This window comes from Methylophilus sp. DMC16 (assembly GCF_056314045.1).
On the sequence record NZ_JBQUZC010000001.1, the window covers coordinates 56,750 to 114,420 of the forward strand.

The window sequence follows — 57,671 nt, forward strand, 5'->3', positions numbered from 1 at the left end:
GCCGCAACGAGTCTAGGCGGTGTGGCCAGTATTCCTAATACGCCTAAGTCAAATCAGAGAATGTCATGAACTTAAACATACAGCAGTTAGTGTCAGCAAATAAAGCAATCCCGGTAGCCTGGCGGGTATTCGCAATCGCCAGTATTGCAATTTTTATGTCCTCCCTGGATACGACGATTCTGTATGCTGGGTTCAATAATATTCTCAGTAGCTTTCCGGACTCTACTGCCGCTGATCTATCCTGGGCGATGAGCGGCTACTCTATTGTCTATGCTGCCATGCTGATTCCGGCGGGTGGTATTGCAGATAAATTTGGGCGTAAAAAAATATTCACACTAGGCACCTTGTTATTTATCAGCGCCTCATTTGCATGCGGCGCCGCCCCAAGTGTCTCATGGCTTATTGTCGCCAGAGTTTTTCAATCTATCGGCGCTTGTCTGCTGACCCCATCTGCATTGGCGCTGGTATTAGAAGCGTTTCCTCGCGAGAGGCGGTCAGTCATCATGGGCGCTTGGGGCGCTGTTGGTGCTTTGGCCGCGGCATTAGGTCCGGGGATTGGTTCCTGGATTATTGATGTAGGTGGCTGGCAGTGGGCATTTTTTATCAACATCCCGATTGGATTATTTTGCATATGGCAAAGCTTAACTGTATTGCATGAGTCGGTTCAGCCAAGAGCGCATATGCGGCTTGATCTCGTCGGCATGTTGCAGTTGGTCGTCGGTGTCGGAGCGATTGCGTTTGCGATTGTTGAGATGAAGTCACCTGCTTGGAATCCCTATGAGTTAACAGCCATTCTGATGTTAGGTTTGGTGTTGCTGGCAAGTTATATTCCTTGGGCGAAGTTTTACCCAGAACCATTGTTTGACCTCAGCTTGTTTAAAAACAAAACCTTTTTATTTGCAAACCTGGCAGGCATCACTTTCGGGATTGCGTTTTCCATCATGTTTTTTTCATTCTTTTTTTGGATGCAGAATATATGGCATTTAAGCCAGTCTTTAGCCGGTGCGTCTGTCATGCCAGGGCCACTGATGGTTGTTCCTACCGCATTGGTTGCAGGGAAAATAGCCTCCAAAGTGGGACATCGTCCTTTGCTTATCACAGGCACCATGACCTACGCCCTCAGTGGACTGTGGTTTTTAATAGTCCCCGATACCACCCCTAATTATCTGGCTACATGGCTACCGGGTTTACTATTAAGCGGCATCTCTGTTGGCTTGGTCATGCCCTCTTTATCCGCTGCCGCCATGTTTGGTTTGCCGCAAAAAGACTATGCCGTTGGTTCTGCCATCAATCACGCTGCCCGCCAAATTGGCACGGTGATAGGTGTGTCCATCACCGTGTTATTCCTTGGTAAAGCACTGCTCAAGCCGGGTGACTTTATCCCAACGTACAGCATACATATTGCATTGGCGCTCATCACGGCCATGTTATGTATCCCGATCAATACCCACCCAAAACAACTTGCCAATTTAACTCAATAGGCCTTCAGGGAAATTTATGATGAAACGTATTGTGATTACTGGGATGGGCGCAGTCAGTCCGCTTGGAACAGGCGTTGACTTGGCATGGAAACATTTGTTGGAGGGAAAGTCTGGGATCTCTGCGCTCCCTGATGCGTTGGCAGAAGGCAGTCCAGTCAACATCGCCGGTTGGGTTAAGCCATCAGAACTTGATCCGAGCATGGGGCTCAATTTGTCTGAATATCTCGATGCAAAAGAGTTAAGACGCTCTGACAGATTTATTCAATTTGCTCTGATTGCCGCTAACGAGGCCATTCAGCAAGCCCAGTGGCTACCGATGACTGAGATTCAAAAACAACGCACTGCCACCATTGTCGCTTCAGGGGTGGGTGGTTTCCCAGCCATTGCACATGCAGTCCGCACAGGCGAAGCAGTGGGTGTGGGTAAGCTCTCGCCATTTACGATTCCATCATTTTTGGTCAATTTGGCGGCTGCGCAGATAGCACTTAAACACCAATTCCAAGGACCACTCGGTGCTCCGGTTACCGCCTGTGCAGCAGGCGTACAAGCGATTGGCGATGCAGCCAGGATGATTCATGCCAATGAAGCCGATATCGCAATCTGTGGGGGGACAGAAGCTTGTATTGATAAAGTCAGCCTCGGCGGGTTTGCAGCCGCAAAAGCACTGAGTACAAGATACGCGGCAAGCCCTGAGTTAGCCTCAAGACCGTTTGACACACATCGTGATGGGTTTGTGATGGCAGAGGGGGCTGGTATTTTGGTGATTGAGTCCTATGAACACGCCATGGCGAGAGGTGCAAAACCGCTTGCTGAATTAGTGGGATATGGAACCACTTCTGACGCCTACCATATCACCTCCAGCCCCGAGGAGGGTTCCGGTGCTGCCAGGGCAATGATGATTGCCCTTAATCAAGCACACATATCTCCCGAGGCCGTTGACCATATCAATGCGCATGCCACGTCTACCCCCATGGGAGATGCAAGTGAACTGGCAGCCATCAGAACTGTGTTTGGTCAGCGTCATGCCCAACCTGTGATCAGTGCCACAAAGTCTTCCACTGGACATTTGCTGGGCGCAGCGGGCGGTCTAGAAGCCATTTTTACCATTAAAGCAATTGAAGCGCAGTGTTGCCCACCCACAATCAATTTGTACGCGCCAGATGCGCGGGCAACTGGGCTGGCGATTACGACACAAGCTCCCATTCATCGACATCTTGAATATGCCCTTTCGAATGGGTTTGGATTTGGCGGGGTTAATGCATCTGTCATTTTTAAACGTTTTAACGGTTGAGCATGATGGATCAAACCTGGGGGGTGATCACTTAAATATCACTTCACTCGAAATGATAAGTACTAATTAATTTGATAAGGGAGAATGAAATGAGTGATGCACCAACAGATCTTAAATTTAACGGAGAGGAATTTTTTGTCACGCTTAAAGATGGAGAAACGGTTCGAGTCATTAAAACAGGGAGTGGAGAACCGCTGCTTTTAATGCATACGATCAGAACGCAAATTGAGTTGTTTAGCGAGATGATTCCATTTTATGCGAGCAAATTTACCGTCTATGCCATCGATTTGCCTGGCCACGGTCAATCGTCCATCAATAAGAAAATCAACTACGACGAGCCCTATTTGAGAGCCTCTGTGCTTGATTTAATTGATCAGCTGAATTTGACCAATCTCACCTTAATTGGTGAGTCTATTGGCGCGACACTGTCTCTCACGGTCGCTGCACAAATCCCAGATAAGATTAAGCAGGTGATTGCGGTCAATACATACGATTATGAAACGCGTTACGCAGATGGCATCCGGCGTGGCAACTTTATTGCCAACTTCATGATGTGGAATTACTCAATTCCCATCAATGGGGCGATTTTTGCTGCGCTTGAGAATCGATTTTTCTTGAGCCTGGTGATGAATGGCGGCGTCAAAAAAATCAAAAAAATCCCAACCTGGTTAATGACAATGTTTGATAAAACAGGACATCGGCCGGGCTACAGTTTTCTTGGCAGGAACATATTAAAAAACTGGCGCAGTTGGGCGCAGGCCACTGATCAATATCATAAGATCAAAAGCCCTGTAATGCTGATATACGGAGAAAATGACTGGTCAAGACAAGCCGAAAGATATTTGACTTGGAAGAAAGTACCAAACGCAACGCTTGAGACTATCACGGGTTCTGGGCATTTCCTCAGCGTGGATAATCCAGAGGATTTAAAAAAGACCATATCCCAATACTTGGAGGCAAATTAATTAAACCATGTAAAAGTATTTTTCACGTTAAGCCCGACACCACAATCCTTAAGCTACTTTCGGTTCTGGTAATACATTTTCTTAATGTTTGTTTATTGAAATGCGGTTGACCTTCCCATCATGGAAAGCTTTAGACTGGATGAACATTTAACCAAGCAGTTTCCGAGGCCATTAAGTATGTCTGAAAAACAGTTAAGTGATGCTATCCAAGATATCTCCCTTCCTGTCCAAGGCATGACATGTGCTAGCTGTGTCCGCCGTGTTGAAGCAGCGTTAAACAAAGTGCCAGGTGTAAAAAGTGCGTCAGTTAACCTTGTTACTGAGCGTGCAAACATTAAAACATCAGCAGACACTGATCTTTCAGCTTTGATTCAAGCAATTCGTAAGATTGGGTATGAAGTCCCAACATCAAAAATAGAACTAAATGTAATAGGCATGACGTGCGCCTCATGTGTTGGTCGAGTTGAAAAAGCATTGAAATCTGTACCTGGTGTTGCTGAGGCATCAGTCAATTTGGCCACAGAAAGGGCAACCGTTTATGGCTATGTCGAGAAGGCCGATCTGATTTCCGCTATTGAGCGTATTGGTTACGAAGCAAAAGCCATCAATTCTGTCACTCAGTTGCAAGAGGCTGCCTCCAATCAGAAAGAGGTAAAACTTCTTGAGTTGAGAGATGACCTCATTCTCGCTTCAGGATTGACGTTACCGGTTTTTTTGATGGAGATGGGGGCGCACCTGATAACCGCTGTTCATGAATTAATCATGAATACTATAGGGATGCAAAATAGCTGGTACATCCAATTTGCACTAACAACGATAGTATTGGTTTTTCCAGCAAGACGGTTTTACCAAAAGGGAATTCCGGCGCTCCTCAGGTTAACACCTGATATGAACTCACTCGTCGCCGTGGGCACAGCTGCTGCGTTCGCGTACTCAGTGGTAGCGACCTTTGCTGCAGGGCTACTACCCGAGGGAGCGGTCAACGTGTATTACGAGGCGGCTGCAGTTATCGTCGTATTGATCCTATTAGGTCGGTTTTTAGAAGAACGCGCTAAAGGACGTACCTCTGAAGCGATCAAACGCCTCACAAAAATGCAGGTTAAAAAGGCCCATGTCATGAGAGAGGGGCGTTTGTTAGACATCCCTATCAATGAAGTCCTTCTCAATGATGAACTCGAAGTGCGACCCGGCGAGAGAGTGCCGGTAGATGGTCAAATCACCAATGGTAACAGTTTCGTTGATGAATCCATGATTACGGGTGAACCCATTCCTGTGGAAAAGGTTTTGGGTAGTGCTGTAGTCGTCGGTACCATTAATCAAAAGGGTGTCTTCACGGTGCGTGCTACAGCGGTAGGTAGTCAAACCATGTTGGCACAAATTATACGCTTGGTTGAGCAAGCCCAAGGTTCCAAGCTACCGATACAGGCCGTGGTTGATAAAGTGACGATGTGGTTTGTGCCTGCTGTCATGAGTGTAGCATTACTCACCTTTATTTCCTGGATCATTTTTGGACCTACACCGGCATTGACTTTTGCACTGGTGAACGCAGTCGCAGTGTTGATCATTGCATGCCCATGTGCCATGGGATTGGCGACACCCACTTCTATTTTGGTTGGCACTGGGCGCGGGGCTGAGCTAGGTATTTTGTTCAGAAAAGGCGAAGCGCTGCAATTGCTTAAAGATGCCAAAGTCGTTGCCTTGGATAAAACGGGCACACTTACGGAAGGGCGCCCCGTTCTGACCGATTTGGAAATTGCGGAAACATTGGACCGTAACCAGTTACTAGCAAAAATAGGTGCCGTGGAGTCTAAATCCGAACACCCGATAGCGCGGGCAATTGTCACTGCTGCGACTGAGGATGGCCAGTCACTACCGGATTTAATTGAATTTGAAGCGGTGACCGGCATGGGTGTGAGAGCCAAGGTTGCGGATTCACTCGTCGAAGTCGGGGCCGATCGGTTTATGCGTCAGCTGGGGCTTGATGTCAGTATTTTTGCGGAGGCAGCAGAACGATTGGGCAAAGAAGCGAAGTCTCCATTATATGCCGCGATTGATGGCCAGCTGGCGGGCATTATTGCCGTTGCTGACCCCATTAAAACTTCGACACCGGGCGCGGTTGCAGCGCTTCACCAGCTTGGGCTCAAAGTGGCGATGATTACTGGTGATAATGCCAAAACCGCACACGCAATCGCCCAGCAGCTTGGGATTGATATAGTGATTGCCGAGGTGATGCCAGAAGGTAAAGTAGCAGCCATCCGGCGTTTAAAAGCGACGTATGGGCAGGTTGCATTTGTCGGAGACGGTATTAATGATGCGCCGGCACTGGCAGAGGCGGATGTCGGCTTGGCAATCGGTACAGGTACGGATGTAGCCATAGAGTCTGGAGATGTCGTTCTGATGTCTGGTAATTTGCTAGGGGTGCCGAATGCGATTGCCCTATCCAAAGCAACGATAGGCAATATTCATCAAAACCTGTTTTGGGCATTTGCCTACAACACCGCCTTGATTCCGGTTGCTGCTGGCGCACTTTACCCTGTATGGGGACTGTTGCTTTCACCCATCTTTGCAGCGGGTGCGATGGCCTTGTCCAGTATATTTGTTTTAGGGAATGCCTTGCGCTTACGTACATTCATTCCGCCCATGATCGAATCGTCAACACATTGACTTAAATCGCTTTACCTTGCCATTATTGGAAGCTTTATTCTAATGATGACGACCAATCATTGCCGAAGGAGTGGATGATGAAATTTCATATTGAGAATATGACTTGTGGTGGATGTGCAAGAGGTGTCACAAGTGCCATTAAAGCCGTTGATCCGGCAGCAAGCATTGCAGCCGACCCTCCAACCAGAACAGTCAATGTTGAAACCATGGTTGCAAGAGACGAGATCGTTTCCGCTTTGATAAATGCAGGTTTTTCACCTGCGAGTGAATAATTCACTCTGCCTGCTGAGCTAGATCAGCAGGCTTTTTTACCTATTATTTGGACATAAGCAATGAGTCTATTTAACATCGGGCAAGCTGCCAGGGCGTCTGGCATATCGACCAAAATGATCCGGCATTACGAAAGTGTTGGCTTGTTGCCTGCGGCATCAAGAACCTTTTCTGGATATCGTCAATATTCTGAAAAAGATATCCATACGCTAAGCTTTATTAGACACTCCCGTGATTTAGGTTTTTCTATCAAGCAAATTGAGGAATTATTAAGCCTATGGCAAGATCCGCTTCGGCCAAGTAGTAAAGTGAAAGAATTGGCAAACGCCCATGTTGAAGCCTTAAACCAAAAGATTCAAAGCCTGGTGTCGATTAAGTCGGAGCTAGAAAAGCTTGTTCATTGTTGCCATGGAGATGATCGCCCAGAATGTCCGATCCTGGAGCAACTTGCGCTAAATCAAGAAATCCACCCATAGGGTATTTCCGTCACAAGAAATTTAAGTATGTCACTGAATCATTTTTAATTTAGGGTTATCATAAGCTCATCGTGAGAAAGCTAATTAAGATTTTCACTATTTGGCTCATTGCAATCATTCTACCGGTGCAGGGATTTGCAGCGGTCAGCATGATCAATTGTGAGAAGCCACAAAGCCAGCACATCCATGAAAGTGTCAGTGGGCATAGCCATGAACACCACGAGGGGGCTGCAGATAGTCATGCTCACAAACATCCAGATGATACTAAACACGCTTGTAACCATTGTTCCAAATGTTCAGTCTGTTGCTCAGGCTTCGCCTTTGCGGCTTCGAGTGATTATCTCAAGCATCATTTGATCGTTGCAGGTACGGCAATCGGTTTTATCGTCCCAGATTTCACGAGTCATATATCCACCGGTCCTGAGCGACCTCCGCGCTTTACCCTCATTTAGTACATTGGCTAAAGTCCTATCAGGTCTTTGGCTAGCACATTTATGCTTTTGCATGCTCGCGGCAGGCGAAAGAATGTATTTCCAATGGATATTGGGAATTCTAAATGAGAGGTTTATATGAAATTTACTACCCTAGAGAGCGTCAGGCTTGCCTCTTTCTATCAATACTTATTCTTTATTGCGATGACATTAGGATTGGGTATTGGTGCATCATTTGCGGAAGAAAGCTCTGCGCCATACCAGTCCACCTTTGATGATTACAAGCCGACAAATAATGACCATCAAACAGATTGGAAATCGCTAGATTCTTCGATTGCAGACCAAGGCCATCAAATGCCGGGGATGCAGCACTCCTCGGATCAACCAATGCATCATGAAGCGATGGGACATCGTATGTCTCATGGCGATAAGCATGCTTTACATGACTCAAAGTCTCAGATGCCACCCATGGATCAGGGCAATATGAAAGGCATGGACCATAACAGCATGCCGGTGATGGACCATAGCAAAATGCATGACATGAATAATCAGGCTGAGGACATGGGCCACAGCATGGCAAGCATGGATCACAAATCATCTTCATCTGAAATGTCGGCACACACTCACGACCATGGAATGATGAACCATGCAGGAAGTGAAGGTGAAAAGGCTGTATCCATAACCCATGAGCATGGAAATTCGGAGGGTGTGCTTGCGGAAGATGATCACTCAAGCCATATCCATGAGGCTTCAGAAGCCCTTAAATCAGAAATGCCCTCAGAACACACCGGTTTCCAAATTATTCCAAATTTGCATCCGGCAGTCGTACATTTTCCAATTGCGTTGACGATGGTGGCATTTATTTTAGGCCTAGCTGCTCGGTTGCGCCGCCAATCTGCATCATCCACTTCATTGGCCGCCACAGGATATTACGTATTGATACTAGCTGCTGTGAGTGCTGTGACTGCCGTTGGTTTTGGTTGGCTGGCATTCAACTCAACCATGAATCACGATGATGCCGGCCATGCTGCCATGTTGTTGCATCGAGCCTGGGCAATCCCTACTGCTGTTGGATTAGTGCTCGTTGCAATCTGGAATTCGTCGAAATCGCGTCAGGACAGCCCGATGTCAATGCCAGTATTAGTTTGCCTGGCAGGACTATCCATGGCTGTCGCGATAACGGCATGGCTGGGTGGCGAAGTGGTCTATCGCCATGGCATTGGTGTTCTATCTTTGCCTGCATCTGGTGGCCATTATCATGCGGGACACCACCATGGTGAAGCAAGTGAATCAGCAATACCGGCTCAGGACAGTCATTCAGATCATCAACATGCATCCTCTGAAGGAGATTCACATGAGCACTAATATTGGAAATCTCAGAGCACGCAGCGCCATTCTTGTTGCGGTAAGCCTGTTATTAGGTGGGTGCGCGTCCTTCTCCAAAGATGGCGGCATGAATGAGGTACAAAAACAAACTCAACCCCACCTGAAGCAAGCGTATGAATGGGCTAAGACAGAAGCGTCTACAAAGTCCCTACAGGACAAGACTCAGGCATTACTTGCACAACCCCTGGATGTAGAGGGCGCAGTACAGGTGGCGCTTTATAACAATAAAGGCCTACAAGCTTCATTCTACGAGCTGGGCATCTCAGAAGCTGATCTTGTACAGGCAGGCCGATTGCCTAATCCACGTTTCTCTATGCTTTATGCGCGTGATGGTGGTGAGTATAAGATCGAGCAGGCATTCACGTTCAACGTCTTCTCATTGATCACCATGCCTAAAGCGGTAGAAGTTGAAAAAAGACGTTTTGCGCAGACACAAGCATCTACCGCCATTGAAGTCCTAAAACTCGCCTATCAGACACGTACCGCTTATTTTAATGCGGTTGCCGCTACGGAATTGGCTAAATATAGCGCACAAGTGAAAGAGTCTGCAGAAGCCAGTGCTGAGTTGGCTAAACGACTGCATGAAACCGGCAACTGGAATCGCTTGGAGCAGTCACGTGAGCAAAGCTTCTATGCCGATGCCGCACTTGAATATGCTAATGCAAAGAATGCTGAAGTTAGGGCATATGAGGCTTTGGCCAGGCAATTAGGTGTGAAAGCGTCACAACTCACAATCCAACCTCGGTTACCTGATCTGCCTAAGTCTCTTTCAGAGTTACAGGCCTTTGAACAAAATGCCTATGAACAACGATTGGACCTGCTGGTTAAGCGCTCTGAAATGGACGCTTTGGCTAAGCAGCTAGGACTCACCAAAACCACACGATTCATCAATGTGATTGAGTTAGGCCCGGCACGAGTATTGGAGGGCAGAAGAAGTGAGCCTTATAAGAAAGGTATCGATATCGCTTTCGAGATACCGTTGTTTGACTGGGGCCAGGCCAAGGTGCCACGGGCGGAGTCAATTTACATGCAGTCGGTACAGGAAACTGCTCAGTTGGTGACCAATGCGCAATCTGAGATACGAGAACGGTATAACACCTATCGCACCAAACATGATGTCACTCGTCACATTCGCGATGAGATTGTGCCATTACGCAAACGCATATTGTACGAGGATCAACTGCGCTATAACGGCATGCTCACAAGCCCATTTGAATTATTTGGCGATGCCAGAGCGCAAGTACAAAGCGTAAAAGGCTATATCGAATCATTACGCGACTTTTGGTTAGCTGATGCAGAATTGCAAGCTACTTTAGTCGCCAGTCCTCGTTTGATGGAAGGTCAATAAGATGACAACAATGGATAGAAGAAACTTTTTTAAATATGCTGGTTTAGGCATGGCTGGCGTTGCCGTTAGTGCTGTTAGCAAGGTTGCATTAGGTGCTATTCCGGAAATCATCACCTCTGAGGTGGCAAACACACAAGAGCCGCTTTATCCTGGTACAGGGCGCCCGTATCAACCGGTAGTTACTTTGAATGGCTGGAGCCTTCCTTGGAAGATGAACAATGGTGTCAAGGAGTTTCACCTTGTTGCAGAACCTGTGGTGAGAGAAATTGCGCCAGGCATGAAAGCAAATCTTTGGGGCTACAACGGGCAAAGTCCTGGGCCGACAATTGAGGTGGTTGAGGGAGATCGCGTGCGTATTTTTGTGACCAATCGCCTGCCTGAAAAAACCAGTGTGCATTGGCATGGCCAGCGTTTGCCTAATGGCATGGATGGGGTGAGTGGTCTCACTCAACCTGCGATTGAGCCCGGTAAAACCTTTGTATATGAATTTCAGGCCAAGCGGCCGGGCACTTTTATGTATCATCCCCACGCGGACGAAATGTTGCAAATGGCTATGGGCATGATGGGCAGCTGGATCACGCACCCCAAGAACCCAAAATTCATGCCGGTGGACCGTGATTTTGTGTTTTTGCTAAATGCCTACGACATTGAGCCGGGCAGTTTTACGCCCAAGGTAAATACTATGCTCGATTTCAACTTATGGACCTGGAACAGCCGGGCGTTCCCAGGCATAGACCCGATTGTCGTGCGTAAAGATGACCGCGTGCGCATCCGCGTCGGCAATCTCACCATGACCAATCACCCTATCCATCTGCATGGTCACGAGTTTGAAGTCACCGGTACCGACGGCGGTTGGGTGCCAAAAACGGCACGCTGGCCGGAAGTGACTACCGACATAGCCGTTGGTCAAATGCGTGCAATTGAATTTGTGGCTAATGAGCCTGGTGATTGGGCATTCCATTGTCATAAGAGTCATCACACCATGAATGCCATGGGCCACGACTTTCCAACCATGATAGGCGTCAAGCAAAGTGACCTCATGAAGAAAATCACCAATCTCGTGCCCGATTACATGCCTATGGGGGAGACGGGGATGTCTGAAATGAACGAAATGATGGAGATGCCCTTGCCGAAAAACACATTGCCCATGATGATGGGTAATGGACAATACGGCTCATTGGAAATGGGCGGCATGTTTACCACTGTCAAGGTCCGGGAGGGGCTTGCGAAGAATGATTATCAAAATCCTGGCGACTACAAGCACCCAAGTGGCTCGGTTGCACATGCAATCGAGGTGGATACAACTAAGATCCAGCGTCAGAATTCTCATTTTGAAAGTGAAGCAGAGGTTAATGTAAGAAAGCCAACTAACCATTCTGGTCACTAATAGATGACCTACTCCAATGCATTAATAAAAACGGGATGCACTCTGCTAACTTTCAACTTAAGTTGCATATGGCTTGAATTAGGGCTTTACAAGACTTTTTCTAAGTCTTTGATTTATATTGATGTTAAGTTTTGAGTTAAATTGCAGACGACACAAACAGTGTAGATGCTCAACGATCATGCACATGCGTTTGACTTCGTCAGTCACACGCATGTTGGCCTAAAAAAGGGTTGCGAGGATCGTAACCCTTTTTTCATTGAGGGGTTCTCATCTCACGCATGTATTGATTTCGTGCAAAATCAGACCCCTGTGTCATTCTGGCTGGGGCAGTTACGCTGCGAATACCAATCCCTGAGTTATCTCTCAAGTTAATTTCAAAAAAGCTGCTGAATCTTGACTCGAATAACTAACGACAGAACGTTGGATGTGTCTGGATGAAGATGGTGACAAAATCTGGCATGTGCACTGTTTATAGTAAGCATTTCAATACTCCATCGAAATGAATATGAACAAGTGTATAACTATCCAGAAACAAAGCGTGTCCGCATGAAGCGCATTCAGTACCATCAATATGGCGGGGCAAGTATGATGCGCCTGGAGGAGTTTGAAGTGGAAGCTCCCGGCAAGGGCCAGCTGCTTGTGAAGGTGAAATATGCTGCAATCAACCCCATCGACTGGAAGTTACGCAATGGCACGATGAAAATCCTGACCGGAAACACCTTCCCTCGGGCAATGGGTTTGGACTTCTCGGGGACGGTGATTTCAACTGGTAGAGGGGTGACACGCTTTGCTCCAGGCGACCATGTGTTTGGCATGGCACGACTGAAACAGGCCGGCGCGTTCGGCGAGATGCTAGTCACCAATGAGTCCTTTGTGACACACAAACCGGATACAGTCTCGTTTGAGGATGCAGCCTGTTTGGCGACGCCTGGCATTATGGCTTGGAGAGGGTTAGTGGAGAAATCCCGCCTGAGGGCTGGTCAACATGTATTTGTGAACGGTTGTGCCGGGGCTGTTGGGATAGCAACGATTCAGATCGCGCAGATGCTGGGGGCCATCGTCTCTGGCAGCTGCCGCCGTGAAGACATGGAAAAAATGCAAAAAATGGGATTAGCCCATGTGTACGACTATCGAAAAGTGGATTTGCATGCCCTGACGCAAAAGTTCGATATTGTCTACGATACCTCAACAACCATTTCCGCAAGCACAGGGATGAAGCTGCTCAAGAAAAATGGTGTATTTCTTGACCTTGACCCGAAACCAATGAAATTCCTGCGGGCGATTTTCTCGAAAAACTATCAGGTGCTGATAGGCAGTCCGAGCGAGTATACTTTGGGCAAGGTCGCAAAAGCGGCGGAACTCGGAAAGCTCCAATTACCGATTGGCAGAATCGTATCGCTCATTGATGGTGCAAATCTGATGAGTGAAATTGAGGGTGGACTCAAAATAGGGGGCAAAGGTGTTATCGCCATGGAGTAACAATGTCTCGTAGCCATCGCCTCAACGAACTGATGCAAGTGTTGCGTCGACATCGCGGGAGTGTTTCCGGCGCAATGCTGGCGCAAGAAACCAATGTCTCGTTGCGAACGATTCGCCGTGATATTGCTACGTTGCAGGCCATGGGTGCCAAAATTGATGGCGCAGCAGGCGTAGGGTACATGTTAAAGCCTGGATTTTTGCTGCCACCGATGACATTCAATGAAGACGAATTGCAAGCTTTGGTCGCAGGCGCGCAATGGGTGAGTCAACAAACAGATCAAGCGCTCGCGCTTGGGGCTCAAAATGCACTGGCAAAGATTGGAGCAGTCATTCCTGCAGACATGAAACTATTCATGGAGGATGACATGCTTTATGTCGGCGAAAGACCATTTGTCGTAGATTTTGATTCAGGTGTAGTGCGTTATGCCATGCGCGAGCAAAAAAAACTCAAAGTGGCCTATATCAACAAAACGGGTGACACTTTGGCGTATGTGATCTGGCCGCTTATTTTAGGGTTCGTCGATTCGCGTTGGTCCATTGCCGCCTGGTGCGAGTTACATCAGGCATTTAGAATCTTTCTCGTGGATCGTATTGTGGAGATCAGTGAGCTTGAAGATCACTATCCTGGCAATCGACGCCACTTGTCAAAAGAGTGGCGTAATAGCGTCTGCCAAAGTACCGACAAAAATCAGTATATTGAATAACACATGCTTGGCTTAAGTGTGCGCATCGAGCGCGCCTTGAGTGTTGTGTCAATGGTGGTTGATTACTGCCGGGACATTATCTCCTCGCGCAGTATGTCAACCTTGTTTATTGCGAGCTCCATCGCTCAGCGCCCCATTCTGAAGTCTCAAATCGAGGTGTATCGCCTATTCATGCTGGATAAAGTCTAGAGCGAGTATGGAATGGAGCGAGATACAAGCGGACTAGAAGGCGCTGGAAACGGTGATTCTCGGCAAATGGGGGCGCCTGACCCAGGACAATATTTATGACATTGCGGGCAAGCGCGAGATTCTCCTGGAAAAGCTGCAGCAAATTTACGGCATCAACAAGCAAGAGGCCAATCAGCAAATCAATGCGTTTGCCCAGTCGGTACAGGAGATCAAGCACCATTGAACCGCATGCCCTGGTCTTTCAACTGGTAAAGGCCACCTGTTCGTGATCTGCCTCCTGAAGTGGGCCAGTTCGGCGACCGCTTCCGCACCCTCTGTGGCATGACGCCGCGCTTAGGAAGCCGTGATGCATGGATATATCCAGAATTTTTATCAAGTCACTTTGATGAATACGGATTTCAGGATGAATACAGACTGCAGGCGGGTGGTATACACAGGACAGTATGGCCAGTTGCTTCTCGTCTCACTCAAACCGGGCGAGGAAACCGGCTTTGAAGGATAGATGCAAGACCAGTTTTTACGCGTGTAAAAGGGGGCACATCATCATCCATGGCTTCACCGCAGAAGTTGAACAAGGATACGCGATCATGGTGCCAGCCGGGGGCCATCATCACCTGATCAATACGGGCAAACTGGACTTGAAACTACACAGCCTCTACTCGCCACCCAGTCATCAAGATGGCACCGTCTGTCCTCTGCGCGTGTATGCAGATGTCTCTAAGCAGCCCTTTGACGGGGTCACGACTGAATAAGCTAGACCGTGTTGGCTAGCGAACAAACAGCCCCTTGCGTGCCCGCTAGACTGCAAAGACTGGCTGTTGAATTTCCAACGGCCAGACACAGACCGACCACATAAAGGATTTACGCCATGTCAATTTCCAATCAAGCCAGTGGATTACATCAACAAGCAGCGACTGATCATGAAGCGGCCGCCAAACATCATCTGAATGCATCAGAGAGCTATCATAAAAATAATGTTTCAGAAGCCAAAGAAAGTGCAAAAAAAGCGATGGAAGCCTGCAACTCGGCCCAGCAGAAAACACAGTCTGCCTGCAATTGCCATGAAAAATGAGTCAGGCATTTATGCAATGCTGACCGCAACAATCCCGCTTAGGCGGGATTGCTGACGCTGGTGTCTCCGTATGCGGCCAACTGGCGATACGACGGATACTGCTTATGTTTATGCACGCGCTTATGAAAGGCCCATGCCATGCGCTTTGATCATCAGCCCACCACACAGTTAATCCGCATCTTGAAGGCCGGATTGGGCTTCAAGCTTAACCGCCGGCAACGCTCCGCACACGAGATCGCGCAACTGGATCAGATTGCGCACACCAGCGGCGCGCACATTACCTGGATAGAGCCACAGGCACGGACTGCTCGAGCAGCGCCCGACGAATGCCATCAGTCAATGGCAAAAGAACATTGAGTGTGCCAATCTCCCAGTTAAATCAATGGCTTGATCTGCACTGATTCACCGTTACGACCAGATGAAAAATGAATTGGTTTTTCATGCGGCCTGGAGGCGGGCGCTATTTATTGCTGCCCCTGGCTTTGTGCATGCAGATAAGCCCGCCAGCCGCCAAAGCCCGAGATATCCGTTGCGGTTGCGCTGGCGTAGGCTTCACACAAAAAGCCAGCCACTTGTTGGCCATCTTGCAGCGTAAGGGTGCCAAAGCCGAGCGGGGCCGGGACGCTGGCAACCAGTTTGCCGTAGTTCTCCAGCGGCAGCTGCCAAACCTCCAGGGCGATTGCGCTGCCGTCCGTATTGACTCTGACCAGGCCGGGGCGCGGTGGGTGAAAGCCGGCCAGGTGGTAGAGTTTGTAGTCGGCCGAGGTATGGGTGGCGCGTACAAAAGTGGCCTGCAATGCCTGCAGTTGCGGGTTGAGTGGCAGGCCTTGCATATGCGCGCCGCAGACGGCGACTTCTATCATGGACATGCGGGTTTTCTTGTGTTTTTGTGGGCTCATCGTCCCAGGCGTTGCGCGAGGTCAGCCAGTGCCTGGTCGTGAAAGGCGGGGGCGCAGAGCGTAATGCCAAACGGCAGGCCGTTGTGCTGGAATCCAGCCGGTAGGGCGATAGCAGACAAATCCAGCAGGTTCATAAAGTTGGTGTAATAGCCCAGGTTGCTATTGGCCTGGATCGGGTCCTGTTCCACTTCTTGTATGGTGTAAATCGTGCCTGCCGTCGGCGTGACCAGCAGGTCAACCTCATCCCAGCATTGCTGGGCCTGCGCCTGGTTGGCTTTGAGCTGGTATAGCGTGGCATAGGCGTCGGCCGCACTGAATTTGCTGGCCCCCTGAATGATGCTACGCGTCACCGGGTGCATGGCCTCTGCGTGTGATTCAATAAAGGGCCGGATGGCGGCATAGCGCTCGGCGACGATGGCGCCCTCATAAAGCAAGCGCGCCGTGTTGAGAAACACCGAAAAATCTATTTCGACGGCTTGCCCGCCTATCGCGGTCAGTGTTTGTATGGTTTGGGCAAACAACGCGGGCGTCTCGGGGTTGCCAAAAAAATTCAGTTGCTCAGTCCGGGGCACGCCAAAGCGAAAGCGGGGTGGATAAGTGTGCACGGCCTGCGCGGGTGCCCGCCGTGAATAGGCATCCTCGTGGTCTTCTCCTTGCGCGACTTGCAACACGGCGTGTGCCTCTTCGGCGGTACCTGCAAAAATAGAGACGCAATCGAGTGAACGGCAGGCCGGCACCACCCCATGCGTGCTAAGCAGGCCGCAGGTCGGTTTGATGCCAACCAGATTGTTAAACGCAGCCGGGATCCGTCCAGAACCTGCCGTGTCTGTGCCCAGGCTAAAACTGGCCATGCCCAGCGCAACTGCCACGGCAGAACCCGAACTGGAGCCGCCGGAAATGTAGTCAGGATCAATGCTGTTTTTGCATGCGCCATACGGCGAGCGTACGCCGACCAGGCCGGTGGCAAATTGATCCAGATTGGTTTTGCCGACCGGGATCGCGCCCGCGGCAATCAGTTTTTTGACCACCGTGGCATGTTGGTCGGCCGTGTAGGCAAAGTCCGGGCAAGCGGCCGTGGTCGGATATCCGGCCAGGTCGATATTATCTTTGATGGCAAACGGGATGCCGTACAAAGGCAGGCTGGTCGGGTCCATCGCCTCCAGTTGGCAGGCGTAGATCAGCATCTCTTCCAGGCTGACCCGGTCAATCCAGACATGGTGCGTATCCTCAGCATGGATTTTTTCTGCCAGCTGCCGGACCAGCTGGCTGGGTTTCAGGCTGCCAGCGCGATAAGCGGCACTCAGATGCGAAATGTTCAAATTCATGTGGGGCAGGGCTCCGGTGTGGGTCAGGGTGGCTGGCACGGGGTTAGTGCTGGCTGCTGAGGCCGGTAGGCAAGGCCTCAATGCGCGCATATTTACTGCTTAGCCACAGCATGATCGCCACCACCAGGTAACTGGCGGCAATCGGCAGCGATTGGCCAATGCCGATCGCCTCGCCATGCATGAGGCCGAAAAAAGTAAACAGCGCCGCTGCCAGTGCAAAGCCAGCAGCTTTTGCCAGTTTGCGGTCTATGACCAGGGCGGCAATCGCCCCCAGCATCAAGCCGCCTAAAATGGCGCCACCACCCAGCACCTCCAGCCCGTGGTAGAGCACGCCCACCTGGCCGAGTTTATCCAGCCCCAAGGTGGCGGCATTGGTGCCAGCAACGGCGAGGACGTTGTCAATTTGCAGTTTCCCCCAGGCCGCAACATGTGGCAAAAAGGCCAGGATAATGGCAGGCGCGTGGCTCTTGGGCGTTTCTTGAAACGCTTGTGCGCCAATCAGCATGCCGATATAGAGCAAGATAGGCGAAATGGCGACCACCGGAATCAAGGAGGCCATGAGGGCGATGATGCCCAGCCAGGAAAGCAGCAAAACGATGATGCCGGTCGCCGCTGAGTAGCCGATGCGGCCGCCCATGGCCTTCCAGCCGGGATGGCCGATGTAGACCGCATTGATAAATGGGTTGCCCATCAGGCAGCCAATCAGGCTGATCACGCCGTCGGCCGTCAACACCCTAGTTGTCGGAAAGCTGTCGCCCCCTGCCGCTGCGCTCTCAACATTGTCCATTGCCTCAACCAGGTCATAAATGCCAAACGGGATGGCGGTCACCAGAATCACACCTAAAAATTCAAAGCCGGAAAACACATGGTTGATGGCGGGTAGCGGGATGGAAAAGCCAAAGTTGGCAAGGGCGGCGCTGACGTGATTCAGACTCATGTGGGCATAATCGAGCCCGAACAGGTGAGAACCCCAGGCGATGAGCGTCCCGGCGGCAATCGCCACCAGCCCGGCCGGGATGCCTTTGAAATAGCGCACGCCGCCAAACCAGCTGGTCAGAATAATGGCGAAGCAGACCACGCCTACCATGGGCGTCATGAACATCTCCAGCGCCGGGCGCAAACTGATAAACGCGACGGAGACGCCTGCTAGCGTGCCCAATAAGGCGGCACGTGGGGTGATTTTGCGGATCACCGGCGCAATAAAGCCGCCCAGCATCAGCACAAAGCTCTGGATAAACACCCAGGCCAGTCCGGCCTCCCAGCCTTTGACCGGGTCGCCACTGGCCAGCGAGATGGGCAACATGATCACAAACACCACCACAAACATGTGCGGTACGCTGACGCCAGACGGCAGCGCACACACATCATTGCGACCGGTCTGCCTGGCGAGTTGATAGGCGAGCCAGGCGTAATACATGGTGCTCAGAAACAGCATGAGCCCGGTGGCCGGCAAGATGCGGCCGAACACCATCTCATCCGGCATTTTGAGCACAAACCTGAGCAGGCCGGTGAGCACCAGCAGATTGACCAGAATATTGGTGCCAAAACCAAAGAGCGCGTTCCAGTCGCCCGGTGACCAGAGTTTGATGCCTGAAGCGGTTTTCATGATGGGGATTCTCCTCAAATGGCGGGATGCCTGATTATTTTTGCAATGCGTCTACCAGTGGCTGGCTATCGGTGACCCAGCCAAAAATCGCGCCTTGGGCGGCAAACATGCGCAGGCTGACGGCGTGAAATTCGGGGTGGTATGAGGCGCAACAATCGCCAGGAATCAGGCAACGGAAACCGCGGTCATTGGCTTCGCGCACCGTGGTATGCACGCAGACTTCGGTCGTCACGCCACAGACAATCAGCGCTTCAATGTTGCGCTTGCGTAATAGCAGTTCGAGGTCGGTGGCATAAAAGGCGCCTTTGCCAGGCTTGTCGATAATGGGTTCGCCAGCGATGGGTGACAGCGCCGGGATAATCTCGTGCCCCGGTTCGCCACGGATCAGGATACGCCCCATGGGTCCCTGATCGCCGATGCGCAGTTTTGGCGCCCCCCGGTCCACTTTGGCTGGAAAGGCGTCAGACATGTCTGGTCGGTGGCCTTCACGGGTATGGATTACCAGCATGCCTTGCGCCCTGGCCGCCGCCAACACGGCCTGGCAGGGGGCAATTGCCGCTTTGAGCAAACGCACATCATTGCCCAGACTTTGCCCAAAGCCCCCTTCTTCAATGAAGTCGCGTTGCATATCGATGAGCATGAGCACGGTGCGTGCAGGATCAAAGACAAAAGCTTCGGGCGTGGCTGCGACGGTGACTGTTTGCAGGGTGGAGATCATCTGGAATGACTTTATAAAATGCATCAATGTATACAACAAAGCAAATCACATGCCTGAGTTGCGTCTATGCCTGGTTGGAAAAAAGGCTTTTAAAACAAGGGAATTCTTTTTTAATCTGCTTGGTCTGGCTGCGGAAAATCAGCCAGCGTTCGCCAAAAGAGTGCGGCTCGCACCAAGCGAGCGCATTAGTCCGGCATCATGGACACATGCGCCGCTGCGATTTTCCAGCCTTGTTCAGTGCGTATCCAACTCTGGCTTTGCCGGCCTGTGCCATTGTCGCGCCTGAACTCGGTGCTGGTGTTGGCATAGTCATGGCCATAGGTGGTGATGACCGTATTAAACAGGGTGCGTGGCGGCGGGGGTGTGCGTTGTTTTCTGAAGGCGACAATCTGCTCCCAGCCATACAGGTTTTCGGCAGCGCCATAGCGCACGGCGAGAGGGCTTTGCCAAAAGAAATGGATCAGGGCTTGTACGTCATTGTTGACCAGGGCACGTTCGTAGTCAGCAAATACCGCTGTGACTTCGGCGAGGACAGGGGGATGATTAATCAGCATGGGTCACCTCTGTATCAGTTTCTAACCACGGGAGACTGGCAGACCGACAGCGACTGTAAATGGTGTGCCAGTTGCAGCAGCTGCGCCTCCTTGCCGGGCGCACCTATCAGTTGTACCGCAATCGGCAGCTGGCCGGGCAAATGCACAGGCACCGCGACGACAGGCAAGCCAATAAACGAAATCGGCTGGGTAAACATGCCCATGTTGGGTCGCAACGGCATACGGTTGCCGTTGATCACCATGTCTTCTTGCCCCAGCGGTTGCGCGCAGCAAGGGGTGGCCGGTGCAATCAGCACATCCGTGCTCGCAAACACTTGCATGGCTTGCTCAAAAAACCAGCGGCGCAGGCGTTGTGCCTGCAGATACCAGGCGGCTGGTAGCGTGGTGCCTGCCGCCAGCCTGGGGCGAGTCAGCGGGTCAAAGTCAGCGGCCTGTATGCGCAAGCGGGTCAGGTGGCGGTTGCCGCCCTCACTGGCGGTAATCAGATAGGCGGCTGAGCGGGCGCGCGCCACTTCGGGTAACTCGACCACTTGCGTCACCTGCAAGGCCTTGCACACGGCGGCGACGGCAGCCTGTGCTTGCGCATCGCCTTGCTCAAAATAGCCGCCCAGGCGGGCGAGGCGTGGCGTGTCTGAGACTAATCGTGGCGTTGAGTCCGCGCTGGGGTTGCCTTGCAGCACGTCAAAGCAAAGCGACAAGTCTTGCGCGGAGCGCGCAAAAATCCCGGCATGATCAAAACTGTGCACAAACGGAAACATGCCTTGTAAGGAGAGGGCGCCATAGGTTGGTTTCAAGCCAAACAAACCGCACATGGAAGACGGGACACGCACAGAGCCATTGGTATCAGAGCCCAGCGTAAGCGGCACCAGCCCGGCAGCGACGGCGGCAGCTGAGCCGCCAGAAGAGCCGCCAGCGCTACGTGTCGGGTCATGCGGATTGCGGGTGGGGCCAAAATGGTGGTTTTCTGTGGTGAAGCCATAGGCATACTCATCCATATTGAGCGCGCCGAGCAAGATGGCTCCCGCTCTTTGCATGGCCTGCACCAGCTGCGCATCAGTGCTGGCGGGGGCATGACTTTGGTTGATTTTGGCCCCGGCCAGGGTAGGCAACCCTGCAATATCAAACAGGTTTTTCACCGCATACGGCACGCCCGCCAGGGGTGGCAGCAGTTCGCCACGGGCACGTGCCGCATCCACGGCCGCGGCCTCTTGCAACGCACGCCCCGCAGTTACGGTGGTAAAGCTGTTGTAGCGGCCATCATGGCGCGCAATGTCGGCCAGCGCCGCCTCGGTCACGCGCAGGGCCGAGACGGTTCCCAGGCGGATTGCGTTGGCAATGTCGATTGCATTCTGACTTCCATCCATGGCGCTTAGCTCTCTGCCTGTGGGCGAAACTCTGGTGCGGGCTCAATGTGCTCGTCCAGCGGCCAACTCATGACACGTTCGGCATGGCTGAATAGCAAGCGGTAATGTTGCGTGGTTTGCAGCAGGTCCTGTTCGTCAAGCGTGATACCCTGTAATTGCAATTGGCTGGCAACAAATGCCGGTGTGATTTCGGTGTCTTGCAGCATGGCGTGTAACAAAGCAAACTCCTTGGTGAGGTTTTTTTTGATATGCAATATTGTATACAACAAAAGCCAAGCAAGTGCCGTACCAGTGCGGCGGACTGGGTGGGTTTCAGGCGGTCAGGCAGAGGGGGTGGATAAGAACTTTTGCCGTGCCAAGGCAGTCAGCGTCAGGGTTTTAGCGAATTCTCGACTGCGCTGGATATGTCGCTTCATGGCTTGTTTGGCCTTGGTCGTGTCGCGCTCTTTAATGAGCTGCAGTATCTCATAATGCTCTTTATAGGTGCGTTGGCTGCGATTGTCAGCGTTCAGGTCCAGGCGACGAATGACGCGGATGCGGTGGTTAATGTTTTTTAAAATCGAGGCCAGCACCGGTTTGTCACTGGCCAGGGCCAGCCCGACATGAAAAGACTCATCTTTTTCACCAAGGTCTATACCCATCTGTAATTCCGCATCATGCTTCTCCGGCTGCCACAGTGCCATCATCTGCTCCACTTGCTTGTCACTCATGGCGTTGACCGCAGATTCGACGATGAGCAACTCCAGAGCGATGCGTGCCTCGTAATACTCCATCAGTTCGGTCACATCCAGCTCACGGATAAAGCAACCCTGCTTGGGACGTATGCTCAAAAAACCCTCTATTTCCAGCCGTTGCAACGCCTGCCGGATCGGCGTGCGGCTGACACCAAACATCTCTGCCAGCGCCAGTTCGGTAATGCGCGTGCCCGGATAGAGCTCAAAAGAAATAATTTTTTGCTTGAGCTGGCTATACAAAGCGTCGACAGTAGAGCTTTTTGCAGGTTTTTCTTTTTTGATCATGACCTTGAATCTGACTGGGGATGCGATTAAAGATACTTGGATAATGGCCTTTCGGCAACCGTTACACTACGTATGCGTGGTCACTACGCCTGCATTTTACGTGCACCTGGCTTGAATAGTCCGATTGGGCTATGAGTAAATGCGGGCATCGCTTTTATAATGACAGGCGTTAATTCGGGTTTGGTCATTCATCAAGGGAACAGTGCTGATTGCAACGGCTTCGATGGCCAGGGTTGCATCGCTTGTTGCCTGATTCTCAAAAAAACCGGACATTCGTGATACGAAATCTTCGGTAAATAAACATAGCAAGTCGTGTCCAGCATGGCAAAAGCAGTTGCCGCGCAGGATGCATCCAGATCAACCGCGGTTGATCCTCTCTATTTTTGCATTATTTAACAAAACCCCCGGCCTATTTGCCAATATACTCACCTGCTGCAAATAGGGCGTGTTTGCGGCTGTTCCGGCAGGGCCGAATTTTGAGATTTTGATGTGTTACCCATGATTGACCTACGATATTACCGTCATTTTGACGAAAACATCCTTTACGCCAGATACTTTTCGTTGCTGCCTTATGTGCCTGTAGTGATTGTGGCTGCAGTGGTGGCGATGCTGACACAAATCTCGGTGTTTCACCGTAATGAGCCCTTTGTCTGGTCTTTTGTCGTGCCTGCCATGCTCACGCTGGTTTCGGCCGCAGTGTTTGTCTACTGGTTTATTCACCGCAAGGAAAAACCGCACACCGATGTGGTTCGCAAACGCTTGCAGTTTTTCGCCAGTTTGCTGCTTGTGGCGGGCATCACCACTGTGATTTGCGACCTGCATCTGCTGCAAGACTCATCTGGCTACAGCCGCTACTTTTTGGTCGTGCAGATGACGCTATATGGCATCTGTTTTCCGTTTCTGCTGGTCAGCCTTGGCCGGCCGGCCTACCTTTACAATCTGATGCTGATCGTCACCACGCTTGCTTATGTGCTGTATGCCGACATTGAATATAGCCATTCATTTGCATTCATGATCCTGATTTTTGAGATTGGCATGTTGATTGCCATGTACCGCCGCAACAAGAGCTTTGATTCCCTGGTCTACAGTTCGTTACACGCTCAAAATCTGGCCGCCGAAAATGCGCGCCTGGCCAATGTGGATATGCTGACTGAACTGCCAAACCGCCGCCAGTTTTTTGCCACGATTAAAGCGCAATCGCTGGAGCATTTGAAAAACGAAGGCAAAAAATTTGCGATTGGCATCATTGATCTCGACAAGTTCAAGCAGGTGAATGATGCGCATGGGCACCGCATTGGTGACCTTGTGCTGGTGGAAATCGGTCGGCGTCTCAAGCATTACCCGCGATGTCAGCATCCTATTCACTTCTACCGCTTGGGCGGCGACGAATTTGCCTTTCACAAGCATTTTGTTGGCGATGAAGCGGCGCTCAAGCAGCTTGGTCAGTCTTTGATTGCGCTGATTGAAGAGCCGGTAGCCGTAGAGGGGATGTTATTCAATTTGAGCGCCTCTATCGGTATTGCGGTGTTTCCTGAGGTGGATGATACGTCAGAGAAACTTTATGAGTATGCGGATTATGCGCTCTACCATGCAAAGAACACGGGGCGCAGCCATACCGAGCTGTTTTCGGCCCGTCATCTTGAACGGCTGCAAAGCCGCCTGCAAATCGAACGGGCGTTACGTTCTGCGGATCTGGTTCAAGAATTTTTCCTGGTCTTTCAACCGATGGTGGATATCCCCTCTGGTCGTACCATCGCCTTTGAATGTCTGGCGCGCTGGAACAGTCCGGCACTGGGGATGGTCAGCCCGTGTGTATTTATCCCGGTGGCTGAAAGTATAGGCATGATCTCCAGTCTGACTCTGACTTTGTTTTCTCAGGCCTTGCAGGCCGTGCAGGCCTGGCCTGCCCAGATTGGCTTGTCTTTTAATCTGTCGGCGTTTGATATTATCAGTGATAAGGTGGTGCAGGATCTGGTGGCGATGCTCGCCGCCAGTGGTGTCGATCCTGCACGGATTACCTTTGAGTTGACTGAGACTGCCTTGCTTCAGGATTTTATTGTGAGCAGAAACAATATCGAGTTGTTACGGCAAACTGGTGTTTCCCTGGCGCTGGATGATTTTGGGACCGGTTACTCCAGCCTGAGTCACGTGCAAGGTTTGCCGCTCAACAAGATCAAGGTGGATCGCAGCTTTGTACATGATATGGAAACCAATCCGAAGAGCAAAATGATCGTGCGTTCCATTCTGGCCCTGTCTCATGGCATTGGCGTTGATTGCGTGGTGGAAGGCGCCGAGACACAGCAGCAAGTCGACTTGCTATCCTCCATGGGTTGCAAGATTATCCAGGGCTTTTACTACGCCAGCCCGATGGTTGAACCCGAGATCGTCAGTTACCTGCGTACCTGACCGGCATCGGGTCAGGCGATGCCTTGGCCATATGCCGGGGCCAGCTGCTGCGGTCAGCGTTGTCCGTTCCAGTGGCTGAGCCAGACTTTGCTGGCGGCCGCATCCATGGGTCTGGCAAAAAAATAGCCTTGCCCGAAGCGGCAGCCCAGCTCCCGTAAACCGATGGCGGCCATACTGTTTTCTATGCCTTCGGCAATCGTCTCTAGCCCCAGGCTTTCTGCCAGTTTGAGCGTTGAGGCGATCACCTTGCGTGATTTGGAAGAGGCCTCCATGGTAGTGACAAATGATTTGTCAATTTTGAGCTCGGTAAATGGCAGCGCCGCTAATTGCGACATCGAAGAATAGCCCGTGCCAAAATCATCAATACTGAGCTTAAAGCCTTGTTCACGTAAGTGAGTCAGGATTCTTTCCGCCTGTTGCGTATCCAGCATGGTGGCAGTTTCGGTCAATTCCAGAATCATGCGCGCGGGATCGAAGGCAAACCGTTGGCAGACTTGTTCCAGCATCATGATCAAACGGTCATTGTGCAGGCTTTTGGCAGAAATGTTGACCGACAAGCATAGGGTTGAACTGATGGATTGGATAAACTGGATACCAGTCACAACCACGTATTCAGTCAGGGCTTCTATTTGCCCAGTGTCTTCTGCCACATGAATAAATAATTCGGGTAACTGGATGCCCTGCTGTGGGTGTTGCCAGCGTAGCAAGGCCTCAAAGCCTATCACCTCGCCGGTAAATAACTCAATTTGTGGTTGATAATAGACGACGAATTGCTGCTGGCGGATCGCCTCGTCTATGCTCTCGTGGTCTATGCTGAGTGGTTTGACGACTTCTGTATGATCCGTGGCATGCAAATCGACGGAAGGATGGTCCGCCAGCAGTTTTTGCAGCAGATGCGGTAAGACCGGGTGATGCAAAATGCCGCGGATATTCAATTGATGTTCCAAGGCGGTCAGTTGCGCCAGCGGCAGTAGCGCTGAACCGATGCCGCTGGTCAGGATAATGCTGCTTTGGCAGTCCATACGCGCCAGCGTTTTCAGAATCTCAATGCCATCAATACTCGGCATGACCAAATCGATGGCCAGGTGCGATGGCTTCCAGGCGAGGATGGCATCGATAAATTGCCTGCCATCTTCACAGTGTTTGACCTCAAATTCCAGATCTTTTGCGACGGCAGTCATCAGGGTCGTCAGCGTGACATCATCATCCAGAATCAATAGCGTATTTGTACTCATTGCACCACCTCCTTTTATCGGCATTCATTGCCGTTCTTGTTGTTGCTGTGTTGCAGGGGTGAAACTAAATGGGTTCGCTGAGAATAAACCTCAACACATTGGGCTGTTTAGACTGAGTAAAGTTTTATGGTAATGTAATTTGCTTAAAAAATGAACATGGTTTTGGCTGAAAACAAACGGAAATGTGCTGGTTTGGTTATAAATAGCCAAATTTTGAGGCGGGAAAAGTGTTAGCACCGCCAGCGCATGCGGCGGTGATCGGTCAATAATGATGCGTTAGCAAGATTAGAAAGTGCATTGAGACAAAAGGGCAGGGCTTACTATTAAGTTATGCCATTTTTTTAAGGTCCAGGGGCTCGCTGTATATCTGCAAGTGACCGCGGCCGGCACGCTTGACCTGATACAGCGCCTGGTCTGCGTGTTCATACATGGTTTGCGCAGAGAGTTTGGCGTCGCAGGTGGAACAGGCGCCGATAGACGCGCTCACCGTCAGTACCCGTTCGTCGATATGCATGGCTTGAGACAGTGCATGGCTGATTTCTGCACACACTTGCTTGAGGCGCAGATGCTCGCAATCAGACAATAAATGAAATGCGAACTCATCGCCACCCAGTCGGTAAAACTGCACGTCTGCTGTGTGAATCGCAGCCAGCCGCTTGCCCACCTCGCTTAACACCAGATCGCCAATATGGTGACCGTACTGATCGTTGATCGGTTTGAAATGGTCAAGATCCAGAATGCCAACAACAAAACAATGCTCACCCAGGCTGGATTCGGCTTGCTGTTGTGCCGCTTGCAGAAAGAACTGACGCCGGTTAGGCAGCGCAGTTAACACATCCTGTTGTGCCAGCCGCTGATTTTCCTTAAGCAGGCTTTGCGTTTCAAAGGTTGCATTCACCCATTGGTCAAAGGTCTTGTTGCTGGCGCGCATGGTTAACAGCATGCCCACTTCAAACACCAGAATCAGCATAGCGACCAAATAGGGATGTTCAATGTCGCCGCGAAACACGCAGGTCACCGCCGCCCCAATCAGCAACACATTGTAGGCATAAGCCGCTGCACCCAGCTTGCTCAGGATAAAGGCAAAGCACAAGCCATACAGCGTGTTGTGCACGATTAAGAAATAATGCGAAAAACTGCCCGTGATTGGAAACAGGTACAAACTGCGCCAGAAGGTAAACAGGCCTGCCAGTATCAGCAAGGTAGAGGCGGTATCCAGGCGTTTGCGGATATTCTCGATCGGTGGCTGGTCATGCCTGTGCTTGTACCAGAACCACAGCAAAATCACCCCTATCACCAAGCGCAACATGGGTGGCAAAATGGCAAATTTCCAATCAATCTCACCCTGCAACGCCACCATTTGGATCGTCAATGCGCTAATCGCGGTAAAAATGACCACGGGCACGTCGTTTACCAGGCTGTGGTAGCGGGCGCGCAATAAGTTAGCATCAGGTTTCTGGAGCAGTGACATTAAAATCGGTACAGGTTTCAGGAATAGCTTATCTTATGCAAGAGGCAACCGGCTTGATCATCAAAATATCGCTTTGTTTTATTCTTTATTAAGCGTTTTACTTCAGATGAAAGCAGCCATGTCCGAACCCGCATCCATTTTTCAGGCGATGGATGCCAGTTAGTTGGCGCTATTATCGAAAACTTTGAGCTTCTAGGGGGAGAGCACAGATTCAATTTATCGCTAATTTTTGCAATTTATTGTGAGCTTGGGGTATGGCCGTGCCGCCAATATTTTGGCGGTTTGGCGCTTCCCGCTGTGATGCCAGCATGATTCGATGCCTATTCATGACGGATAAACAAGTGTTAGCGTTGCAGCCCTCTCGATCCAGCGGGGCGGTCGTTAGATGTTTCATAACCAAATTGGTTTTTATCAGCCATTTTTTATTAAATATGGTTGTTTTAAACCTGTTTTATGTCAGGAAATTTTCCCTATTCATTTTTTTTATAATTGAGAATCAGTCTCTTATACGTGGTTGTGTCATGTGGCATGCGTTTTGCACTCTATGAATATAAATCTAAAAGTAGGGTGGCAGGATATGAGCGAGACACTGGCATGGTGCGGGATCGATTTAAAATGGGCTTACACGGATGTGTTGCGTCGCATTGGTCGGCGAACAGCTTGTGTACAGCGGGCCAAAGATATTTTGCATGATGCGCTGGTGTTTTTTGCCGTCTCCAGCCATCCGGCCCGTGAAGAGTCGCCACAGGCCTATTTAAACGGCATCGTGAATCATCTGCTGGTCGATGAATTCAGGTACCGCACCCGCTTTGTCGATGAGGAGCAGATGGACGAAACCGCCCTGATCCTCGACTGCACGCCAGAGCAGCTGTATGAAACCCGGCAAAAACTGCATCACTTGCAGCGCATTGTGGATTTATTGCCAGAAAAGTGCCGCCAGGTATTCTGGCTCTACCACGTCGATGAAATGAAGCAACGTGAAATCGCCTTGCATCTGGATATCAGTACCAGCATGGTAGAAAAACACCTGATTCGTGCCATGCTGGATATCCGTGCCTTTCAGCAAAGCCTGAACCATTAAAGGCGTACTGACCTCAACTGCTACCATGTCAAAACCCGCCCAGTCCAAGCCACTCAATGCCAAATCGCTCACCTTGAGCGAGATGGCGGCGCGCTGGTATTTGCGGTTGCGTGAGCAGGAGAAAAATGCACGTGGGAGCGAGCAGCAAGCGTTTGAGGCGTGGCTGGCCGATGATCCGCGCCATGCGGCTGAATACGACAGCATTGCCCGTGCCATGCGGCAACTGGATTCAGCGGAGAGCCTCTCTAGCTTGGCCGATGCCGCCGAGCAGCGAATGTTTTTAGCCAACGAGGCCAAACGCAAAACCCGGCAGCGCCGGCTCGGCCAACTGCTCATGATAGGCATGATCAGTATCATGGGGTATTTCTCTCATCAGCAATACCAGGTTTGGCAGGCCCAGCCCGTCATGCAATTGGCCGCGCAAAACCCGGTAGGTCAAATCGTCACCAAAACGCTGGATGATGGCAGCAAAGTCACCCTCAGTGCCAAAAGCGACATGCAAGTCACTTACTATCGCCACGAGCGTCATGTGCTGCTCAAAGAAGGCGAAGCCATTTTTGAAGTGACCAAAGACCCAGAGCGCCCCTTCATCGTTGAAACCGATACCGCCAAAGTCACTGTGTTAGGCACACGCTTTGCAGTTAACCGGCTGCAACAACTGGTTCGTATCAGCGTGGATCATGGCCGGGTCAAGGTCGAACCAAATCTCGACTCTAAAGCTGAACTGGCCACCTCAACCGCTGAAGGCCAGCCCGCCATCGCCAGGGAGATCACCAACGGCCAGGTGCTCGAGGTCTACCCCAATCACGCCATGGCACTGGTCAATCGCCCCGCCTCGGACGCCTTTGCCTTCATGAAAGGCCGCCTGGTATTTGACCGCGCCGATATCGACGAAATCGCTTACACCGTTTCGCGCTACCGCGTTAAACCCGTGCAAGCGCAGGGCAAGCAGGTGCGCAATATTTCTGCGGATATCAATATCCAGGATATCGACCATTTCCTGCGCGGCCTGCCCAATATCGCCCCGGTCAAGCTGCAAGAAACGCCGCAATATACTTTGCTCAATAGCACGCGCTAATCACTTTATGCGGGATGCTGAGTAGGGGCGTAATCAATCACGTTACTTCAGCCTTTTCTCGCAGCAAATGAGTCTTTGCAAATACGCATACGATTAAGCCTTCAGGCCAATTCCTGATCCCCAGTCTCGCCATATTTGGCTTTTCATCGGCTTTTATTAAAGCGATTTTCTAGCGCTCAAAAAACATAACTAAACCCATTGTGTAAAGTTAAGTTAACAACGTCAGGGTTTTGTCGCGCTCACAGATGAGTCAATAGGACAGGAGAAGAATCTGTGATTAGAAATACAAAAATACACAAAAGAGGACTACACACAGCGCTCACTGCATTGAGCGTGATGGCAACACAGCCCACTTGGGCAGAAGCACTGAACACCCAATTGCCAACACAGCAAGAGGAGACTTTTAGCGTGCCAGTGAATGTGGATATTCCAAGACAGCCTTTGGCGAATTCGCTTCATATATTTGGTGAAGTTTCTGGGATGAGTATTTCATTCCCGAATGACCTTGTTTCGGGGAAAACCGCGCCCGAGGTACGTGGTCGCATGACGCGTAAGGAAGCTTTGAGACGCTTACTTGATGGTAGCGGTCTACAGGGGAAAATTGAAGGTAATTCAATTTTTATTCAGCCTGCTCCTAAGTCTGGTATCGAGAAGCGAGAAGCTAAATCAAGTCTTGATTTAGATAAAGTCGAAGTCCGCGCCAAGAAATTCTACGAGGTGGGTCCCATGCCTGGATTAGCACTGACCAAAGAAGAGATTCCTGGGAATGTGCAAAGCATCACCGCTAAAGAAATTAAAGATTCGCACGCGCTCAGCTTAACCGATTTAATGAACTCCAAGCTGCAATCTGTCAATGTGAACGATTACCAAAGTAATCCTTTCCAGATGGATCTTCAATATCGCGGCTTTACTGCTAGCCCGCAGCTCGGCACAGCGCAGGGTATTTCGGTATTTTTGGATGGTATTCGAGTAAATGAACCATTTGGTGATGTGGTTAATTGGGATATGTTACCGCTCAATGCCTTAACTGGCTTGGATGTTTTTCCTGGATCCAATCCTATCTTTGGGCTTGGAACGCTAGGCGGTGCGATCGCTATGCGAACTAAAAGTGGCTTTGATGGCAAATCGTTAGATATGGAAGTGTTGGGTGGCTCTTTTGGGCGCAAGCAATTCCAAATCTCCGCTGGTGGTAATAATGGTGTCATTGCTGGCTTTATGGCAGGTACCTTTTTTATGGAGGACGGCTGGCGTGATAATTCACCCAGCAAGGTGAATCAACTGTTCGGCAAGGCCGAGTGGCAGAACGACCGCGCAAGGCTAGGCTTGAGTATGCTTTATGCGGGCAACAAACTCACGGGTAATGGCTTGCTGCCTGAGCAAATGGTCGACCAGAATCCCAAGCAGGTTTATACCTCTCCCGACGAAAGTAAGAACGATCTCCTGCAGTTTCAATTAAGCGGCATCTGGGATGTTACTGATAAATTTAATATTACCGGCCAGATATACAACCGTAAAAGCAAGCGCAAAAGTCATACTTCGGATGTGAATAATAATTTTGGGGGGAGCGAAAGTAAACAGGCATCTGCCACCACCAGAGACCCCTCACGGCAGTTGTTAGGTGGCTTGCAAGATCTTAACCGAGATGGCCTGCCAGATTATAACGACTATGCCTATAACGTGGCGGCCGGGGCGGATGGGCGCGCGCTGGATAAGAATGGTAATGCCTTTGGTGACCAGGGTTTTGATATCAACAATCTGGCTTATGGCACCGATTTCGGCAGTCAAGCCAATGCCAACCAGGTGAAGGTTGCGGCCGCCGATGGTTCCGGCAATATGGTATGGAATTGGACAACTGACCCGCGCAAAAGCCAAGACTCTTTTGGTGTCAAATCTAATATTCCTAAAGTGTTTAATGAACCAATATCCTCTACACAATATGCCAAATTGGTTAGGTTCGCTTGGGATAACCGAGCTGCAGTGGTTGTTACAAACAATACTTTTTTATTAGATAAGGGCTATATTCCATCATCCAACACGCTTCATCCCACCACTGGAGACCTGAGTTACGAATACGATCTTATGCAGGCCGCACTTTCAGGCGGTATTCTTGGTAAATATACCGACGATAATGGTTTTTTTCATGAGTATCAGGAGTTATTTAACATAGTGAATGCCGGGAATTACCCTGATCTGTGTGTATTACCGAGCACGGGGAACAATGTTGGTGGGCCATGTGTTATTGATGCCAACGGCAACCAGATTTATCGCGACGGGAAATATGGCGCGTTAAATGGATTTTCTGAAACTGGCTATATAGAAGGTACACCGACTGCTATCTTCAACGATACGCAGATAGACCAAGTTGGCAAAGGGGCGGCTTTGCAGCTCAACTGGAACCTGGACCAACATAAGTTTATGCTGGGGGCTTCTTACGACACGTCGGACAGTACCTATGTGAGTAAGCAATACTTGGGATTGCTGGATGCAAACCGCCATGCCTACACCGCGCCAGACCAGTTGGGGTGGGAATATTATGCTAATAGCAAAGCAAACGGCTTTGGCCTCAATGACTTTAAAGGCGACAACACCACTAAAAGCCTGTATTTCAGCGAGACCTGGACACCGATTAAAACGCTCAATATCACGGCATCAGCCCGTTTCAACCACACCAGAGTCAATAATCAACTGGCAGTAAGTCGTCTCGGCAGTTTTGGCGATGTCAACCGCATCCTGAATTTGCTCAATGCGTTGACATTGTGTACCGATAATAACAACGATGGCATAGTGGATGCTAGTGAATGCCCCAATGGGGTGGATGGCTACATTGTGCCCTTTGATCCCAGCTTTGGATATCTGCGTGAAGATGGCAATAGCATCATTGGCATGGATCCGGGATTAAAAGAAAAATTCAAATACCGTTCTTTTAACCCTTCATTGGGCGTTACCTGGCAAGCGCGTGAAGATTTAAATCTGTATGGTAACTTGAGCCGTGGTGCCAGAACGCCCACTACCATTGAGCTAGGTTGTGCCTTTGATGATAGCCCAGTGTTTGATAAGTTTGACCCTGTGACTGGCGCACCTATCTTTGTTCCCCGCACCTTCCGAGAGCGCCGCAATTGTAATCTGCCGGGTGCCATGTCGGGTGACCCCTATTTAAAACAAGTGCGCTCTACAAGCCTGGAGTTTGGGGCAAGAGGGCAATGGACAGACAATATCGAATGGAACGCCAGTGTCTACCGCACCGACTTAACTGATGATATTTATTTTGTTTCGGTCAACGCGACTCAGAGTTACTTTCAAAACATTGGCAATACTCGTCGCCAAGGCTTGGAGATGGGCTTAAAGGGCAAATGGGGTAAAACGAGTTTTGGTATTAACTATGGGTTGACCGATGCTACTTTCCAGTCTGAGTTTAGCCTGGCTAGTCCAAACAATAGCAGCGCGGGTAATGTATATGATTTGAACGCTAATCAAGAAGGCAGTTATGGCCAAATCAAGGTCAAACCAGGCAATCGCATGCCGGGTGTGCCGCTGCACAACCTCAACTTCAATCTAGGTTACGAAATTACCGACAAATGGAATGTCAGGCTCAATATGATTATGCATTCTGAGGCGTTTGTACGCGGCAATGAGAATAACAAACATGAGGCAGGACCAGCTACGCCGTTAAATTTGTGTGAAGTTAGTAATGCAGCCAACTGTGCAGCTGTACCACGTGCAGATTTCCGTGAGGGTACAACAGCAGGTTATAGCGTATTTAACTTTCGAACCAGTTATAAATTGGCACCGGAGTGGACGTTGGGTTTGCAGGTTAATAATCTGTTCAATAAACAATACGCCAGTGCCGGACGACTGGGCTTAAATGCCTTCTCGCCTGCTACTTTGGGTGTAGTGGGTGCAAGTGGATTTAACTACAACAGTAGCGAATGGCAGGGCACAAGCTTTCTTGGCATAGGTGCGCCTCGGTCAGCGTTTGTAACATTGACTTACCAATTTGTGCCGGATAAATGGTAAGGCTGTGTAACGTGAAAGCCAGGGCTTTAATCATAAGGTTCAGTGAAAGCTAACCCTTAAGTTATGCCGGAACTAAAGGTGAAGCAGACTGCCGTGAGTGCCTGCAAATTGCAAAAAAAGAAGGAGAACAATATGCACAATAGAAAGTTAGCTGTTTTAAGTTCGCTATTTGCAGTATCCGGATTTTTCCATCCAGTAGCATGGGCGGCTGGTTTCGTCACACTGCCAACCTCCGGCAGCAGTGCCTATGTGGCATGTAGGAGTGGGGCGGGGGCAGGGCCCGATAATACCCTCCCGCCTTTGGCAGATAGTGCTTGTGTAGTGCCGAATGGTGTTGGTACTGCGCTTAACTTTAATGCTAAACCAGAGCCAGGCTTTATTCTATTAACAACCAACGTGTCATCGATCACAGCTTTTTCCGAGACGCTAGGTACACTGAATGAGCGAGTGTTTGTCAATAGCTCATCACCAATTACCCAATGCATTTATGCTAAACAGGTAGTCATGTCAAATACAGGTGCGCATGATTATAACCCGTACAAAGCTGGTACAAACCGTATGATAGTAAATGATATTGCTTTTGGCGGTTACACCGGTGCAGTTTCAGCAGGGTATGCAAAGGCGAATGCGACTACTAACAAATCGGTATATCGTATAGGCCGCACATTTACTTCTGTTCAGTTAAAAAGACAATTAGATTTAGAGGACGCACCACCATGTGCTGGCTGGGCGCTTTTACCACCGATTGGGGGAATGCCAGGCACAGAAATTAATGGTGTGGGATTGATTTCCGGTTGTTCGGTCACGCCTAGTACCGCACAGCAAGAGGCACCGCTTAGCAATAGCTGGGTTGATTTTACGACTTATGTGTCAGCTGGTTTATCGCCTGATTTAACCGCAAATCCCGCTTCACCACAGATGTACATCAAACAAGCCTGTACTAATAGTACAACTAGCCAGGTAGCAAATAGCTTTAAGTTGAGGCAAACAGGGGCTGGGTACTCACCATGGGTGGTGGTGACGGGAACATCGCGCGCGCCGAGTACTGATATTACGCCATAAGGAAAAGTGAGTAGTAAGAATAGAATGAAAAAGAACAAGGAGGAGCATTTGCGAACTACCTCCCTTAATGCGTATAAGGATTCAACCGCAAGCGGATAGAACTCACGAGGGACTAACGTTTGTGGTGAATTGGTACCGCAGGCAGCCACAAATGCCTGCATATTGTAATACTTTATGGAGAACATAATGAATTCATTACTTAAATTAGCAGTTTTGGGAGCTTTAAGCGTATCTGCATCATCCGCAATGGCAGCGCTTGCTGTATTGCCAACATCCGGTACTACACCGTATGTGCAATGCCGCACTGCAAGTAATTTTGGTGCTCAAAGTGACAATACTTTGCCTCCGGCAAGTGATAGTGCGTGCGTAGTGACAAATGGGGTTGGTGCTGCGCTTAACCTGAATAGCACGCCAGAGCCAGGCTTTACTCTATCAACGTCGAACTCGTCAACGATCACAGCTTTTTCCGAGACGCTAGGCACATTGAATGAGCGTGTGTTTGTCAATAGCCCAATTACGCAATGCATTTATGCTAAACAGGTAATTATGTCAAATACAGGTACGCATGACTACAACCCGCAACGCTCTGGTACAAACCGTATGGAGGTGAATGACTTTGCCTTTGGTGGCTATACCGGTGCGGTTTCAGCAGGCTATGCAAAGTCTAATGGGTCGACCAACTCTTCGGTATTTCGTATAGGTCGCACTTTCACATCTGTACAAATGCAACCTAACGTGATTGGTGGTGCTTCGGTTGCGCCGGGCTACCAAGTGTTGCCACCTGCAGGTGGCACATTAGGCGTGCAAATCAATGGTGTCGGTCAGACATTGACTCCTCCGGGCTCACCTAGTGCTGCGCAGCAACAGGCAGCGTTTAGCGGCACCCACAATTGGGTGGACTTTACAACAGATGTCACGGCAGCACTTGATGAAGATGGTTCGACTAACCCAGGATCGCCTACTATGTACATTCAGCAAGCATGTACAGCCAACACGACAACCGCGACAGCAGGCAATTTTGAACTTCGTCAAACCGGGCAAGAAACACAACCATTCGTTACTGTGACTGGTACTTCTCGCGCGCCTGGCACAAGTACTGCACCATAACTTTAGGTTGTAGCGCTTAATTATCGGCTTATGCGTAGCGGAGAAATCCGTTGCGCATAATTTACCGAGAATGTTCGGAAAATTTGCAAGGTTGAGGTTTTAAATGAAATTAATGAATCCCGGATTGATGTTTTTGTGGTGTGCATTAGCTGCTACACAGGTATTTGCCCAAGGGGGGTTTGTTACTTTGCCTAAAAATGGCAATGCTGAATCAGCTTATGTGCTATGCAACCCTACTGGAAATTTTGGCTTATCTGTATCTGAAGCACCTAAAACAGATAGCAATAATATTTGTTCCATTAGTACGCCGGAGTTACTGAAAAGTCCTACATATTCGCCAATAGAAGGTTTCCGTTTAGTTGGAGTGAAGGTCAGTGATATTGAAGTGCCAAAATCGCAAGCTGGCGAGCGGCCAGACTTAGCAGTATTAACCGATGCGATATGGCGTAATAAGGAAAATACCGAATGTATTTTGGGCACGCATTTGCAAATGAAAAACACTCCTTTGGCCAATGGGCAATATTGGGAAGTGAACGATATTGCACGTGCAGGGTTTGAGGGGAGTGATGTAGCGATTGCTTATTTCTACAAGCTAGCTGCGCCAGAGATAGGGGGCGGCACGGAAGTGTTATTTCGTGCAGGTAGAACTTTTACGAGCGTGAAAGCGGCGGCAGGTAAGCCGTTGCCCTCAGTCAAGGATGCGCCACCTCCAAACGTGGCAATTAGTGAGAGTAATGCAGCTGCATACAGCGCCAATTGGGTGACTTTCACAACGGATTTGAGTTTTAAGGATGATGATGGCACAACACAGCCAAATTCATCTATTTTCTATATCAAATATGCATGCGATGCACGGGACCCTGTTTCTAAACCGAATGCAATACGCTTTAGAACGATGGGACAGAATGGAAAAAAAACCATAGAAATTAGTGCACCGGCATTGGTGCCAGTAGATGGAATGGTCGAGCAGTATTAGCAGGACAGTATTGAGGATAAATAATTTATAGGTGGTTGTGCATTTACGACCACCTGAAGAATTCAGTTTACATCTCGTTAAGGGCTTAACGATACCTAACCAGGGATGAAAGTGAATTGGTATAACAGGCAGCCATAAATGCCTGCTAATTGTAGCGATAGATGACTCAAAAGAGAATAAATACGAATGAAGTTATTTGAAATGAGTTATCTGATTTTAGGAGAGTATTAAAATGGCTATTAAGATTTTTAATGCGACGGAAACTGAGTATACCGGTACGCCTGATGCTGATTTGATTGTTGGCAATAATCTCAGTAACTTTATTAATGCAGGCGAAGGCAATAATATCGTTTTTGGTGGTGATGGTGACGATATTATCCTTACTGGCTCAGGAAATGATTTCGTAGCGGGCGGCGGCGGTAGCGATACAATAGACTTGGGTTCAGGTAATAATGCGGCTGATGGCGGTTCTGGCAATGACTTTATTACTGCTAATGAAGGTGATGACATTATCAGCGGTGGTAGTGGCGACGACCAAATTTATGCTGGAGACGGTAACAATTATATTGCAGGCGGATCTGGTAATGATTTTCTAAATGCCGGAGAAGGCAATGACGTATTGTTGGGCGGTAGTGGCAACGATATTCTTGAAGGCGGCGATGGCGATGATATCCTTGATGGTGGCGAAGGCGAAGATTTGATTTCCGCTGGGGATGCCTCTGCTGGAGATGAGACGGTTGTTGGTAATTTGATCTATGTAACTTCTAGCGATACCGCTCTAGGTGGTGAAGGCAACGATACCTTTGTAATTGGTGAAGAAGAAAATGCCACTGGTGTAACCATTGTCGGCGGGGTATCTGACCTGGATAACCAAGGTGAAGAAGCGCGCTATACTGACGTAGAAGATGATGATGGAACGGTTTATGATACGGTCACTGATACTCGAAGCGAAATTGAGGATTTGGACGTAGCATTAGAAACCGAAACAGATGTACGTCTTAATATTGTTACGCGTCCAGGTTCATCAGCTATCAGTACATTTGCCACAACGGTTGCTGGCTACAACGCCGTTGATACATTAGAGTTTACTAAGTCAGGCGAGTTTGAAGAAATTGAGTTTTCAGGTATTGAGCGGATTGAGCTTGCAAGTGGTGTCAGTATTACTCTTGAAGCCGAGCAACTTGAAGAAAATGGTGAGTCTCTTGGTCGTGAATTTATCAACCCGGGTTACCAAATTCATGGTGTTGCCGGTGGCGATGTTGAAAACCTCACTGTTGAACTTGAGTTTGAAGAGGCTACTTTTGAGCCAGCCGCTACCATTGTCGGTGCTACACCAGTCACATACGACAAGGCTGCGTTTGAGGTAGATGACTTCTCTGTTGCTCACCTTTACTACAATGTGGATGTGACTTACGACGCTTCAGAAGGTGAAGCTGGTAGCTTCACCCGCATTGACGGTGCTAACGAAGGCAGCGATGCACACGAGATCGTCTTGGGCAGCGAGGGTGTTGACTACGCGACCATGCGTTTGGGTGATGACACTGTTTATGGTAACGGCGGCAATGACTTGCTGATTGGCCATGGCGGTGCTGACTACCTGGATGGTGGCGAAGGCAATGACATTTTTGTGATCGGCGGTTTTGGTAGTGGTGTGCAAGGCACGACTTCTAAAGCAGATGACGGTAACAAAGAGTGGATTGCGACAGGCGACAAGCATGATGTGATCGTGGGTGGTGATGGCGTGGATACATTGCGTATTACTACCGGTATCGGTGCTAATACCAAAGCCAACGGCACTGTTGTGCTCAACAACGACAACTTCCAGTCTATGGAAGTGGTGCAAGTGGGCGGCACTGTCGGTCGTTTGAATGTTGAAAACACTGACCTGCAATTGCTCAACGATCATTACTACTTCAAAGCCAACGGCACGGTATCTGATCTCTCCAACACCCTGGGTAACAACGGCGGCACCATCAACAATGTGGTCGTAGATGCTTCTGGCTTGACCACCAATGGTCTGCGTTTTGAAGGTAATGCTAACCAGCAAACCTTTATCGGCACCAGCAAGGCTGACGTATTTGTTGGCAATGGTGGTAACGATACGCTGACAGGGAATGGCGGCGCGGATACGTTTGTGTTCGGCAAAGTCTACGAGCAAGTCGTGACTGGCTCTTCTACTAGCGTGCAAACCTATACCAACACGGCGTTTAACCTGACCGGGGTAGACACCATCACTGATTTCACCCGTGGCACCGACAAAATCGAGTTGCACCTGGATCAGTACAGCCAGTTGGCAGGGTTTAACAGCAGCATGTTGCGTGTGAACAGCACCGGCACTGCGCAAGACGCCAATGATTACCTGATTTACAACACCACCACTAAAACCCTCAGCTATGACGCAGATGGTAATGGTAGCGGTGCCAAGGTAGACATTGCAGTGTTGACAGGTGTCAGCACAGTGTCTGTGTCGGACTTTGTTGTCGTTTAAGTACCGGATAGGCGGGCAGGGAAACCTGCCTGCCGATACGCTCTATCAAAGTCCTTAGTCGTGATGAAGTTGTCGCAAGCTGAAACCATCAAGCAAGCATTGCCCGCCCTGTGGCCGTTGTGGCGCCGGGTATGGTTGTTTGGGGTAGTGACCAATTTGCTGATTCTGGTGCCCTCCTGGTATATGCTGGAGGTGTACGACCGCGTCATTAATAGCCGTAATGTTTCGACCTTGCTGATGCTCACCGTGATGGCGGCCTTTGCCTATCTGGTGATGGAAGCGCTCGAGTGGCAGCGCCGCAATTTGTTGCAGTCAGCGGCCAAAAAGTTTGAATCCCTGTTGCAACAACGCGTATTTGAACGTGTATTTGCGAGCAGGTTGTCCATGCCTGAGTTCCCTGCCAGCCAGGTATTTTCTGATTTCTCTACCCTCAAGCAAGTGTTGCATTCTTCTGCCTGTTTGAGCCTGATAGATGCCCCGTTCTGCCTGATTTTTTTAGCGGCCGTGTTCTGGATTCATCCGGCACTGGGCTTGCTTACCCTGGCCGGGCTCACCATCCAATTGATTTTGACCTGGCATAACCAGTCTCGCGTCGCCCCGCTGATGGCGCAGGCCAACCAGCATGCAATCGAGTCACACCGTTATTTTGCCAGCATCAGCCGTCATGGCGATGCCATGCATGCCATGGCCATGCTCGCGCCCATGCAGCAGCGCTGGCTGCAACACCAGCACGGTTTTTTGTGGCAGCAGGCGCAAGCCTCGGCGCTGGCGGGAAAAAGCGCCGCGGCTGCCCGCTGGCTGCAAACCCTGCAAACCAGCTTGATTCTGGGCCTGGCCTGTTACCTGTTTATTGCAGGTGATCTGTACAACGGCGGCGCCATGATGATTGTGGCCTCGATTCTGGCTGCCCGCGTGCTCGCGCCGCTGGTGCAATGTGTGGGCCATTGGAAAACCTATGAACAAGCCTGGACCGCGTATCAACGCATAGACAGTTTGCTGGCGGGCGCGCCAGCCACTGCGCCCGGCATGGTCTTGCCGCCGCCAGTGGGTGAGTTGAGTGTAGACCAGCTGGGTTATGCCATGCCACAAGCAGGCAAAACGCCTGCAGAGGCGTTTATCCGCCAGGTGCAGTTTAAGCTTGCGCCGGGGCAGGTGCTGATTGTCGCTGGCGCCTCGGCGTCAGGCAAAACCACACTGGCCAAATTGCTGGTCGGCTTGCTGGCCCCCACCACCGGCCGGGTACGCCTGGATGGGGTGGATATTTACCGTTGGGATAAAAACCAGCTCGGCCCTTCGCTGGGATATCTGGCGCAAGAGGTCGATGTGTTTGATGGCCGCCTGGTGGATAATATTTGCCGTTTTCAAATGCCTGATCCTGCCGCCCTGGCCGAGGTACTCGATCTACTGGGCCTCAACGAGTGGGTGCAGCAGTTGCCAGAGGGGCTCAATACCGTGATTGGCGCATCTGGCATGCACCTGTCTGGCGGTGAGCGGCAGTTGATTGGCCTGGCCCGCGCCTTTTATGGCAAGCCGCGTTTTGTGGTGCTCGATGAGCCCAATGCCAACCTCGACACCACCAGTGAGCGATTGTTACAGCAGGCGATTGCACGCATGAAGCAACAGGGCACTACCTTTGTCATCATCAGCCATTTGCAACACATTTTAAGCATCGCCGACTGCATGCTGGTGATGTGTCAGGGCCAGATGATCCGTTTTGGCAAACCGGCCGAGGTGCTGGCCAGTTTTCAGCCGGAGTCCGGCAAGGTGGCGAGTTTATGATGGCTTTAGCGGGCGGATGGCGGCAGTCGCCGATGTGGGCATTTATGCAGCCTTTTCAGGGTGCATTTTTGCAGATGTTCTGGCTGAGTTTTTTAACCAATGTGCTGATGCTGGTGCCCACGCTGTACATGCTGCAACTGTATGACCGGGTTATGCTCAGCCGTAATACGCTGACGCTGGTGGCGATGACGCTGCTGACGGCCGGCTTGCTTGTGTTCATGGCGGGGGCTGACTGGTTGCGCAGCTTGTATGCGGTGAAGACCGGAGTGCAGTTTGACTTGCGCTTTGGCAAACAGGTGTTTGCCGCCACCTTTGATCCTGGTCGCCTGGCTTCCAGTGTGCCGCAACAGGCCTTGCAGCAATTGACGGCAGTCAGGCAGTGGCTGACCGGGCAGGGCTTGTTTGCCTTGCTGGATATTCCCTGGAGCCTGATTTACATCGCCGTCCTGTTTGCCCTGCATCCGCTGCTGGGCATGACCGCAATTGCATTCTGTCTGGTGCAGTGCCTGGTGGCCTGGAGGCATCAGCATGTCTTGGCGCAGCCTGGTCAGGAAACCCACGCCGCCCGCCAGCGTACCGAGCATTTTTTGCAACAGAAAATTCAGCACGCACAGACCAGTCATGTGCTGGGCATGATGCAGACCTTGCGCCAGCATTGGCAACAGTTGCTGGCACAGCAAGCCGAAACCGAAGACCACTGGCAACGCCAGAGTGATCGCAGCCAGTTTCTCAACAAATGGGTGCGTTATTGCCTGCAATCGCTCATGCTGGCGATTGCGGCGTGGTTGACCATTGAAGGCGAGATCAGTGTCGGTTCCATGGTGGCTTCCAATGTGCTGATTGCGCGTGCGCTGCAACCGTTTGATGTCATGGTGCAAAGCTGGCGCCAGTGGTTGCAAGCCAAGACGGCCGCCGGTGAGCTTCAGCAAATGATGGCGGGTGTGCCGGTGAAGGCGGGGGCTGAGGTGCAAACAATGGAAACCGTCGCCGCTGCGCCCCTGTTGCGGCCCTATACCTTGCAGTTGACGCAGGTCGGGGTCAGTCATGGGGCCCGCCCGTTGCTGCAGGCGGTGGATGTCAGCATTCTGCCGGGCCGCCTGTTATGCGTGATGGGCCCCTCCGGGGCAGGCAAAAGTACCTTGGCCCGGTTGCTGGTTGGGGCGGTATTTGCCGAGCGCGGGCGCTATGAAGTCAACCAGACCTTGCTGACGCCTGCCAATGTGCGGCAGTCACTCACCAGCGTGGGTTACCTGCCGCAGCAAGTGTCTTTGCTCGAAGGCACCATTGCCGAGAATGTGGCGCGTTTTGGGCCACTCGAGACGCCGCATATCTTGCAGGCTTGCCAGCGTGTCGGTTTGCACGAGGCCATTTTGCGCTTGCCACAAGGCTACGATACTCGGCTCGATGCGCAAGGCTTGCCCTTGTCAGGAGGCCAGCGACAGCTGCTCGGTCTGGCCCGCGCCATTTACAAAGAGCCCGCCTTGCTGGTGCTGGATGAGCCCAATGCCAGCCTGGACGAGTTTGGCGAAGCCAGGCTGCTGCAGCTATTGCAGGCGCTGAAAACCCTCAACACGACCATCGTCGTCATTTCTCACCGTTCCGGCATCCTCAAGATCACTGACGACCTGCTGGTGCTCAAGCGCGGCGAAGTATTGCACCACGGGCCGCGTGATGCCGGCATCGTCTATTTAAACCAGTTACAAGCAGCCAGTCCTCTGGCTACTACGGAGTAAACATGTCGCTGATGTCGACCAGCCCTGTCCCTGACAATGTCCATGCCATTGAAGACTATGCGCATAACGCAAGGCCTGCACGCAAAGGCGCCCTGATTTTGCTGGCGGGCCTGGCCGGGTTTGTGCTGTGGGCAGCCCTGGCGCCTCTGGATGAGGGCGTGCCGACCGAAGGCGTGATCAGCGTGGAAAGTAATCACAAGGTGGTGCAGCATTTGTCGGGCGGCATGGTGAGTGAGCTGTTGGTGCACGAAGGCAAGGAAGTACATGCCGGCGAGGTATTGTTCAAGCTGGATGCGCAGGCCAGCAAGGCGCGGTATGAAGAGGTGCGTCACCGTTATGCCGGGTTGCGTGCGCAGGAAGACCGCTTGCGCGCCGAGCAGACGCAGCGCACGCTGATTGATTTTCACCCGGATTTGATCAGCCAGCAGACCGACCCGCTGATTCAGCAACAGATGCGTAACCAGAGCCAGTTGCTGCTGGCCAAAGTGTCGGCGCTGGCGGCGGATATTGCGGCCAAGCAAGAGGCCATTGCCGGCTATCAGGCATTGATAGAAGGCTATCGCGGCGTGTTGACCAGTCATGAATCGCAATTGCGCTTGCTCGAAGAACAACTGCAAGGCGTGCGCGCGCTGGCGGCCGAGGGCTATGCGCCACGCAACCAGCAAAATGACCTGGAGCAACGTGTGGCGGCCCTGTATGGCGACCGGGCCAACACACAGGCCAATCTGTTGCGTGCACAGCGGGCCATTCTCGAGCTGCAACAGCAAATTTATCAGCGCAAACAGCTGGAGAAAAAAGACATTGATGCAGAAATGGCGCAAGTCAAATTGCAAGTCGAGGCCGATGCCCAAAAAGTCCGTGCACTGCGCGAAGAACTGGGGCGGACTGAAATCCGTGCGCCAGCCTCAGGTCAGGTGGTGGGCTTGCAGGTACACACCGTGGGCGCCGTGATCCAGCCTGGGCAAAAACTCATGGATATTGTGCCCTCGGGCGAAGCGCTGATTGTGGACGCACAGATTCCTCCGCACCTGATCGACAAAATTCATGTTGGCCAGGCGGCCGATATCCGCTTCTCTACCTTTGCCAACAGTCCGCAACTGCTGGCAGAGGGCCAGCTCAAATCCCTTTCCAAAGACCTGCTGAGCAAACCGGCCGCTACGCCTGAAGGTAGCCAGAGTTATTATCTGGCCCGCGTCAAACTGACAGACAAAGGCGTGCAAGCCTTGCAAGGCCGCCAGTTACAGCCGGGCATGCCAGTACAGGTCGTGATCAAGACCGGGGAACGCACGCTGTGGAATTACCTGATGCATCCGCTGAGCAAGCGGTTAGCCGCTTCAATGAAAGAAGAATAATGGAAACACGTTCTCAGTGGCTGCGCAGGCAAATTGATGCGTTACGCGGTACTCCTAACCTCGCCGTACTATTTGTACTGTGGTTACGGCCGCTACGCTTAACATCGCTACACGAGTTAGCCTACACCGCAACACTTCGTTGGTTGTCTCGGCTCGTCCGCTCCGTGCGCCTTGCACTTTATCCTGCTCACTCACTGATAACGTATTTTCCAATGGCGGTTGCTTTATATGTCTCTCTATTTATATTTTTGCGTCTATTCCGGATTTTAAGACTGGTCTGCCTCCTTGCAGGCTTATCGTTGCCAGGGATAGTCATCGCCGAGGCCGACCTCAACAGTCTGTATCAACTGGCGGCGACCCATAATGCAGACTACCGGGCTGCGCTGGCCAATACCGAGGCCGAGCGTGAAGAGTTGACCAAGGCGCGCGCAATGTTTTACCCCAAGGTACAACTGGGCTTGCTCAAGGGGCGCGGCAATACGGATCGCACGACGCAAACCACGCTGGGGGCCGTCAATAGTGAACTTGATTATTCGCTCGAAAATTACAGCCTCTCGGTCAGGCAACCGCTGTACAACAAAGAGACGCTCGCCATGTATGGCGGCGCCAAATCTTACGTGAGTGCGCAGGAGTCATTGCTGGAGCAGGAAACCGCAAAGCTGATCCTCAAGCTGGTGTCGGTTTATCTGGAAACGCTGTACGCGCAAGACCGCGTAACGGTGCAGGCACGCAAGCTGGAGGCGGTCAGCCAGCAATTGCAACAGGCAGAACAGCGTTATACGCGCGGCAGTGGCACCGTGGTCGAGGTGAGTGAGGCGCAGTCCAATCTGGATGTGGCTAAAGTGGAGCACTTGCAAGCCAATAATGACTTGCAGGCCAGTCAGCAAAGCTTGCAGATTCTGACAGGCAGCACGCATGTCTTGTCTGCCGAACTGCTGGTCGATGGCTTGAACCAACTCAGTCCAGCCGAGCATCCGCTGGAGACTTGGCTGGCGCTGGCACGGCAACACCACCCTGAGCTGGCGGCGGCCTACCAGAATATTGAGGTTGCGAAAAAGGATGTCGAGAAAAAACAGGCCGGGCATTATCCGACGCTGGATTTGGTCGGTGTGCGCTCTTACAGCCAGAACGACAGTAATAACACCTTGGGCTCGCGTTTTGACACGACCACGCTGGCATTGCAGATGAATGTGCCCTTATTTGCGGGTGGGTATGTGAGTGCCAATGTGCGACAGAGTGCCAGCCGCCTGACCGCCAGTGAAGAAACCATGACCGCAAAGTTGCGCGAGGTGGAGTTCAATGTGCGCAAGTACTACCAGAGCCTGCACGCACAACAACAATCCGTCACTGCCTACCAGCAGGCGGTGCAGTCGGCCAGGGTGGCCCTGGATGGCACGCAAAAAGGATTTTTGGCTGGATTTAAAACTAACCACGAAGTGCTGGAAGCCCAGCAAAAGCTGTTTAACAACCAGTTGGCACTGACCAAGGCTTATTACAGCCTGATTAGCGACTGGGTGAACTTGCAGTTCAGCAGTGGTTTGTTGTCACTGGACACGCTTAATCGCGTGAGCCAATTGTTTATGACCAAGTAGTCGGGGGTAAATCATGTCCAAAAAAAATCAATCTGCAATCCGTCCAGTTGCCACACTTGCGCCAAACACACACCGGGGGTTTACCTTGCTGGAACTGCTGGTGGTGATGGTGATTATAGGTCTGCTGGCTGGCTATGTCGGCCCCAAGTACTTTGCGCAGATCGGGAAGTCTGAAACCAAAACTGCCAAAGCGCAGGTTGAGGCCTTGTCACGTGCGTTGGACACCTACCGGCTGGATACCGGGCATTACCCATCGACTGAGCAAGGGCTGGCGGCGCTGAATCAGGCCCCCAGTGGCGAGACCAAGTGGCAGGGGCCTTATCTGGCCAAAGGCGTACCCGCTGATCCGTGGGGGCGGCCTTACCTATACCGCGCGCCCGGCGAGCATGGCGATTACGATGTCTGGACCTTGGGCAGCGATGGCGCGGCGGGTGGCCAGGACGCCGATAGCGATGTGGGTAACTGGTAAAGCAGCCATCTCGTCATGAAGTTTGAGCTCAAGGTATTGCAGGGCAGCGAGGTCAGCTGGATGTCGCTGGAGGCGGCCGACCCGCAGGCTGCACGTCAGCAGGCGCAGGCGCGTGGTTATGGCGTCTTGCAGGTGCGTCAGCCGCGTCAAGGATTGGCGCTTCCGCAATGGCTGATCAAGAAAAACAGCTTTCAGCTCAGCTTGTTTAGCCAGGAGTTGCTGGCGCTGCTGGAGTCTGGCCTGAGTTTGATAGAGGCGATTGAGGGACTGGCGGAGAAAGAGCAGCAAGAGACCTCAAGAGCGGTGCTGACCGCTTTACGGACAGCCTTGTATGAAGGCTTGCCGTTGTCGCAGGCGCTGGCTTTGCAACCCGCGGTCTTCAGCCCTTTGTATGTGGCCTTGATCCGTGCCAGCGAGCGCACCGGCGATATGGCACAGGCGCTCAAACGCCATGTCGCTTACCAGGCCCAAGTCGATGCCATTCGCAAAAAAATCATTGCGGCATCGATTTATCCGGTGTTGCTGATCGTGGTGGGCGGGCTGGTGGTGCTGTTTCTGCTCGGCTATGTGGTGCCGCGCTTTAGCACGATTTATGAAAGTGGCGGCGACAAGCTGCCGTGGGCCAGCCAGATGCTGCTGCGCTGGGGGCAGTTGCTGCAAGGGCACGGTGAGCTGGTGTTATTGAGTACCATCAGCGGTATCGCCATGCTGTGGCTGCTGTTTTCGCGTCCGGCTTGCCAGGCCTGGATCATGAAAAAAATCTGGCAGATCCCGAGTTTGGGTGAGGCCTTGCGCATTTATCAACTGGCCCGCTTTTACCGCACGCTGGGGATGTTGTTACAGGGAGGAATTCCCTTGTTGACTGCCCTGGGCATGGTGCAGTCTCTGTTACCGCTAGAGATGCAACGCGCCTTGCAGCAGGTGATCGCTGACGTGCGTGAAGGCAAGCCGCTGTCTGGTGCCATGGAGGTGCATGGTTTGACCACTTCCATCGCCAACCGCATGTTGCGCGTGGGTGAGCGCAGCGGCCAGCTGGACGAGATGCTGGGGCGGATTGGGGTGTTTTACGACGAGGATACCGCGCGCCGGGTCGAGTGGTTAAGCAAGCTGCTGGAACCGGCACTGATGGTCATCATCGGCCTCATTGTCGGGCTGGTGGTGGTGTTGATGTATATGCCGATTTTTGAGTTGGCCGGCGCGATTGAATAATGAGCGCCGCAAATGAAGGGTCGCGATTGAATAATCAGCACCATAAATGAAAAATTTCGATTGAATCATGAGCCCCCAAAAAAGAGGTGCGGTTTAGTAGGCGTGGTAGAGGATAGTCGTGTCAGAGGGCAGAGGTTGTAGACGGGATGCAAGCTTAAAATGAATATGCAGGATTTATCCATGTTGGAGCAGCCCCTGGGCGAGGCCCCCGTGTTGTCCGGCGACTTGCTGCAGCAGGCGCGACTATTGGCCGCGCAAAGCGGCCGGCCGCTGGTCGAGGTGCTGGAATCACTGAGTGGCTTGGCCGCCGATGCCTTTGTCGAGGCCTTGGGCCGCTGGCTGCACTATCCGGTCAAGACCGCGTTGGCCATGCATGCCATGCAGCCCATGTTTGACACCTTGGGCCTCAATGACGCCAATGCCTGGCACGTGATCCTGATGCAAGCGGAGGATCAGTCTTTGCATATGCTGATGGCCGACCCGTTTGATGAGGCCTTGCAGGTACGCTTGCAGCATCTGGTGCGGCAACCGGTGCAGTGGTCACTGGCGCATCGCAATGATATTGCGGCCTGTTTGCAGTTTCACGAGGCGCAAATGCGGGCGATGGATCAGGTGCATGCGGGTGATGCTACCAGCCATGAAGAAGAGGCGCCGGTGGAAGAGCTCTCGCTTAAATCGATCAGCGAAGACAGCAGCCCGGTGGTGCGTTTTGTACGCTCTACCTTGTACGACGCGCTCAAGGCCGGGGCCAGCGATATCCACCTCGAATCAACGCTGCAAGGCTTGCGCGTCAAATACCGCATTGACGGCGTGCTCACCGAAGTTGGTGGCTTGAATGGCGTGATGCAGGCCGAGCAGGCCATTTCGCGCATCAAGGTCATGTCCGAGCTCGATATTGCCGAGCGCCGTATTCCGCAAGATGGACGCTGCAAGGTGCATGCGCTGGGCCGCGACATCGACCTGCGCGTGTCCATCATGCCCAGTGTGCTGGGCGAGGATGCGGTGTTGCGCGTGCTCGACCGCAAAGCCCTCAGCGAGGCGCAGGGCATCAGCCTGGAAGTCCTTGGATTTGCCCCGGCCTTGCTGGCGCAAATCCGCGCCCAGGCCGAGGCGCCGTATGGCATGTTGCTAGTGACCGGCCCCACCGGCAGCGGTAAAACCACCACGCTTTACGGCATGATCTCCGAGATCAATCAGGGCCAGGACAAGATCATCACCATTGAAGACCCGGTGGAATACCAGCTGCCCGGTGTTTTGCAAATTCCGGTCAATGAGAAAAAAGGCCTGACCTTTGCCCGTGGCTTGCGCTCAATTTTGCGGCATGACCCGGACAAAATCATGGTGGGCGAAATCCGAGATGGCGAAACCGCCCAAATTGCCGTGCAATCGGCGCTGACCGGGCATTTGGTACTGACCACGGTGCATGCCAACAACGTGTTTGATGTGATCGGCCGCTTTACCAATATGGGCGTCGACGCTTACAGCTTTGTCTCGGCGGTCAATGTGATTCTGGCGCAGCGCCTGATCCGCGTGATTTGCCCGTATTGCAAGGTGGACGACCACCCTGATGCCGCCTTGCTGACTAAATCCGGGCTTACCCCGGCCACCGCCAGCCATTACCAGTTTAAAAAAGGCCAGGGTTGTGGCCAGTGTCACGGCAGCGGTTACAAGGGCCGCAAGGGCATTGCTGAATTGTTGTTGTTTGATGACCGCATGCGCGAGCTCATCGTATCCAAAGCCCCCATCAGCCAGATCAAGGCACTGGCAGCCACCACCGGCACCCGTTCCATGCGTGAATCCGGGCTGGCCCTGGTGGCCGCGGGCGAAACCACCTTGCAGGAGATTAACCGTGTTACATCATTGGCCTGAGCCCGGCGTCGATTGCCATGCCGCCGCCAGCCGCCGCTGGTGGCAAGCCTACACTGCGCCAGAATTGCGCATAGTGATCACGCATGACCGCATTGTCGCCTTTGAGTACTCTCGGCGCGGACGATTGGGTGGCGCTGCGCAATGCCTGCAACACACGGTGCATGCGGTGGATGATCACAGTGATGCCCATGCAGCATCCCCATCTGCGCAACTGTGGGAGACCTTGCGCCTGGTGTTATCAACCTATGCCGGGCAACGCTGGCATGTGGTGGTCGTGCTCTCTAATCAATTTGTGCACTGGCTGGCCTTGCCCTGGCAAGATCAGATCCGTAGCCGTGCGGATCAGCAAGCCTATTTTGCCCATGGTTTGCAGCAGGCGTTTGGGTCTCAGACGCAGCCATCGCAGCTACGCAGCCAGTGCCCGGGCTATGGCAAGCCGTTCCTGATCAATGCGATTGCCGAGGACTTGCTGACACAGTTACATCGCGAGTTCGATGCGGCAGGATTGCCTATCGGCCAACTGCTGCCCGCCTGGCAACTTTCGGCTAACCAAAGTCTGGCGTGGATGCGAAAGCAGGGCAGTGAAGCGGCTGGCTGGATCGTCTGCCGTGAGTCAACCAGCCTGACACTGGCTTGCCTGCAACACGGTGCCTGGCAGCAGATCCGCACGCTGCCGGTAGACCGCCATTCCCCTGACAGCGATTGGCGGCATACCTTGCGCCAGGTGTTGTTGCGCGAGCAGGCCCTGCATCCTGAGCGGGCGCAGTTGCCGGTTTATCTGGCCCAGACCGCACTCGCAGGTCTGCGCCCAGAAGATTTCTCGCCATTTAAAGTCATTGTTTTACCCACGACTGAGCCAGCGGGACAGCCGATGTGGAGTCTGGCCTGATGCGTGCTGCCATGCCAGTTTTGGACTTTAATCATGCCGCCGGTCGGCTGCCTGGCCCGGTCGCTTGTGCGCTCGGCCTGATCTTGCTGTTGCTATTGCTGGTGCTGGTACCGCTTTATCAGCACCTTAACCAGCAAAATCAGGTCTTGCAGCAGCAGTGGCTGGCCAGGCAGTCTGCCAGCCGCTCAGCCCCGGTGGTGCAGCTTGCGCCTATCAGCCCGGCCTTGCAGGCCGAGTTGACGCAGGCGCAGGCGCAGATTGCCACGCCTTGGTTGCCTTTGCTGCATGACCTCGAACGCGCGCAACAAGCTGAACTTTACTGGATGCAGCTGGCACCCGATGCCAAGCGCAAACTGGTCAGGATGACGGTGCTCGCACACAAACGCCAGCAGGGCTGGGCCCTGGTTGAGCGTTTGCGTCAGCAAGCCTCGCTGGCGGCCGTCAAACTCAATAGCAGCGAAAGCACCGAGGTCAATGGCGAGCGCATGACCAGCTTGCAACTGGAGGCCGCATGGCAGTTTTAAATTCCCGGCGTAATGGTAGCGAGGTTCTGAGCCGCGTGTGGGCACGCCTGCAGTTTGCCTGGCAACACAGCCCCTGGCGTCAACCCTGGTTGCTCGGCCTGCTGGCATTGACGCTGATAGTGGCGATCATGCTGGCACAAGCCTGGTGGCTGCAGCAAGATTGGCAACAGCGATTGCGTCCACCAGCCGCCGGGCATGGCCCCCAGACGCAAACGGCCAGGCCGTCCACGTCCTCAGCCAATCAGGCCTTACCGCAGCCTATGCCAGTGTTGGCGCAATGGCCGAGTGAAGAAGACGCCGACCGCGTCAGTGCCGAGATTCTGGCCCTGGCCGATGCCATGGGCATGGTGTTTGAGCGCGCCGAGTTTCAATCCGGCGCGACTGCGCAAAGTGATTTATACGTGCAGCGCATCAAGCTGCCTTTGAGCGGCGACTATGTGCAACTGCGGCATTTTCTGGCGCTGGTTTTGCAGCGCTACCCCAGCCTGGCGCTGGCGCAATGCAAGCTGCAACGCACCGATGTGCAGCAAGCCGGGCTGGAGGCCTATATTGAGTTCAACTTGTATACGCGCAAACGGAGGCCAGCATGAACCGGCAAATCGGCTTAGTGGCCGCGCTTGCCATGACCTTGGTTGCCTGCTGGTGGGTGAGCCAGTCTGACACCGAGATCGCGTCCACGCCGGTTGCTGCGACTGTCATGCCTGCCGGGGCGGCCAAGCAGCGCAAACCTTTGTCGCAGGCGCTGCCTGCATTACATGCCGCGTTGACCGACGCGCTACCCGCCACGGGTACCCCGCCTGCGTTGAATGCAGACATCCCGGGGCGAGATAAGGCAAAGATGGATGCGCCGACTAGCGATGAAGCAAAAATGGATGAACCGGTAGTCAATCTGTTTGCGGCACTCCCGCCGCCAGCAGTGCCTGCAGAAGCGTTAGCCGCAGCTGGGCCGGTCAACCCATATACCTATGCCGGCCGCCTGCTGCAAGAAGGCCGCTGGCAGGTGTTTTTAAGTGATGGACAACAACAATATGTGGTGCGTGAAGGTGACCGGTTTGCCGAGGGGTGGCGGGTCACGCGGCTGGATCAGCACAGGCTGGTGCTGCAACATGCCGGAGAGCGCTTTGAAATGATGCTGGAAAATGGGGGAATGCTTTGAGCAAACAGATGAAACAAACAGGCTGGCGTTGGATGTGGCTACTCGGCAGCCCGCTATTATTGCTCAGTTGCAGTCACTGGCAAGCGGCTGAAAAAAATGGCGATGCGGCCTTGGAGCAAGCACGGCTCTACGCAGCGCGCGGCCAGGATGACGAAGCGATCCGGCTGTTGCAGCCACTGGTAGAGGCAAACCCACGCCAGCCGCAATATAAAAACTGGCTCAGTTTGCTGCAGGAGAAAAAGCTGCAAAAGCAATTGCAGGAAGCCGATAGCTTGTTGCAGGCCAAACAATACGATGCCGCCATGACGGGTTATGAACAAGTGTTGCAAGCAGCACCGAATAATCGCGCGGCCAGTGATGGCTTGCAAAAAGTCACGCAAGCCCGCCAGCACGACCAGCAATTAACGCAGGTTAAAAGCGCGATTGCGGCCGAGGATTGGGCCGGCGCCGAGTTTGGCTTGCGCACCGTATTGGCCGAGCAACCCGCGCAGCCTGAAGCGCGTCAGTTATTTGAACAGCTGGAACAAAAGAAAAACGAACGCAGCAGTGTGGTGCGGCCGTTGCAGTCATCGCTCAAAAAGAAAGTGACACTGGAGCTTAAAAACGCTCCAATCAAGCAGGCGTTTGAATATCTGGGCAAGGCCGGTGATTTGAATTTCTCGTTTGACCAGGAGCTCAGTGATGGCATCCGCGTCAATGTGCTGCTGCGGGATACACCGATTGAACAGGCGCTGGAGGTGATCCTGACCAGCCACCAGCTAGGCAAAAAAATCCTCAACAGCAATACCTTGCTGATTTACCCGCAATCACGTGCGGCGCAATATGAAGAGCTGTTTGTGCGTAGTTTTTACCTGACGCACATGGATGCCAAGCGCGCGCTCAATATGATGAAAACCGTGCTGCGCGCCAGCGATGTGTATATGGATGAAAAGCTCAATACGCTGGTGATCCGTGACACTCTGGACCGCATCAAGGTGGCCGAAAAGCTGATTGCCTCGCAAGACCTCAATGAGCCGGAAGTCATGCTGGAGGTGGAAGTGATGGAGATCAACCGCCGTAACCTGGAAAACCTGGGCATCCAGTATCCTAGCCAGATTGGGGTGGGTGTGCAGGGCAATGCTGCGGGCAGCACGAGTGGCACGCAGCCACAGGCGGGCAAATTAACGTTGACCGAGCTGCGCAACTTTAACGGCAAGCTGGGCGTGTTTTCCATCAACGATCCGGCTGTGGTGCTCAATTTGTTGCATCAGGATACCGACACCAATTTGTTGGCCAGTCCCAAAATCCGCGTCAAAAACCGTGACCGTGCCAAGATTCATGTCGGTGACAAGATCCCGGTGCTGACCAGTGTCGCCAGTGCGCAAGGCTTTGTCAGCCAGAACGTGAATTATATCGAGGTTGGCATCAAGCTCGATGTGGAGCCCGTGATCCAGATGCAGGACCAGGTCAGCATCAAGGTCGGCATGGAGGTCAGCAATATTACTGACCAGGTCACCACCAGCTCCGGTGTACTGGCTTACACCATCGGCAGCCGCAACGCCAATACCACCCTGCAATTGCGCAATAACGAAACCCAAATCCTGGCGGGCCTGTTCCGCGATGATGAGCAGCGCACCCAGCGTAAAGTGCCTGGCCTGGCCAATTTGCCCTTGATCGGCAGGCTGTTCAGCAACAACAATCAGGACAAGCGTAAAAACGAAATTGTGCTGCTCATCACGCCGCGCATCATGCATAACCTGAGCCCGGCCAATGCGGTGTACAGCCTGATTCCATCCGGGGTGGCGGCGACGGCGAATCCGGTCGGGGCAGGCGGCGCGCGCACGGTGCAAGCTGTAGACACCACCCCGCCCGCTGCGCCCGTGGTGACACCACAAAGCACGCAAAGCAGCAATGTGCGTAATGACAGCGGCTTTGCCAACCAGATGATGAACAGCACCGATGGTGGCGCGGTACAGCCCTGATGGCATTGAGATAAGTTGACCATGTTTGCGTTGCGACTGTTTTCTGCCCATCCCGCCCACGCCAAACGCAGCAAGGGCTTCACCCTGGTCGAGCTGCTGGTGACACTGGTATTGCTGGCGCTGCTGGTGACGGCGGCCAGTCCGGTGGTGCAACTCAATGGCAAGCGCGAAAAAGAGCGCGAACTCAAGCGCGCCTTGTGGCAAATCCGCGACGCTATTGATGCCTATAAAGATGCAGTGGACCAGGGGCTGATTAAAAAAACCGCAGAGAGCAGTGGCTATCCGCCGAACCTGGCTATCCTTGTCACTGGCGTCGAAAATGCCCAGGATACCAAAAAGAAAAAAATGTTTTTTTTACGCCGCATCCCGCGTGACCCGTTTGCCACCGACCAACAGCTCAGCAATGCCGATACCTGGCGTATCCGTGCCTATGATGGTGCCATCGACGACATGGCCAAAGATGTCTACGACGTTTCGTCACGTTCAACAGCGATTGGCATCAACCAGCAACCTTACAGTGAGTGGTAGGCAATGAAACGTGGATTTACCTTGATCGAGATGTTGGTAGTGTTGGCGATTCTAGCCATGTTGCTGACCATCGTGTCGCCACGCTTTATGCACATGTTGCAGCGCGCCAAAGAGACCACTTTGCGTCATGACCTGGTCACCATGCGTGACGCCATCGACAAGTTTTATAACGATAAAAACCGTTACCCGGAAACGCTGGAAGAGCTGGTCGAGCGCCAATACCTCAAGTCTGTGCCACCCGACCCGATCACCGAGCGTGCCGATACCTGGGTGATTACACTGCCGCCCAATATCGACGAGCAGGGCAGTGTGTTTGATGTGCATAGCGGCTCGGCACTGCTGGCAGAGGATGGGACCCCGTATGCCTTGTGGTAGGCGAGCGCAGGGCTTTATCCTGATCGGCATGTTTATGCTGATCATGCTGAGCGGCCTGATCTTGTCGGAGGCTGCCACGCGCTGGCAGACGCAGGTACTGCGCGAGCGTGAGCAGGAGTTGATCAAGGTCGGCCTGGCTTACCGCGATGCCATCGGCCGTTATTACAACCAGACGCCGGGTGTGATTAAAACTTTTCCACCGACGCTGGAGGCTTTGTACAACGATGAGCGCTTCCCGTCGCCGCGCCGGCATCTGCGCAAACCCTATCAGGACCCGATCACGCAGCGTGAAGGCTGGGGCATCGTCGAAGCGCCGAGTGGCGGCATTATGGGTATATACAGCCTGTCGGACAAAGTGCCTTTTAAAAGCAAAGGCTACCGCGGCGAGTTGCAGCATCTCAATGACAAGCGCTATTACGGCGAATGGTATTTTGTCTATCTGCCACAACCCATCAGTGGCCGTAATGCGCTTTAAGCTTTTAGCACTGAAGTTGACTTAACTGGTGGTTGTAAACGATTTTATTTGGTTGCATGCAGCCATTTTTACAACCGGGAATTATTGAAAAAACCAATCAATTCAATTTGTTAGCTGGCTGGCATTAATATTGCCACTCATAGACCTAAACACCGATAAGAGAGTTGCCATGTCCAGTCAGTTATCCAACCCGCAAGGCTTGATTCGAGGGCTCTACCTTGAGCACCATGCCTGGTTGCGCGCCTGGATACAAAAGCGTCTGGGTTGCCCCAACTGGGCGGCAGACCTCACGCAAGACACTTTTGTCAATCTCTTGCTCAAACACGAGCTGCCTGTATTAAACGAGCCACGTGCCTACCTGAGCCGGGTTGCGCATGGCCTGATGGTAGACCATGTGCGCCGCCGGGATCTTGAACGTGCCTACCTCGAAGCACTGGCCTACATGGCCCCGGCTGAAGTTGGCTCGCCAGAAACGCGCGCCATCATGCTCGAGCTGCTGGTACGGCTCGATATCATGCTCGATGGCTTGCCGCACAAAACCCGCACCGCGTTTTTGCTAGCCCAGCTCGAAGGTGCCAGCTATCCGCAAATTTCCGAGCGTCTGGGCGTCTCCGTGCGCACCGTAGGCAGCTATGTTTCTACCGCCATGCTGCAATGCATGACGCTGTTGCAAGAGCCTCCGCATGCGGCCTGAACTCGCACAACAAGTCACCCCGGCTATGCAGCAAGCCAGCGACTGGTATGCGCGTTGGCTCTCAGGCGAGATGGATGAAAAAGCCAAACGTGCCTGGCAAACCTGGCTGGAAGCCGATGAAGAACACAGCCGTGCCTGGCAACAAATTGAGCGCGTGCAGCTTTATTTTGGCAAAGTCCCCGGCGCGCTGGCACTCGCCACGCTGCAGGCACCGCCTTCGGCCGAGCGCAGACGCCTGCTCAAGCAGCTGATTCTGCTGCTCATGGTCAGCGGCAGTGGCTATTATGCCTATCGCGAACAACCTTGGCGCGGCATGCTGGCCGACATCAGCACCGAGGTCGGCGAACGCCGCCAGTTAACGCTCGAAGATGGCACGCTGGTGCACCTCAACACCCACTCTGCCATTAACGTGGTCTACAGCAATACTGACCGGATTGTTGAGCTGGTGCGTGGCGAAATTCTGGTTGAAACCGCCCACGAAAACCTGCGTATTTACCGCCCATTCAGCGTGGTGACCAAGCAAGGCATGGCCACTGCGCTGGGCACACGCTTTAGTGTGCGCGAGTGGCAACAGCAGCAACGCGACTACACCAAAGTGAGTGTCTTTGACGGCATGGTCGACGTGCGTGCCCTTGGCCGCAAACAATCCCCGGTGCGCGTCAACGCCCGTGAGTCTGTGGTCTTCTCCGCCAATCAGGTCTATGCCAAAACCAAACTCAAAGCCACCGAAATGGCTTGGGTCAATGGCCTTATCGTCGTCTACGCCATGCGCCTGCAAGACTTTGCCGCCGAGCTCTCACGCTACCAGTCCGGCGTGCTGCGCTGCGACCCGGCCGTGGCCGATTTGCAAATCTCCGGCTCGTTCCCGCTCAACGATATCCCCGCCATTTTACAAACCCTGGAGCAAACCCTGCCCGTCAAAGTCGAGCGTTTCACACGCTTCTGGACCACCCTCAGTCCTGCCTAGCCCGCAATGCCGTCGTGGAGGAGCGCTTCACAACGTGTTTTCTCAAGCGGTCTTTGCAGGTTTTTTTAAAAAAACGCAATTTTATCTTCCGGTTTTTATTTCTCGTTCGGCATAGCAGTAATCACACAGATTATGCGTATGCAGAAAGTGCTTACCCACATGAAAAATAAAACCGCATCAGGATACACAACACCCCATTGGCTCGCGCTAGGCCTGAGCCTGGCGCTCTCTGCCTGGCCGGCACAGGCCGAAACACTCAATGTCAGCCAGCCTAAAAAGAGCTATCAAATCCCGGCCGGGGACTTAAGCGACACCTTGCCCGACTACGCCGCCGAATCCGGCATCCTGCTCGGCTTTGACCCCATCCTCACCCAAGGCAAACGCAGCCCTGCGCTTAAAGGCCAATACGGCGTGCAAGAAGGCTTTGAAGCTTTGCTCAAAGACAGCGGCCTAGAAGTCGTGCAAGACAAATCCGGCCGCTATCAACTCCGCCGCGCTGCACCAAAAGCCAAACCCATCCTAGGTGCACCAGAAAAAGAAGAAAAACAGGCAT

Annotated in this window: 52 protein-coding genes (1 of these 52 cut by a window edge); 42 read left to right on the forward strand and 10 right to left on the reverse strand. The window is 52.2% G+C overall.

Features of this window, described 5'->3' with window-relative positions:
* The first annotated feature begins 65 nt into the window (after positions 1-65).
* The 16 genes from ACT53D_RS00275 to ACT53D_RS00350 all read left to right on the forward strand — a co-directional run bounded on the left by ACT53D_RS00275 (position 66) and on the right by ACT53D_RS00350 (position 15,500).
* The gene (locus tag ACT53D_RS00275; RefSeq protein ID WP_476153913.1) at positions 66-1,481 is read left to right on the forward strand and encodes a DHA2 family efflux MFS transporter permease subunit; all 1,416 of its coding nucleotides are present in this window, start codon (positions 66-68) and stop codon (positions 1,479-1,481) included.
* 16 nt (positions 1,482-1,497) lie between these two features.
* Positions 1,498-2,772, forward strand: coding sequence for a beta-ketoacyl-ACP synthase II (gene fabF, locus ACT53D_RS00280; RefSeq protein WP_228518820.1), 1,275 nt, complete (start codon positions 1,498-1,500; stop codon positions 2,770-2,772).
* Positions 2,773-2,861: 89 nt separating this feature from the next.
* Positions 2,862-3,737 carry an alpha/beta fold hydrolase gene (locus ACT53D_RS00285; RefSeq protein ID WP_476153915.1) on the forward strand — a complete coding sequence of 292 codons (876 nt, stop codon included), beginning with the start codon at positions 2,862-2,864 and terminating at the stop codon, positions 3,735-3,737.
* 177 nt (positions 3,738-3,914) lie between these two features.
* Positions 3,915-6,401, forward strand: a complete 2,487-nt coding sequence (locus ACT53D_RS00290; protein ID WP_476153917.1) for a heavy metal translocating P-type ATPase — start codon at positions 3,915-3,917, stop codon at positions 6,399-6,401.
* Positions 6,402-6,478: 77 nt separating this feature from the next.
* Positions 6,479-6,673 (forward strand): heavy-metal-associated domain-containing protein, encoded by a 195-nt coding sequence (locus ACT53D_RS00295; RefSeq protein WP_343223966.1) that lies wholly within the window; start codon positions 6,479-6,481, stop codon positions 6,671-6,673.
* 60 nt (positions 6,674-6,733) lie between these two features.
* Entirely contained in the window at positions 6,734-7,147 is a 414-nt protein-coding gene (cueR, locus tag ACT53D_RS00300; protein ID WP_275356166.1) for a Cu(I)-responsive transcriptional regulator, read from the forward strand.
* A gap of 569 nt (positions 7,148-7,716) precedes the next feature.
* Positions 7,717-8,943 carry a DUF2231 domain-containing protein gene (locus ACT53D_RS00305; protein ID WP_476153920.1) on the forward strand — a complete coding sequence of 409 codons (1,227 nt, stop codon included), beginning with the start codon at positions 7,717-7,719 and terminating at the stop codon, positions 8,941-8,943.
* Positions 8,933-10,312: a TolC family protein gene (locus tag ACT53D_RS00310; protein WP_476153922.1), complete on the forward strand. Its 1,380-nt coding sequence runs from the start codon at positions 8,933-8,935 to the stop codon at positions 10,310-10,312. The genes ACT53D_RS00305 and ACT53D_RS00310 overlap by 11 nt, the downstream gene beginning before the upstream one ends.
* A gap of 10 nt (positions 10,313-10,322) precedes the next feature.
* A complete protein-coding gene (locus tag ACT53D_RS00315) occupies positions 10,323-11,699 on the forward strand; it encodes a multicopper oxidase family protein (protein ID WP_476153924.1) in 1,377 nt (458 codons plus the stop codon).
* A gap of 546 nt (positions 11,700-12,245) precedes the next feature.
* Positions 12,246-13,178: an NAD(P)-dependent alcohol dehydrogenase gene (locus ACT53D_RS00320; protein WP_476153926.1), complete on the forward strand. Its 933-nt coding sequence runs from the start codon at positions 12,246-12,248 to the stop codon at positions 13,176-13,178.
* Between the two features lie 2 nt (positions 13,179-13,180).
* Positions 13,181-13,882, forward strand: coding sequence for a helix-turn-helix transcriptional regulator (locus ACT53D_RS00325; RefSeq protein ID WP_379074945.1), 702 nt, complete (start codon positions 13,181-13,183; stop codon positions 13,880-13,882).
* A 3-nt stretch (positions 13,883-13,885) separates the two neighbouring features.
* On the forward strand, positions 13,886-14,071 hold the full coding sequence (locus ACT53D_RS00330) for a hypothetical protein (protein WP_379074948.1): 186 nt from the start codon (positions 13,886-13,888) through the stop codon (positions 14,069-14,071).
* Between the two features lie 52 nt (positions 14,072-14,123).
* The gene (locus ACT53D_RS00335) at positions 14,124-14,294 is read left to right on the forward strand and encodes a CsbD family protein (protein ID WP_379074951.1); all 171 of its coding nucleotides are present in this window, start codon (positions 14,124-14,126) and stop codon (positions 14,292-14,294) included.
* Between the two features lie 364 nt (positions 14,295-14,658).
* Positions 14,659-14,823, forward strand: a complete 165-nt coding sequence (locus tag ACT53D_RS00340) for a cupin domain-containing protein (protein ID WP_476153929.1) — start codon at positions 14,659-14,661, stop codon at positions 14,821-14,823.
* A 116-nt stretch (positions 14,824-14,939) separates the two neighbouring features.
* On the forward strand, positions 14,940-15,143 hold the full coding sequence (locus ACT53D_RS00345) for a hypothetical protein (RefSeq protein WP_194748552.1): 204 nt from the start codon (positions 14,940-14,942) through the stop codon (positions 15,141-15,143).
* A 138-nt stretch (positions 15,144-15,281) separates the two neighbouring features.
* Entirely contained in the window at positions 15,282-15,500 is a 219-nt protein-coding gene (locus tag ACT53D_RS00350) for a hypothetical protein (RefSeq protein ID WP_194748551.1), read from the forward strand.
* A 107-nt stretch (positions 15,501-15,607) separates the two neighbouring features.
* On the opposite strand, the gene ACT53D_RS00355 is transcribed toward ACT53D_RS00350, so the two are convergent.
* The 8 genes from ACT53D_RS00355 to ACT53D_RS00390 all read right to left on the reverse strand — a co-directional run bounded on the left by ACT53D_RS00355 (position 15,608) and on the right by ACT53D_RS00390 (position 22,628).
* The gene (locus ACT53D_RS00355; RefSeq protein ID WP_476153931.1) at positions 15,608-16,042 is read right to left on the reverse strand and encodes an allophanate hydrolase-related protein; all 435 of its coding nucleotides are present in this window, start codon (positions 16,040-16,042) and stop codon (positions 15,608-15,610) included.
* Complete coding sequence (atzF, locus tag ACT53D_RS00360; RefSeq protein ID WP_476153933.1) at positions 16,039-17,367, reverse strand: allophanate hydrolase; 1,329 nt, start codon at positions 17,365-17,367, stop codon at positions 16,039-16,041. Before atzF ends, ACT53D_RS00355 begins: the two co-directional genes overlap by 4 nt.
* Positions 17,368-17,410: 43 nt before the next feature.
* Entirely contained in the window at positions 17,411-18,973 is a 1,563-nt protein-coding gene (locus tag ACT53D_RS00365) for a hypothetical protein (protein ID WP_275356157.1), read from the reverse strand.
* A gap of 34 nt (positions 18,974-19,007) precedes the next feature.
* Positions 19,008-19,715 carry a cysteine hydrolase family protein gene (locus ACT53D_RS00370; RefSeq protein WP_476153935.1) on the reverse strand — a complete coding sequence of 236 codons (708 nt, stop codon included), beginning with the start codon at positions 19,713-19,715 and terminating at the stop codon, positions 19,008-19,010.
* A 161-nt stretch (positions 19,716-19,876) separates the two neighbouring features.
* On the reverse strand, positions 19,877-20,245 hold the full coding sequence (gene hpxZ, locus ACT53D_RS00375) for an oxalurate catabolism protein HpxZ (protein WP_476153937.1): 369 nt from the start codon (positions 20,243-20,245) through the stop codon (positions 19,877-19,879).
* A 14-nt stretch (positions 20,246-20,259) separates the two neighbouring features.
* Positions 20,260-21,609: an AtzE family amidohydrolase gene (locus ACT53D_RS00380; protein ID WP_476153939.1), complete on the reverse strand. Its 1,350-nt coding sequence runs from the start codon at positions 21,607-21,609 to the stop codon at positions 20,260-20,262.
* Between the two features lie 5 nt (positions 21,610-21,614).
* A complete protein-coding gene (locus ACT53D_RS00385) occupies positions 21,615-21,827 on the reverse strand; it encodes a hypothetical protein (RefSeq protein ID WP_476153941.1) in 213 nt (70 codons plus the stop codon).
* 102 nt (positions 21,828-21,929) lie between these two features.
* Complete coding sequence (locus ACT53D_RS00390; RefSeq protein WP_476153943.1) at positions 21,930-22,628, reverse strand: GntR family transcriptional regulator; 699 nt, start codon at positions 22,626-22,628, stop codon at positions 21,930-21,932.
* Positions 22,629-23,126: 498 nt separating this feature from the next.
* Here ACT53D_RS00390 and ACT53D_RS00395 point away from each other — a divergent pair, with 498 nt between their 5' ends.
* Positions 23,127-25,034 (forward strand): putative bifunctional diguanylate cyclase/phosphodiesterase, encoded by a 1,908-nt coding sequence (locus ACT53D_RS00395; RefSeq protein ID WP_379074973.1) that lies wholly within the window; start codon positions 23,127-23,129, stop codon positions 25,032-25,034.
* Between the two features lie 53 nt (positions 25,035-25,087).
* Here ACT53D_RS00395 and ACT53D_RS00400 read toward each other — a convergent pair whose 3' ends face one another.
* Positions 25,088-26,269, reverse strand: coding sequence for an EAL domain-containing response regulator (locus tag ACT53D_RS00400; protein ID WP_476144220.1), 1,182 nt, complete (start codon positions 26,267-26,269; stop codon positions 25,088-25,090).
* Positions 26,270-26,597: 328 nt separating this feature from the next.
* The gene (locus ACT53D_RS00405) at positions 26,598-27,740 is read right to left on the reverse strand and encodes a GGDEF domain-containing protein (RefSeq protein WP_476153946.1); all 1,143 of its coding nucleotides are present in this window, start codon (positions 27,738-27,740) and stop codon (positions 26,598-26,600) included.
* Between the two features lie 577 nt (positions 27,741-28,317).
* Here ACT53D_RS00405 and ACT53D_RS00410 point away from each other — a divergent pair.
* From ACT53D_RS00410 to ACT53D_RS00530, 25 genes are all read left to right on the forward strand, one after another.
* Positions 28,318-28,821, forward strand: a complete 504-nt coding sequence (locus tag ACT53D_RS00410; protein ID WP_194748541.1) for an RNA polymerase sigma factor — start codon at positions 28,318-28,320, stop codon at positions 28,819-28,821.
* Positions 28,822-28,846: 25 nt separating this feature from the next.
* Positions 28,847-29,899 (forward strand): FecR family protein, encoded by a 1,053-nt coding sequence (locus tag ACT53D_RS00415; RefSeq protein WP_476153948.1) that lies wholly within the window; start codon positions 28,847-28,849, stop codon positions 29,897-29,899.
* Between the two features lie 336 nt (positions 29,900-30,235).
* The gene (locus ACT53D_RS00420; RefSeq protein WP_476153950.1) at positions 30,236-33,913 is read left to right on the forward strand and encodes a TonB-dependent receptor; all 3,678 of its coding nucleotides are present in this window, start codon (positions 30,236-30,238) and stop codon (positions 33,911-33,913) included.
* 78 nt (positions 33,914-33,991) lie between these two features.
* Positions 33,992-34,975 carry a hypothetical protein gene (locus tag ACT53D_RS00425; RefSeq protein ID WP_476153952.1) on the forward strand — a complete coding sequence of 328 codons (984 nt, stop codon included), beginning with the start codon at positions 33,992-33,994 and terminating at the stop codon, positions 34,973-34,975.
* A gap of 186 nt (positions 34,976-35,161) precedes the next feature.
* Entirely contained in the window at positions 35,162-36,082 is a 921-nt protein-coding gene (locus ACT53D_RS00430) for a hypothetical protein (RefSeq protein WP_476153954.1), read from the forward strand.
* 103 nt (positions 36,083-36,185) lie between these two features.
* Positions 36,186-37,058, forward strand: a complete 873-nt coding sequence (locus ACT53D_RS00435; protein WP_476153956.1) for a hypothetical protein — start codon at positions 36,186-36,188, stop codon at positions 37,056-37,058.
* 232 nt (positions 37,059-37,290) lie between these two features.
* A complete protein-coding gene (locus ACT53D_RS00440; RefSeq protein WP_476153958.1) occupies positions 37,291-39,546 on the forward strand; it encodes a calcium-binding protein in 2,256 nt (751 codons plus the stop codon).
* Between the two features lie 63 nt (positions 39,547-39,609).
* The gene (locus ACT53D_RS00445) at positions 39,610-41,325 is read left to right on the forward strand and encodes a type I secretion system permease/ATPase (protein WP_476153960.1); all 1,716 of its coding nucleotides are present in this window, start codon (positions 39,610-39,612) and stop codon (positions 41,323-41,325) included.
* The gene (locus tag ACT53D_RS00450) at positions 41,322-43,058 is read left to right on the forward strand and encodes a type I secretion system permease/ATPase (protein ID WP_476153962.1); all 1,737 of its coding nucleotides are present in this window, start codon (positions 41,322-41,324) and stop codon (positions 43,056-43,058) included. Before ACT53D_RS00445 ends, ACT53D_RS00450 begins: the two co-directional genes overlap by 4 nt.
* 2 nt (positions 43,059-43,060) lie before the next feature.
* Positions 43,061-44,410 carry an HlyD family type I secretion periplasmic adaptor subunit gene (locus ACT53D_RS00455; protein WP_476153964.1) on the forward strand — a complete coding sequence of 450 codons (1,350 nt, stop codon included), beginning with the start codon at positions 43,061-43,063 and terminating at the stop codon, positions 44,408-44,410.
* A 299-nt stretch (positions 44,411-44,709) separates the two neighbouring features.
* Entirely contained in the window at positions 44,710-46,002 is a 1,293-nt protein-coding gene (locus ACT53D_RS00460) for a TolC family outer membrane protein (protein ID WP_379075007.1), read from the forward strand.
* A gap of 13 nt (positions 46,003-46,015) precedes the next feature.
* Positions 46,016-46,471 (forward strand): type II secretion system major pseudopilin GspG, encoded by a 456-nt coding sequence (gene gspG, locus ACT53D_RS00465; protein WP_476153966.1) that lies wholly within the window; start codon positions 46,016-46,018, stop codon positions 46,469-46,471.
* Positions 46,472-46,486: 15 nt separating this feature from the next.
* A complete protein-coding gene (locus tag ACT53D_RS00470; protein WP_476153968.1) occupies positions 46,487-47,680 on the forward strand; it encodes a type II secretion system F family protein in 1,194 nt (397 codons plus the stop codon).
* 159 nt (positions 47,681-47,839) lie between these two features.
* Entirely contained in the window at positions 47,840-49,549 is a 1,710-nt protein-coding gene (locus tag ACT53D_RS00475; RefSeq protein WP_194748532.1) for a GspE/PulE family protein, read from the forward strand.
* On the forward strand, positions 49,530-50,438 hold the full coding sequence (locus tag ACT53D_RS00480) for a hypothetical protein (RefSeq protein WP_476153970.1): 909 nt from the start codon (positions 49,530-49,532) through the stop codon (positions 50,436-50,438). Before ACT53D_RS00475 ends, ACT53D_RS00480 begins: the two co-directional genes overlap by 20 nt.
* Positions 50,439-50,449: 11 nt before the next feature.
* The gene (locus tag ACT53D_RS00485; RefSeq protein ID WP_379075022.1) at positions 50,450-50,962 is read left to right on the forward strand and encodes a hypothetical protein; all 513 of its coding nucleotides are present in this window, start codon (positions 50,450-50,452) and stop codon (positions 50,960-50,962) included.
* The gene (locus tag ACT53D_RS00490; RefSeq protein ID WP_379075024.1) at positions 50,950-51,552 is read left to right on the forward strand and encodes a hypothetical protein; all 603 of its coding nucleotides are present in this window, start codon (positions 50,950-50,952) and stop codon (positions 51,550-51,552) included. Before ACT53D_RS00485 ends, ACT53D_RS00490 begins: the two co-directional genes overlap by 13 nt.
* Positions 51,549-52,118 carry a hypothetical protein gene (locus ACT53D_RS00495; protein ID WP_476153972.1) on the forward strand — a complete coding sequence of 190 codons (570 nt, stop codon included), beginning with the start codon at positions 51,549-51,551 and terminating at the stop codon, positions 52,116-52,118. The genes ACT53D_RS00490 and ACT53D_RS00495 overlap by 4 nt, the downstream gene beginning before the upstream one ends.
* An 8-nt stretch (positions 52,119-52,126) precedes the next feature.
* Positions 52,127-54,079, forward strand: coding sequence for a type II and III secretion system protein (locus ACT53D_RS00500; protein WP_476153974.1), 1,953 nt, complete (start codon positions 52,127-52,129; stop codon positions 54,077-54,079).
* A 21-nt stretch (positions 54,080-54,100) separates the two neighbouring features.
* Positions 54,101-54,607, forward strand: a complete 507-nt coding sequence (locus tag ACT53D_RS00505; RefSeq protein WP_476153976.1) for a prepilin-type N-terminal cleavage/methylation domain-containing protein — start codon at positions 54,101-54,103, stop codon at positions 54,605-54,607.
* Positions 54,608-54,610: 3 nt separating this feature from the next.
* Positions 54,611-54,982 (forward strand): type II secretion system protein, encoded by a 372-nt coding sequence (locus ACT53D_RS00510; protein ID WP_476153978.1) that lies wholly within the window; start codon positions 54,611-54,613, stop codon positions 54,980-54,982.
* On the forward strand, positions 54,969-55,457 hold the full coding sequence (locus ACT53D_RS00515) for a type II secretion system protein (protein ID WP_379075036.1): 489 nt from the start codon (positions 54,969-54,971) through the stop codon (positions 55,455-55,457). The genes ACT53D_RS00510 and ACT53D_RS00515 overlap by 14 nt, the downstream gene beginning before the upstream one ends.
* Before the next feature lie 169 nt (positions 55,458-55,626).
* Positions 55,627-56,151, forward strand: coding sequence for a sigma-70 family RNA polymerase sigma factor (locus tag ACT53D_RS00520; protein WP_275356135.1), 525 nt, complete (start codon positions 55,627-55,629; stop codon positions 56,149-56,151).
* On the forward strand, positions 56,141-57,118 hold the full coding sequence (locus tag ACT53D_RS00525) for a FecR domain-containing protein (RefSeq protein ID WP_476145384.1): 978 nt from the start codon (positions 56,141-56,143) through the stop codon (positions 57,116-57,118). Before ACT53D_RS00520 ends, ACT53D_RS00525 begins: the two co-directional genes overlap by 11 nt.
* A gap of 159 nt (positions 57,119-57,277) precedes the next feature.
* Positions 57,278-57,671 carry the 5' portion of a TonB-dependent receptor gene (locus ACT53D_RS00530; protein ID WP_476153980.1) on the forward strand. Its footprint extends 3,128 nt past the window's final position, so the window shows 394 of its 3,522 coding nt (coding positions 1-394); the start codon lies at positions 57,278-57,280; the stop codon falls past the right edge of the window.

Bases quoted from the DNA above. Each gene is read 5' to 3' on its own strand.
- ACT53D_RS00390 (WP_476153943.1), bottom strand. From the start codon at position 22,628: ATGATCAAAAAAGAAAAACCTGCAAAAAGCTCTACTGTCGACGCTTTG.
- ACT53D_RS00355 (WP_476153931.1), bottom strand. From the start codon at position 16,042: ATGAGCCCACAAAAACACAAGAAAACCCGCATGTCCATGATAGAAGTC.
- ACT53D_RS00400 (WP_476144220.1), bottom strand. From the start codon at position 26,269: ATGAGTACAAATACGCTATTGATTCTGGATGATGATGTCACGCTGACG.
- ACT53D_RS00305 (WP_476153920.1), top strand. From the start codon at position 7,717: ATGAAATTTACTACCCTAGAGAGCGTCAGGCTTGCCTCTTTCTATCAA.
- ACT53D_RS00330 (WP_379074948.1), top strand. From the start codon at position 13,886: ATGCTTGGCTTAAGTGTGCGCATCGAGCGCGCCTTGAGTGTTGTGTCA.
- ACT53D_RS00295 (WP_343223966.1), top strand. From the start codon at position 6,479: ATGAAATTTCATATTGAGAATATGACTTGTGGTGGATGTGCAAGAGGT.
- ACT53D_RS00370 (WP_476153935.1), bottom strand. From the start codon at position 19,715: ATGCATTTTATAAAGTCATTCCAGATGATCTCCACCCTGCAAACAGTC.
- ACT53D_RS00520 (WP_275356135.1), top strand. From the start codon at position 55,627: ATGTCCAGTCAGTTATCCAACCCGCAAGGCTTGATTCGAGGGCTCTAC.
- ACT53D_RS00415 (WP_476153948.1), top strand. From the start codon at position 28,847: ATGTCAAAACCCGCCCAGTCCAAGCCACTCAATGCCAAATCGCTCACC.
- ACT53D_RS00320 (WP_476153926.1), top strand. From the start codon at position 12,246: ATGAAGCGCATTCAGTACCATCAATATGGCGGGGCAAGTATGATGCGC.
- ACT53D_RS00450 (WP_476153962.1), top strand. From the start codon at position 41,322: ATGATGGCTTTAGCGGGCGGATGGCGGCAGTCGCCGATGTGGGCATTT.
- hpxZ (WP_476153937.1), bottom strand. From the start codon at position 20,245: ATGCTGATTAATCATCCCCCTGTCCTCGCCGAAGTCACAGCGGTATTT.
- ACT53D_RS00495 (WP_476153972.1), top strand. From the start codon at position 51,549: ATGAACCGGCAAATCGGCTTAGTGGCCGCGCTTGCCATGACCTTGGTT.
- ACT53D_RS00430 (WP_476153954.1), top strand. From the start codon at position 35,162: ATGAATTCATTACTTAAATTAGCAGTTTTGGGAGCTTTAAGCGTATCT.
- ACT53D_RS00275 (WP_476153913.1), top strand. From the start codon at position 66: ATGAACTTAAACATACAGCAGTTAGTGTCAGCAAATAAAGCAATCCCG.
- ACT53D_RS00470 (WP_476153968.1), top strand. From the start codon at position 46,487: ATGAAGTTTGAGCTCAAGGTATTGCAGGGCAGCGAGGTCAGCTGGATG.
- ACT53D_RS00290 (WP_476153917.1), top strand. From the start codon at position 3,915: ATGTCTGAAAAACAGTTAAGTGATGCTATCCAAGATATCTCCCTTCCT.
- ACT53D_RS00315 (WP_476153924.1), top strand. From the start codon at position 10,323: ATGGATAGAAGAAACTTTTTTAAATATGCTGGTTTAGGCATGGCTGGC.
- ACT53D_RS00340 (WP_476153929.1), top strand. From the start codon at position 14,659: ATGGTGCCAGCCGGGGGCCATCATCACCTGATCAATACGGGCAAACTG.
- ACT53D_RS00380 (WP_476153939.1), bottom strand. From the start codon at position 21,609: ATGGATGGAAGTCAGAATGCAATCGACATTGCCAACGCAATCCGCCTG.
- ACT53D_RS00350 (WP_194748551.1), top strand. From the start codon at position 15,282: ATGCGCTTTGATCATCAGCCCACCACACAGTTAATCCGCATCTTGAAG.
- ACT53D_RS00490 (WP_379075024.1), top strand. From the start codon at position 50,950: ATGGCAGTTTTAAATTCCCGGCGTAATGGTAGCGAGGTTCTGAGCCGC.
- ACT53D_RS00505 (WP_476153976.1), top strand. From the start codon at position 54,101: ATGTTTGCGTTGCGACTGTTTTCTGCCCATCCCGCCCACGCCAAACGC.
- ACT53D_RS00345 (WP_194748552.1), top strand. From the start codon at position 14,940: ATGTCAATTTCCAATCAAGCCAGTGGATTACATCAACAAGCAGCGACT.
- ACT53D_RS00310 (WP_476153922.1), top strand. From the start codon at position 8,933: ATGAGCACTAATATTGGAAATCTCAGAGCACGCAGCGCCATTCTTGTT.
- gspG (WP_476153966.1), top strand. From the start codon at position 46,016: ATGTCCAAAAAAAATCAATCTGCAATCCGTCCAGTTGCCACACTTGCG.
- ACT53D_RS00420 (WP_476153950.1), top strand. From the start codon at position 30,236: ATGGCAACACAGCCCACTTGGGCAGAAGCACTGAACACCCAATTGCCA.
- ACT53D_RS00515 (WP_379075036.1), top strand. From the start codon at position 54,969: ATGCCTTGTGGTAGGCGAGCGCAGGGCTTTATCCTGATCGGCATGTTT.
- ACT53D_RS00410 (WP_194748541.1), top strand. From the start codon at position 28,318: ATGAGCGAGACACTGGCATGGTGCGGGATCGATTTAAAATGGGCTTAC.
- fabF (WP_228518820.1), top strand. From the start codon at position 1,498: ATGATGAAACGTATTGTGATTACTGGGATGGGCGCAGTCAGTCCGCTT.
- ACT53D_RS00455 (WP_476153964.1), top strand. From the start codon at position 43,061: ATGTCGCTGATGTCGACCAGCCCTGTCCCTGACAATGTCCATGCCATT.
- ACT53D_RS00395 (WP_379074973.1), top strand. From the start codon at position 23,127: ATGATTGACCTACGATATTACCGTCATTTTGACGAAAACATCCTTTAC.
- ACT53D_RS00525 (WP_476145384.1), top strand. From the start codon at position 56,141: ATGCGGCCTGAACTCGCACAACAAGTCACCCCGGCTATGCAGCAAGCC.
- ACT53D_RS00435 (WP_476153956.1), top strand. From the start codon at position 36,186: ATGAAATTAATGAATCCCGGATTGATGTTTTTGTGGTGTGCATTAGCT.
- ACT53D_RS00445 (WP_476153960.1), top strand. From the start codon at position 39,610: ATGAAGTTGTCGCAAGCTGAAACCATCAAGCAAGCATTGCCCGCCCTG.
- ACT53D_RS00485 (WP_379075022.1), top strand. From the start codon at position 50,450: ATGCCAGTTTTGGACTTTAATCATGCCGCCGGTCGGCTGCCTGGCCCG.
- ACT53D_RS00365 (WP_275356157.1), bottom strand. From the start codon at position 18,973: ATGAAAACCGCTTCAGGCATCAAACTCTGGTCACCGGGCGACTGGAAC.
- ACT53D_RS00440 (WP_476153958.1), top strand. From the start codon at position 37,291: ATGGCTATTAAGATTTTTAATGCGACGGAAACTGAGTATACCGGTACG.
- ACT53D_RS00285 (WP_476153915.1), top strand. From the start codon at position 2,862: ATGAGTGATGCACCAACAGATCTTAAATTTAACGGAGAGGAATTTTTT.
- ACT53D_RS00475 (WP_194748532.1), top strand. From the start codon at position 47,840: ATGAATATGCAGGATTTATCCATGTTGGAGCAGCCCCTGGGCGAGGCC.
- atzF (WP_476153933.1), bottom strand. From the start codon at position 17,367: ATGAATTTGAACATTTCGCATCTGAGTGCCGCTTATCGCGCTGGCAGC.
- cueR (WP_275356166.1), top strand. From the start codon at position 6,734: ATGAGTCTATTTAACATCGGGCAAGCTGCCAGGGCGTCTGGCATATCG.
- ACT53D_RS00500 (WP_476153974.1), top strand. From the start codon at position 52,127: ATGAAACAAACAGGCTGGCGTTGGATGTGGCTACTCGGCAGCCCGCTA.
- ACT53D_RS00325 (WP_379074945.1), top strand. From the start codon at position 13,181: ATGTCTCGTAGCCATCGCCTCAACGAACTGATGCAAGTGTTGCGTCGA.
- ACT53D_RS00510 (WP_476153978.1), top strand. From the start codon at position 54,611: ATGAAACGTGGATTTACCTTGATCGAGATGTTGGTAGTGTTGGCGATT.
- ACT53D_RS00405 (WP_476153946.1), bottom strand. From the start codon at position 27,740: ATGTCACTGCTCCAGAAACCTGATGCTAACTTATTGCGCGCCCGCTAC.